Source organism: Absicoccus intestinalis, from assembly GCF_033971885.1.
Taxonomy (GTDB): Bacteria; Bacillota_I; Bacilli_A; order Erysipelotrichales; family Erysipelotrichaceae; genus Absicoccus; species Absicoccus intestinalis.
Map to the genome: position 1 here is coordinate 1 of NZ_JALBUS010000016.1, position 46449 is coordinate 46449.

A 46449-nucleotide genomic window follows, 5' to 3' on the forward strand; every position below is an offset into this window, starting at 1 on the left:
TTTGACAACCTCCTATATTATTTTGTTTACGGCTGGCGGGCCATATTCATTGTAGTATAGGAGGTTGTCTTTTTTAACACTAAAAGGTCTACCACCACGCACATAGCGCGTGGTATTCGCTACGCAATTAAAAATCCCTAAAGAAAAGAGCTTTAGGGATTTTTTTAAGCATCACTTTTGGTTTTACGTTTTGGTAAAGAAATACGTACTTCTTCAATTCGATTTTTTTCTAATTTGATTACTTGAATACGCATTCCATCATCCAGGGTTATATAATCATTTACTTTAGGTAATCGTCCCAACGTATCAATGACCAATCCACCAATCGAATCATAGTTTTCACTATCCAATTCAATATGAAGAGCATCATTCAAATCATGTAAGCTCATATAGCCTTTCACATCATACACACGTGCACCGACTTGACGAATATTGGCTTGTTCATGCATATCATATTCATCTTGTACTTCACCAACAATTTCTTCAATGATATCTTCCAATGTGATGATTCCAGCCAATTCACCATATTCGTCTAAAACAATGGCTAGATTAATAGTGGATTGTCGCATTTCCAACAATAGGTCTGAAACCAATTTATTTTCATAGGTAAAAAAAGCTTTTCGTAATATCTTTTCAATATGAAAGTTTTCGGGATCTTCGATCATCAATAGATCTTTCATATTGATCAAACCAACGACATTATCGATGGAATCTTCATAAATAGGAATTCGCGTAAACATTTCTTCACGAAATAAGGATAGTAAATCTTTATAGGAACTGTGTATATCAGCCATGACAACATGAACACGTGGAACCATTACATCTTTTGTTTTTACATCACTAAAATCAAAAACATTGTTGATGAGTTCTTTTTCATCGGTCTCGATAACGCCTTCTTCATGACTTACATCAACAATGGTTCGTAATTCTTTTTCGGTCATCATTGGTGCATTTTTATCGGTATCCACATGCATAATTTTTAATAAAAGACCACAAATACCATTGATAAAAAGAATGACAGGCGTCAATACGACCATTAAGATGCGAATCGTATCCGCATACATCAAAGCGAGTTTATCGGCGCGTTGCGTAGCTAATGTTTTGGGGGTAATCTCACCAAAAATCAAGATCAATAAAGTAATCAAAAAAGTGGCAACGCCAACGGCTGCTCCACCAAAGGCATACGCAATCGTTGTCGCAATACTAGCGGCAAATGTATTGATCAAGTTATTCCCAATCAATATGGCACTTAACATTTTGGTTTGATTTTCCAAAATGCGTAATACCATTTTGGCATTGTGATTTCCTTGATCAGCAAGGGTACGCATATGAATTTGATTGCACGAAACAAAAGATGTTTCTGCGGATGAAAAAAAGGCTGACAACAATAATAATACGATCAATATAAGAACTTGGCTCGTTAGTTCTGTATCCATTGGTTTCCTCCTAGTTTACATTGGGTAGATATAAATGCAAGGCTTGTTTGACAATTTCAATGGTTGGATTTCTTAATTCGCGAACTTCTCCATCTAAGTTCCCATAAATCGTTTGATTTTCTGTATCCATACCAATGGTCTTGGCTTGATACAAGGATACATATTCAGGATATTCGATATGTTTTCCTTGTTCGTATGTTTTTGCCATATCTACGATCATTTTTTTGGGAATTGGTTTGATCAAACATACATCAATTTGTCCATCATTCATCAATGCATGAGGACAAGGTTGATATCCACCACCATAGAAACGTCCATTGCAGAATACCACAAACATATAATCATTTACAGGTAGTTTTTGATCATCGATTTGAATGCGATATTTTTGGATGGAGTCATGAAGCAATGTACCTAACATTCCCATATAATAAGGGACAATTCCTTTCAATGGTAATTTGGATTTGATTTGATTGGCATATTTGGCAACTTGAACATCAAAACCAAAAGAAATGGTATTAATCGCATATTCACCATCTACTTTTAATAAATCAATATCCATTTGTACGGGATCTTTATAGTTTTCTAAGTGCAAAAAATCGTCGATTGATAGTGCATCAAAACTTTTTATAAAATCGTTTCCCGTTCCAATCGGAATGATGGAAATATATATATTGGGTGAATTGGCAATGCCATTGATCACTTCATGTACAGTGCCATCACCGCCACAAACATATATATGAATCGGTTCTTTTTGTGCTTCAAAAGCATATTTTTGCGCAATAAATGTAGCTGAACCAGGCCGGATGGTTTTTTCAATGATGATTTGTTGACCGACCAAATGCGTTTTGATTTCTTTCATCAAACGATATTGTTTTTTTCGATCAGTACGAGGATTAATGATAAATACAGTTTTCATAAATACTACTTTCCTTCCTGTAACCATGCTTCCACATTGGGAATGATTTCTGGATCATTGGGTGTATACCAATGGACATCCATTTGATGTTTGAACCAGGTATATTGTCGCTTCGCATAACGACGAGAGTCGGTTTTAATTTTTTCTTTCACTTGATCGATGGTCATTTCTTTTTGAAAATATCCTCGAAATTCTTTATAGCCAATTCCTTGAAAACTGGTATATTCCCATGTATCTGGATTTGAAAATAACGTCGTCACTTCTTGAACAAGACCTTGTTCAAACATTTGATCCACTCTTTGATCAATGCGTTGATGAAGTTGTTCTCGATCCATATCCAATCCTAAAAAGTAGACATCATAGAAAGGAACATGTTCTTGTTTGGCTTCACGATTGGATTTGGTTTCGCCACTATGGCAAATTTGTAAAGCTCGAATCAATCGTTTTCGATTATGAGGATGAATCTTTTCTAATGATCTTGGATCGATTTTTTGTAGTTGTTGGACTAATTCCTCATTGGATAAGGAATGCAAGTATTTCGTATATGCCGGATCTTCTTGTTCTTCTTCAAAAACATAATCGTATAAGGCAGCTTTTAAATAAAGCCCTGTTCCACCACAAATGATGGGTAGATTCTTTGTTTTGGTGATTTGGGAAATGGCATCTCGACATTTTTCTTGAAAAATCTTTACATTATAGGGTTGATCATATGGTTGTGTATCGACTAAATAATGTGGAATGCCTTGTTGCTCTTCTTTGGTTACTTTCGCTGTTCCAATATCCATTTTCTGATAGACTTGCATACTATCCGCTGAAATAATTTGTCCATTCCATCGTTTGGCACATTGAATTGATAATTTTGTCTTGCCAATACCAGTAGGTCCTACGATTGCTAAAACTTTATCCACGTTCAAACTCCTTACGTAAGTCATCATCACTCATGGTGATGACAGTTGGTCGTCCATGCGGACAATGATAGGGTTGTTTACATTTTTTTAGATCATCGATCACTTGTTGCATTTCTGCTTTCGATAAAGGTCGATTAAAACGAATGGAGCTATGACAAGCCATCGTTGCTAAAACTTTATGTCGTAAGGCCAACATATCCACGTCTTGATTTTTGACAAAATAATCCAAGAGATCATTTAAAAATGCTTCTTGATCCACATCGTGAAACCACAATGGAATTTCACGAATAATGACTTGATCATCGCCAAAGACATCAAAGTGCAAGCCAAAAAAATCTGTTTTTTCGTTGATGTTGTCAACTTGTGCGATCACATCCGAAGTAACATTGACTCGAAGAGGGACCATCAAAGGTTGTTTTTTGGTACATCTCTCTTTTAGAGTTTCTTTGATTTGTTCATAATGATACCTCTCTTGCGCAGCATGTTGATCAATAATGACCAATCCTTCTGGATTGGAACAAAGAATATAGGAATCATGCAATTGCGCCAATACTTGAAGATGATCAAAAAAACCATAGCCATGATCATGACTGGTTGATTCTTCTTCAACGGGAATGTTTTCTTCTACTTTTTGTGGAACATAATCCGTAAAACTATTTAAGATCGTATCTTCTTTGATTCGATTTTCATGAATGGGTTCCTGTTTCGCTTCTTGGATCGGATATGGAAATTGAATGCTGGGTTGTTCATAAACCGGTGTTTTTTTGATTTTTTTTACTTCAACCGTTTGTAAAGATTCCCGCAATGTTTTGGTCAATGTATCTTTGATACAAGTCAATAACTCGCCTTGTTTGGATAAACGAACCTCCCACTTATTGGGGTGAACATTGACATCGACCAATTGCGTATCCGATTCGATTTGTAAGACAACGATTGGATATCGATTCTTAGGTAGAAAATCTTCATAGGCATCCAATATCGCTTTTTGGATCGCATTGGAACGAATCAATCGCGTATTTAAAGAAAGAAACATAAAATATTTTGTTGCCCGCGTGATCTTGGGTTGTACGGCATATCCATGAATATGAAAATCATCGGAATGCGCATCAAATGGTATCGCATTTTTTGCCACTTCACGACCATACATCTGGTAAAGGATTTGTTTTAAATTTCCGTCCCCCGTTGTCTGAAACACAATATGATCATCATGCGATAGCGTAAATCGAATATCCGGATGACTTAATGCCAATCGATTGATCAAATTGGCAATGATCGAAAATTCATAATTCACACTTTTCAAGTGTTTAAATCGTGCTGGTGTTTTAATGAACAAACCAGAAACATCGATTTTACACCCTTTGGGACAATCCACTTTTTCATCTTCGAGTTTTTTGCCATAATCATAGATGATATGTGTTCCTTCTTGTCCGTTGCTTGTTTGCATGTCCATATGAGCAACCGAGGCTATGCTGGGAATGGCTTCGCCACGAAAGCCCATCGTACCAATATTAAATAAATCATCTTCATTTTGGATCTTTGAAGTGGCATGTCGATAAAAGGCTAAATTCGCATCTTGATGATCCATACCATCGCCATCATCCGTAATGATGATGCGTTCAATTCCGCCTTGATAGACTTGCACATCAATTACATGAGCGTGGGCATCCATGGAGTTTTCTACGCATTCTTTCACGATATTGGCAGGTCGATCAACGACTTCGCCGGCTGCGATCATATTTGTTAAATGTTCACTTAAAACATGTATTTTAGACACAGGATCCTCCTTTACTCAATGGTTTTGGCAATTTTCTTTAATTCATACAAACAATCTAAAGCTTCTCTTGGACTCATAGAATCGATATCTAGATCTTGTAGATGGGAAACCAATTCATTTTTTTCTGGTTGTACCTCATCCATCACAAATAAATTGGGTTGATATCCACCGGTTTCATTTTTGCCTTCGTATTCGCTTAATAATTGATTGGCTCGATCCAATACGATTTTTGGAAGATGCGCTAAACGAGCAACATTGATTCCATAACTTTTATCTGCTTTACCAGCCACCACACGATAACGAAATTCGATATTTTGTTTATTTTCTTTCACATCCACATGTACATTTTTGATAGAGGCATGATCCTGATCCAATTCCGTCAACTCATGATAATGGGTTGAAAATAAAGTTTTGGCTTGAATGGCTGAATCTATATATTCGAGCATGGCTTGAGCCAGGGCCATACCATCATAAGTAGCTGTTCCTCGACCAATTTCATCAAATAATATCAAGGAATGTTTTGTTGCATACTGCAAGGCCACATTGGCTTCCATCATTTCGGTCATAAATGTGGATTTTCCACTTAGGATATCATCACTGGCACCAATCCGCGTAAAGATACGATCAAAAATCGGCAGTTCGGCTTCTTTGGCAGGAATAAAGCTACCCATTTGGGCCATGATCACTAATAAGGCATTTTGTCGCATATACGTTGATTTACCACCCATATTTGGACCAGTAATGATTTCAATATTGGTTTTTTCATCCATATCCCAACTGTTTGAAACATATTTCTGCTTTTTCATATGATTTTCCAATATAGGATGTTTTCCTTCCACGATATGAACCGATGGTTCTGGATGGAATGTTGGACATATATATCCTTTTGAACTGGCTAAACTAGACAATGCTACTAAGACATCAATGGTCGCTAATGCTTTGGCACAGGCATGTAGATCAAATAAATAGCCTTTGATATACTGCAAGAGTTCTTTAAATAAATCTTGTTCAAGTTTTACTTTATTTTCTTGGGCATGTAGAATTTGTTCTTCTTTTTCTTTTAATTCTTGCGTAATAAATCGTGTCGCATTGGTTAGAGTTTGTTTGGGATGATAGCCATATTCATCTTTAATGGCATCTAAATTCCCATTTCTTACTTCAATGTAGTAACCAAAGACTCGATTATAACCCACTTTTAAAGATTTGATACCAGTTCGTTCTCGTTCTTTTGCTTCAATATCTAATATATAGTCTTTCCCTTTTTGCGCAATTTCTCTAACTTTATCTAACTCTGCATTATAGCCATCCGTAAAGATACCGCCATCTTTCATGGATATCGGTGGATTTTCAACAATGGCTCCATCTAATTTTTTAAACAAAGATTGACAAGTGGGCACCGTTTGAAATTCAGGATACGATGTAATGGTTTGTGCCATTTCCAATATCGGTTGTGCATGTTCTAAGGATACAGTCAGTTGTTGTACGTCTCTTGCCGAAGCATTTCCATAAGCCATTCGACTGGCCAGACGTTCCATATCATAGATATATACAAGTTGTTCTTTTAGATCATCACGCAACATCATATGACTATTCAAAGTTTTGATAGCTTGTTGACGCTTAGCAATCTGATTGGCTTCAATCAATGGCATTTCGATCCAATTCCGTAATAAACGGGAGCCCATGGCACTTTGACAACGATCCATAAAAGACCATAAACTCAATCCTTTGGACCCATGCACCAGATCCAAATGATTTTTGGTTTGATAGTCCATGACCAATACTTTTTGGGCATCCATCGATTCCATCGGCATAAAGTGTTCAATATGCTGCTTTTGAGTTTCTTTTAAATACGCCATGAGTTGGGCTAAATTACCTTGTAGTGTAGTAGAAGCGTCATTAGGCAATAAGTGTTGATCTTGTTGTTGTATGGTTGCTTTTTTTTGTCGAGAAACGATAAAAGTTTCCATTTCTTCCAAGGCATTGATCCATCGTTTATCCATCCGCATTTCAACCACCACTTCACTGACATTTTGTTCCATGAGTGCTTGTTCTAAAGCAACTAAAGAGCGGCTCAAGGTTTGGTATTTTAATTCTCCGGTGGATAATTCACAATAGATAATGGAAACATTCCAACTGGAAAGCACAACAGAGGCCAGATAATTGCTTGCTTTGGCATCCAATGCCTCATCCATATACGTTCCTGGAGTAATGGTACGAATGATTCCTCTTTTTACGATTCCTTTGGCTTGTGCAGGATCTTCAAGTTGTTCACAAATGGAAACTTTATATCCCTTCTTGATCAAGCGTTGAATATAGGAATTGGCCGCATGATGAGGAATACCACACATCGGAACTTTTTCCTCTTTCCCGGCATTCTTTCCCGTTAATACTAAATCTAATTCTCGACTGGCAATCTTTGCATCTTCAAAGAACATTTCATAGAAATCACCAATACGATAAAACAAGATCGTATCTGGATTTGCTTCTTTGACTTCTAGATATTGCTCCATCATTGGGGTATATTTATTTTCTTTCATATCTCACATTATAACAAAATTTTTATGATATACTTATACAATGATTGAGGAGATACGTAAATGAAACAAACTTTTGTTTTTCGAAATAAGACTTATCAAATCGATTTTGGCTTCATTGCGATTCTTTGTATTTTATGGGCCACAAGTTGTTTTGCGTTATACAATGCCTTCAATTTGATTAGCGAAGGCAGTGGCATGGGTTATTTGATTCGACAGATTTTTTGGTATGTGATTGGTTTTGCTACCATATTTATTTTAACTTCCTTCCAAAATAATGTGATCTTTAAATATCTTCATAAAGCCTATCGCTATTTAATGTATATGTTGATTTATCTATTCCTATCTCGCATTACGGCAACCGTATTGGGATTTACGTTACCATTGACACCTGCTGTCAATGGTGCCATTTCTTGGTTTCAAATTCCTTTGATTGGTTCTTTCCAACCCAGTGAATTTATGAAGATCGTATTGATCGTCATGGTTTGTGAAACGATTGATAAACATCAAAAGAAGTATCCACATCCCACAGTCAGAGAAGATTGGTATCTATTACGCGATATCTTAAAAATTATCGTACCACCACTGATCTTGATCTTTGTGCAACCAGATACCGGTGTATTCATCATTATTGCTTTTACGATCTTTATCATCATTGCTTGTTCAGGCATTCGTAGAGGTTATGTGATTGGAATCATTGGCTTGATCGTTGCTGTTGTAGTATTGTTCTTCTTTTTATATTTTTATCATCAAGATGTACTCAATGCCATCTTTGATTCCTATCGTCTACAACGAATTGAATCTTGGTTAAATCCTGAAAGTTATATTCAAGGAAGTTCAAACCAGTTGTATACGGCTTTACTGTCATTGGGAAGTGCTGGTTTGACAGGTTATGGTCTTCAAGCCAATATCATTTCCATTCCAGAAGCACATACTGATTTTATTTTTGCAGCCATTGGCCAATGCTTTGGTTTATTGGGTACGACCTTTATTTTGATCATCTGTGCAACGCTGGATCTATATTTATGTAAGATTGCGTATAATACCAATAATCGGCGCGATCGTCTCATTGTGGTTGGAGTTATTGCAATGTTGGTTTATCAACAATTCCAAAACATCGGTATGATCGTTGGTCTTTTACCCATTACAGGTATTACCTTGCCTTTGATTTCTTATGGCGGAAGTAGTATCTTATCCTATTTTATTTCCTTTGCAATCATCATGAATATTTCACCGGCAACAAAAAAGACGATTCATTTATGGAATCGTCATAAAAAAGTTGTCTAGTATAAATTCTTTAACCGACGAAGATACGAATAAGTGCGATATCTAGCGAATCGTACTTTTTTTTCAGAGGTACGCACATAAATTTCATTGACATCATGTATGTCATGAGTCAAATGATCGTAGTATCCTTTCGCATAAGTCAAATCCCCTTTGATCAATATTTCTCGATCTTGTCGCATGATATAAGGATTTCGTAATGAATGATGATTGTGATGCGAAATAGGCATGATCTCACATAGTTGCATAACTTGAATATCAGAGTCAACAACAGCACCATTTAAAGCTCGATTCACTGCTGTTGAACCAAATTGGGTACTAATACATAATCCCGAACCGGTTGTATTTTCAAAGAATTCCTGATCTATGTATACATCTAAGCTTAATGTCTTACCAATTGTTTCAATACGTACTTCATTAAAGGCATAAAATTTTTCTTGTTTCTTTGGTAGAACAATCTCCAACATTGGAAACGCTTCAATCGAAGGTCTTCGTTTGCATAAATCATTCAAGAATAAGTTAATTTCATTTTGTGTATAATCGGTAAAAAAACCCAATGTACCTGTATGTATGCCTACAAACGATACCTGATCCAATTGATCGATATAAGCATGTATGCTCCGTAACATGGTGCCATCTCCCCCAACACTGATGATCAAATCCGGTGCTTCCATGGAAAATTCCCATCCACTTTCTTTACATGCTTCTTTTATTCGTTTTGATACTGCTTTAGAATTGTCATCTCCTCGATCTATGATTCCAAATCGCATCCAATCACTCCTTATTTGTATTATAATAGTATCATATGCAAGTGAGGTATAATTATGCAAGAACCGATTGAAAGAGAATTGAAAATTTTAGTTTCAAAAGACATATATAAAAATATGATTCATTCATATGAATTTACAAAACCATGGAAACAAACAAATACATATTACGATACAACGGATCATTTCATAAAGAATCAAAAAGGAGCCCTACGTATTCGTACGATTGACAAGAAACATATTTTCACCTTAAAAATACGAAAAGATGCCATTACTCATATCGAGTTGGAAAAAGAAATATCTGTGTCGAATCTGAAAGATATACAAGATCCTGAAATACTGAATTGGCTAGAAGAATATCATATTGATCTTCACCAGCTCAATGCAATCACCACATTTTCAACCATTCGTCAAACATACGATTTTGAACATGGGCAATTATGTGCCGATCAAACCCTCTATCCGAATCATACCGATTATGAATTGGAATATGAATATTTTGATCAACACGATGGCATCACATTCTTTAATCACATTTTAGAGCCATTCCATATTCAGTATATAAAAAATTGCCCCAGCAAAATTGCCCGGGCATTCTAAATCTTATGAAATAAACGATAAAATAAACTTTTTGAATTATATTCTTCTTGTTTTTTTTGGGCTTCTTCCAATTGTTGTTTCACCACATCAAGATTCGAAGTAGCCTCTTTTAATTTCTGATTTTCAGATTCTAATTCCTGTTTATGCATTAATAAAGATTGATTATTTTTTTCTAACTCTTCTTTATTTTCAATCAATTCCTGATTATCTTTTTCTAATTCTGTTTTTGTTTCAACCAAAGAATCATGTTTCGCATGAATGGACTCCATTTCATCCTTTAATTTCTGAATTTCATCATCCTTTTCCTGTGATTCTTCCGTTAATTGCTTAATTTTTTCATCTTTTGTCTTATTCTCTAATAAAAATGTCTGACGACTTCGTTCCAATTCAGCTGCTAATCGCTGTTTATATAACTCTTCTATTTGTTGTTCTGACTTTTCTTTTTCTTCAATGATGGCTTTTAATTTTTCATTTTCATATCGTAATTCCACTTCGACTGTAGATATTTCATTCTTCTTCTTACGAAAATAATGAGACAATTTCTCTACACCTTCTGCTTTAATTGTGATCCGCCGTGTTTGTGGATTTTTATATTTATAACCAGCATTTGGATAATCTTTTACCAGTTTTGCCACAGCTTTATCTACAGTATTCCGTGATTTTGAAAAATGTTGGCAGATTTCAGCAATCTCCATATCATAATAGACATCAACGGGACTATCCTTTGATTCTGTCATAAATCATACCTCCCCACACGATACATGAACCCCAATTTTTTTATCATATGTCGTTCCATATGACTGTTCAGATATGTAAATATTATACTTTATCAAAATCATATGACTTCATCTGAATTTCGTTCATGGTTTATTTTACATAAAATTGATTATTTTTCAAGATATTCCTTTCATATTCTTTTTATGTGAATTTCCTATTACTAATTTTCAATCATTTCTAATTCATACTATTTTCATATTTTATATGATTTTACTTTTTCTCTATTCATATGAACGGAAATAATACCATTTTCATTCCTATTTATATCATATGATTGGTCATATTTAATGATTTTTCTATAACTTATTAAATATATGATTATCCTATCTATTATTCATATTTTATACCCTTTAATCTGAAAATCATATTCTTTAAAGATTATATTCTCTTTTCATTATAACTATATATTTTTTTCATATCTTTTTCCTATGAGTGGTCCTATTTTCGATTCTCAAAGGCTTTTAGTAATGTTAGGCTATCGGCATAGTCCAAATGAGATCCCATCGGAATACCATATGCCAATCGCGTTACTTTCACATGGTTTTTGAACATTTTTTCAAGATATAACGCTGTTGTTTCACCATCTACCGTAGGATCTGTCGCTAATATGATTTCTTCAATATTTTCCGATTCAATCCGATTTTTTAAACTCTCTATATTTAATTGATCCGGTAATATTCCTTTTTGTATATTAATCGTTCCGTTTAATACATGATAAACCCCATCATATTCTTGCATGGATTCAAAAGATTGTATGTCTTTAGGACTTTGAACCACACAAATCATATGATGGTTCCTATTTTCATCAGAACAGATATCACATAATTCTCCATCAGATAAATTGCCACAAATCTTACACCGATGGATGCCTTCTTTCATATGACTAATCGCATGAATGAACGTTTCTCTTTCTTCTTCATTCCAATCTAATACCGTATATGCATATCGTTGAGCTGTTTTTTCGCCAACTCCCGGTAATTTTTGAAAAGCATGAATGAGATCTTCAAATCGTTTGGGATACATTCTATTCCTCCTTTAATCTTCTTTAACCACTAAATCTGGGAAAACAGATTTCAATTCACTTTCTATAGAATTTTCATCTTCTTGTTTTTCTTGCTTTGATTTGATTTCTATTTGCATAGGATTTGGTAAGGTATTATTTTTCCTTCTCTCCATATATAATTGCTTTAAACCATTTTCTTGATCATGATCCATCGCAAATATTTTTTTAGGAACACCTAGGATTTTTTCAATTTCATTTTCAAATCCATGTTCTTTTTCATATATATTGATTTCATTGGCTTCTAAGGTCGATGGCACGCTTAATAGTAAATAGGTATCACCACTTGCAAATATTTTACTATTTTCAAGTAATGTGATCGTTCTCATCATATTCACATCAGATATGATTTCTTTTCTTTTTTCATATTTTTGTGTATCTTCTATCTTATTTTTCTTATTTGCACCTACCAATAATTGGAGAAGGTATTCGTTTTCTAATATGATTTTACTATTTTTTCTATCTGACTCTTTTAATGTTTCACGTGAAACATCATATAAGGAACCTTTACGATCATCAACCGTTTTATCGCTATTTACGACAATATCATCCAATTTATCTGCTCTTTCAGATGGTAAATCATGTGAATTCGACGATATTTTCGTATTCTTTATCTGATTTTGATTATCTGATTTTCCTTTATTCTGCGCAGAAAGATCTTCATATGATTGCGTAATAACCTTTAAAAGACCGGCTTCTATATAATCGAGTATATTGGATGCATAGGTAAATTTATTAAAAGTATCCATCAATGTATCCAATAAAGTCGTTCGAAACAATAGGGACGTATTATCAAAATATTTCATGATCACTTCTTTTCTATGTGCATTGACTAACGTTGTATTTGGCGCATATTCCACAATGATACTATCCTTGATCAAGGAGATAAAATCTGTCGTAAATCGTTTTAGATCCATTCCTTGATTGGATATTTCCTGTAGCTGTTTCATCACCATTTCTACTTCTTTATTCAATAAAGATATATAGATTTTGCCAATATCTTCGATGGTGACCACACCATAGATTTGGCGTACATCTTCAGCCTTTATAGTCGATGAACAAAAGGCCACGCATTGATCCAATATAGATAAAGCATCACGCATACCTCCATCAGCCAAAGTAGCAATGATATCAATGGCTTCTGGTTCAATGTCGATATTCTCTGAAGCACATACAACATCCAATCGTACATGAATATCGTGTTTCGATACTTTTGTGAAATCAAATCGTTGACAACGGGAAATGATCGTAGGAAGCACTTTATTTGGTTCTGTTGTAGCAAATATGAAAATCACATGTTTCGGTGGTTCTTCAATGGTTTTTAATAAAGCATTAAAAGCGCCTTTTGTCATCATATGAACTTCATCTATGATATAAACTTTATATTTACCTTCCATAGGTGCATACTTGACTCGATCAATTAAATTACGAACTTCATCTACGCCATTATTGGAAGCAGCATCAATTTCAATAATATCTGGATGACTTCCTGCTAATGCCATTTTACAGTTTTCACATTCTCCACATGGACGATCCGTATCATTCGTACAATTCAACATTCGGGCGAAGATCTTCGCAATGGATGTTTTTCCCGTACCACGTGGTCCACAAAACAAATACGCATGTGCAATACGATCTTGGATGATGGCATTTTTTAATGTTTGAATAATGGCTTGTTGGCCTACAACATCATCAAATGTTTGTGGTCGATATTTTCGATATAAAGCTTGATATGACATAATACATCAACTCCCTGTTTTTTTATTATAACAAAAAATAGCGGTCGTCTACGATTTCTTAGACTTCCGCTTTTTACGAAAAAAAGATGTCAACAAAGAAGCACACTCTTCTTGTAAGAGTCCTCCTTCTACTTCAGGATAATGATTGAATCCTTTCACATCTAATAAATTTGTATTGGATCCTAGACAACCACCTTTGAAATCATAGGCACCAAAATAGACCTTATCGATACGAGATTGAATGATAGCGCCCGTACACATAGGACAAGGTTCTAAAGTCACATATAATTCACATCCATCCAATCGCCAGGATCCTAGCTTTTTACAAGCTTTTTCAATGGCTAATATTTCGGCATGTGCTGTACTTACTTGCTTCTGTTCTCGTTGATTGTAGGCCCGAGCAAGAATATGATCTTCTTTTACGATCACACATCCTATAGGTACTTCATCTTTTTGTTCTGCTTTGATGGCTTGTTTAATTGCTTCTCGCATCCATTTTTCTTTCATGTTCCTATCCTATAAAAAAACTACTACACATGATAGAGCTCCCTTAGGGCTGCTTTGTTCCCAACCTGACCCAATTCAGAAGATATCATTGTAGTAGCGAAATTAGTGTATCATGGAAATGCATGGAGTGCAACTATGAAAAAAGGTCATATTTTCATATGACCACTCGGATATTATCCAATTTTTTTCTTGCCACCCATATATGGTTGGAGTGCTTCTGGAATCAAAATCGTTCCATCTGCTTGTAAATTATTTTCCAAGAAAGCAATCAACATACGTGGAGGAGCTACACATGTATTGTTTAGAGTATGTGCAAAATATTTATTACCATCATCATCACGAACACGAATCTTTAATCGACGTGCTTGTGCATCCGTTAAATTTGAACAAGAACCCACTTCAAAATATTTCTTTTGACGAGGAGACCAAGCTTCTACATCCACGGATTTAGATTTCAAATCGGCTAGATCACCCGAACAACATTCCAATGTACGAACAGGAATATCTAATGTACGGAAGAAATCAACGGTATTCATATATAATTTTTTAAACCATTGTTTACTTTCACTTGGTTTGCATACCACGATCATTTCTTGTTTTTCAAATTGATGAATGCGGTATACACCTCGCTCTTCAATACCATGTGCTCCTTTTTCTTTACGGAAACAAGGAGAATAAGAAGTTAATGTATATGGCAACTCTTTTTCATCAATGATCGTATCAATAAAACGACCAATCATAGAATGTTCCGATGTACCAATTAAATACAGATCTTCCCCTTCAATTTTATACATCATGCCATCCATTTCTTCAAAGGACATCACACCATCAACCACATTGGAACGAATCATATATGGCGGAATGACATAGGTAAATCCTCGATCAATCATAAAATCACGAGCATAGCTTAATACAGCAGAATGGAGACGAGCAATATCTCCTGTTAAATAATAAAAACCATTTCCTGCAACTTTTCGTGCTGCATCTAAATCAATTCCATTCAGACGTTCCATGATATCGGTATGATAAGGAATTTCAAAATCAGGAACTTTTGGTTCGCCAAAACGTTCCAATTCCACATTTTCAGAATCATCCTTACCAATAGGAACTGTATCCTCAATGATATTTGGGATCATCAACATCTTCTTATGAACCGATTCACGCAATTTATTTTCTTTTTCTTCAATCGCATCTAATTCATCCGCTAAATTTTTAACTTTTTCTTTTACCTCTTCGGCTTCTGCCTTTTTTCCTTGTCCAATCAAAGCACCAATTTGTTTGGAACTTTTCTTGCGTTGAGAACGAAGATCATCGGCATGTTGCTGCGCTTGACGAAGTTCTTTATCTTCTTGTAAAACTTCGTTTACTAGATGAATTTTATTTTCTTCAAATTTCTTCATCATATTTTCCTTCACAACATCTGGATTTTCTCGTACAAATTTAATGTCTAACATACTTTCTTCCTTTCCATAAAAAAAGAGACACTCTTACCCCTAAAGGGACGATGTCTCGCGTTGCCACCCTTTTTATCTTATTACTAAGATCACTCAACATGATAACGGTATGTACCGGATCCAATTACTTGATTCATTCGATCACTCTAAGGTGCTTTTCATTGTTCTTGATTCGATATTTCCACCAACCATATCGTCTCTATCAATCAATCCGAATTACTTGTCCTTATCAAAGCTTTGTCTCTATCTTTATAACATTCTTTGCTTCATTTCGCAATATAAAAAATAGGATTTGAGATTTCAAATCCTATTCCTCTTCTTCATGATCAACCAGGGTCATTCGCATAACTTTAGCATCTTCGGTTAAATGGATCAAACGAACACCTTGGGTATTTCGTGAATAAATACCAATGTCTTTTACCGCAATTCGAATCATGATACCACTGCTGGAAACGATCATGGCATCTTCATCTCCACATACCGCTCGTGCTACTTTCAATTGACCTGTTTTTTCGGTGATGTTCATTGTCGTAACACCTTTTTTGCCTCGCGAAGTCATACGATAATCCGATATCTTGCTTCGCTTGCCATATCCATTTTCCGATACAACCAATAATGTATCTCCTTCTGTATTCAATGCAGCACCAATAATGATGCCATCATCAACTTGCATACCACGAACACCACCAGCACTACGACCCATGACACGAACTTGATCTTCCATAAAATGGATAGCGCGACCATTGGAAGAAGCCAATAAGACTTCATCTTTACCTGTTGTTGGTTTCACAAAGAACAATAAATCATCTTCTTTTAAACTGATGGCAATCTTACCATTCTTATTGATTCGATCAAATTCAGATAATGCTGTTCGTTTTACTACACCATCTTTTGTGACAAACAATAAATATTTATATTCATTTTCTTGTGGTATTCCTAATAAACTAGTTACATGTTCATCTTTTTCCAATTGAATTAAATTCACAATTGGTAATCCCTTTGACGTTCTCGATGCGTTTGGAACATTGTAACCCTTTAATCGATATACACGACCTTTATCCGTAAACAACATCAAATAATCATGAGTATTCATCGCAATCATCGTATCAATATCATCTTCTTCATTCAATGTCAGTGATTTGATACCACGACCACCACGATTTTGTGCATGATATGTATCCACTGGCATTCGTTTGATATATCCAGAATTCGTTAATAAGACAATGACATCTTCTTTGGGAATAAGGTCTTCATCATCCATATCCACATAGGAATCCATGATTTCTGTGCGTCTATCATCGCCATATTTTTCTGCCATTTCTTTTAGATCATCACGAATAATCTGTAAAACACGAGAATGGTTCGCTAAAATATCTTTAAAATCCGCAATCTTTTTCAAAAGATCTTGATATTCATTCTCGATCTTATCGCGTTCCAAACCCGACAAACGACGAAGTTGCATGGCTAAGATTGCCTTGGCTTGAATTTCATCAAAGCCAAATTTTTCACATAATTCCGCATTCAATCCGGCTTCATCCTTGTGAGAAGAACGAATCGTATGAATGACTGCATCCAACTGATCCAATGCGATACGGAAACCTTCCAAGATGTGTGCACGATCTTCGGCTTTCTTTAAATCAAAACGCGTTTTTCGTTCAATCACTTCAACTTGGAAATCAATGTAATCTTTAATAATTTGTTTGATAGGTAATTGACGAGGTCGACCATTTTCCAAAGCCAGCATATTAATGCCATAACTCGATTGTAACGGTGTCAAACGGAACAATTGATTTAAGATCACATCTTCTTGTACATCTTTTTTCAATTCCATGACAATTCGAATACCTTCTCGATTCGATTCATCATTTAAATAGGTAACACCCTGAATTTCCTTTTCATTGATCAAACTTGCCATTTTTGAAATCAAATTTGCCTTATTGACACCATATGGAATTTCATAAAAAATAACTTGTTTCTTCCCATTGCTCAATTCATTCACACGATATTTGGAACGAATATAGATTGTGCCACGTCCTGTTTCATACGCTTGGCGAATACCCTTACGTCCCAAAATGATACCACCCGTCGGAAAGTCTGGTCCTTTTAAGAATTCCATCAATTCAGGTACGGTAATGTCTGGATCATCCATAACGGCAAAAATTGCTTGAATGACTTCACCTAAATTGTGCGTTGGCATATTGGTTGCCATACCAACCGCAATACCCATCGATCCATTGACTAAAATATTAGGAAAACGAGAAGGCAAGACCAATGGTTCTTTTTCTTCGCCATCGTAGTTTTCAACAAAATCGACCGTATCTTTGTTGATATCACGAACCATCTCCATCGCAATCTTTGACATACGGGCTTCAGTATAACGCATGGCCGCAGCTCCATCACCGTCCAATGAACCAAAGTTTCCATGTCCATCGACCAATGGATACCGATACGAGAAATCTTGCGCCATACGTACCATGGCATCATATACCGCAACATCACCATGCGGATGATACTTACCAATGACCTCACCAACGATACGTGCACTTTTCTTATGTGCAACACTCGAAGATATTCCCAATTGATTCATCGCATATAAAATACGACGATGAACGGGTTTTAAACCATCTCGTACATCCGGTAATGCACGTTGGACGATGACCGACATGGAATAATCCAAAAAGTCTTCACGAACTTCTCGAGAAATTTCAACTTCTTCGACAACATCATATTGTTCATCATCCTGATCATTGTTGTCATTGATATTGTTTGTTAGTTCTTCAGCCATATCATTCCTCCTAATAATCTAAGTTCGCATAGACCGCGTTTTCTTGAATGAATTCACGACGCGGGTCGACTTCTTCACCCATCAACAATTCAAATGTGTTATCGGCATATTCCGCATCATCAATGGTCACTCGCTTTAAGATGCGATGCTTTGGATCCATAGTTGTTTCCCATAATTGTTCTGCATCCATTTCTCCCAATCCTTTGTATCGTTGTACTTTATAACCATCTTTCAATTCACTACGAATCTGATTCATCTCCTGCTCTTTGTAGGCATAGACGATCTTTTTTCCTTTTTGTACTTTGTATAGAGGAGGTTGCGCAATATATACATATCCACCTTCAATAACAGGTCGCATATATCGATATAAGAACGTTAACATCAATGTAGCAATATGTGCACCATCCACATCGGCATCGGTCATGATAATAATTTTGTGATAACGAAGTTTGGCCAGATCCACTTCATCTTTGATTCCACAACCAAAAGCTGTGATCATTGAGCGAATTTCCGCATTATCAAAAATACGATGTTCTCTTGCTTTTTCAACATTGATGATCTTTCCACGCAAAGGCAAGATAGCCTGCGTCTTCGCATCACGTCCTTGTTTGGCCGATCCCCCGGCCGAATTCCCCTCGACAATATAGATTTCACATTCACTGGCATCTTTACTGGAACAATCCGTTAACTTACCTGGTAGACTTGAAATCCCATCCAATGCACTTTTTCGACGTGTGAGTTCACGAGCTTTCTTTGCTGCCATACGCGCTTTCGAAGCCAGGGTAGCTTTATCAACAATTTTTTTGGCTTGATCCGGATTTTCTAAGAAATAACGCTGCAATTGTTTACCAACAATACTCGATACGATCTTACGAACTTCCGAATTTCCTAATTTGGTCTTTGTTTGTCCCTCATATTGAGGATTTGGATGCTTTACCGAAATGATACAAACCAAACCTTCTTTCACATCGTCCTGTGATAATTTTTCATCTTTCTTCAATATATTATGATCCAACGCATATTTATTGATTTCACGCGTTAAGGCCATACGGAAACCATCTTCATGATAGCCACCTTCATGGGTATGAATATTATTACAGAAAGAATAAATATTGGATTGATATCCTTCGTTATACTGCAAAGCCACTTCTGCCAAAATGCCATCGACCAAACCTTCACAATAAATCACATCATCTGTAATCGGCGTTTTATTCCGATTGATAAAACGCACATATTCAATGATGCCACCTTCATAATAATAGTTTTCTTTGATGGGTTCTTCTTCTCGCAAATCCGTTAATGTTAAGCGAATACCTTTATTTAAAAAAGCCAATTGACGTAAACGCGAATTCAATGTATCAAAATCATAAGACGTCGTTTCTTTAAAAATGGTTGGATCCGCCTTAAAACGAACCAATGTACCCGTTTCTTGGGTGGTACCGATTTCCTTTAAAGGAGCCACTGTATGGCCGCCATTTTCAAAACGAATGAAATAGATCTTACCATTTTGATACACCGTCACTTCCATCCAAGAACTCAGTGCATTAACAACAGAAGCACCAACACCATGAAGGCCTCCCGATACTTTATAGGCACCTCCACCAAATTTACCACCCGCATGTAATACCGTAAGAATGGTTTCTACGGCACTTACGCCCGTCTTCTCATGAATGCCGACAGGCATACCACGACCATTATCACGAACAGCGATGACATCATCGGGTTCGATCGTGACATCGATCTTATTGGCAAACCCAGCCAAGGCTTCATCAATACCATTATCAACAATTTCCCAAACCAGATGATGAAGACCTCTGGCACTTGTCGATCCAATATACATACCAGGACGTAAGCGAACGGCTTCCAATCCTTCCAATACTTGAATATCATCAGCCGTATACGAATGATCCACCGATGTCGCTTCATTCTCCAACTGATCAAATTCTAAAATTTCTTGTTTTAATTCTTCTTGACTCATACTCATACCTCCCGAAGAGAACCATCTTCAATATGATAAAAACGAACCGAACGATCTTGAAACCATTGTTTATCTATGGGTTCGGTTGATGTGATAAATACTTGCATAGAGCGTGGTAAATGTTGGATCAATTGTTTTTGACGTCTAGGATCCAATTCACTAAAAACATCATCCAATAATAAAATCGGATATTGTTTGGTTTTTTCATAAATAATTTGCGCAAGACCTAACTTCATTGCCAAGAGAAAACTACGCTTCTGTCCTTGTGAGCCTACTTCATGGATGGGTCTTCCATTCAATAAAAAAACGATATCATCTTTATGAATGCCATATGTTGTTTGTCGATATTGTTTATCTTTTTCGAAACTCTTTTCATAAGCCATTTTCAGATTTTCCTGTAAATGATCCCATTCTACAAAGGTTTGATATGTCGCATCTATTTTTTCTTTTTGCTCTGAAAAAAAAGGATATAGCAAACGCGACTGATCCATCCATTCTTTCACAAATTTCGCCCGTTGGGAAATGATGACCATTTCATCTTGAATCATTTGCTCAGTCAATGTATGCAATAAAAGATCATCCAAATCATCTTGTTTTAATAGCCGATTTCTTTGTTTCAATAGGGATTGAAAATGAGATAACGTCGCCGTATATGTATGTGATAATTTCATAAGTTCCATATCAATGAAGCGACGTCGAGAACGCGGCGATTGTTGAAATAAAAGCATATCATCTGGGCAAAATAAGATGGCATTCAATTTACCGATAAAATCAGAATACCGTCGTACAGGATCTTGATAGACAAATAAATGCTTTTTCTTTTGTGAAACAACAATTTTCAATTGTTCATCGTGACCATGCGATTCAATCAAAGCAGAAAGACTCATCCATTCTTTTTGATGCATGGTCAAACTATCGATATGAGATGTGCGAAAAGAACGTAAATGACTTAAAAAATAGATAGCCTCAATGAGATTGGTCTTACCTTGTGCATTATTTCCATAGAAACAATGGATACAAGCCGGTTCAAATCGATAAGAACTTTTGTGATAATTTCGAAAATGGACAAGTTCTAATCGTTTCAGATTCATTGGATCTGGATCCTTTGGCCATCGATTTCCACCACATCATTGGCATATAGCTTGCGACCTCGACGATTTTCTTTTTCGCCATTGACCAAAACATAATGATCAGCCAAATACGCTTTTACCATGCCTCCAGTTGGCAATACATCACAAGCCTTTAGCAATTGAGAAAGTGTAATATATTCATTTTCTAATGTAAAATGCATGGAAATACCCCTTTTCACTGTCTTATTATACCATAATACGCATTTGTTTACTATATTGACCATCCCTACATAACATAAAAAAAAGGCCGCGATTGGCCTTTAATCATAGCTACGCACAGGAACGATCACGATGACGATCGAATCATCTTCTGGATTTAAGATACGAATCGGTCGCATATCACCAGAAAATTCCAGATCCACTTTCGAACCATTTAAGGCACGAATGGCATCTAAAATATAACTACCATTACAAGTAAGGGTCAAATGATCTCCTTTGTATATACAATCGGTCAATACTTCATCACTGCTTCCAATCTCGGTTGAATTGGTCTTGATCCGAACAATCTCTGGACTACATTCCAATTTGACCAAATGCACTTTATCATTTCGAATAAAATTGGTACGGTCAATGACACTGGCTAATTCATGGGCATCGACAACCATAGAAGCAACCGAAGATGTTGGAATGATTTTCTCAACACTTGGGAAAGTCCCATCCAATAATCGCGTTTGGAAAATGGTCTTACCAAACACAAATTGCGCTTTTTTTGAATCAATATATAATTGCACCGCATCAATCTCTTCTGAAAGAGAACGAACTACCTCTTGTAGCGATTTACTGGGAATCGTGATATTAAAATTGGATTCGGCTTGTAAAGCAATGGTCTTACGCGCTAAACGATACGAATCTGTACCCGAACAATAGAGATATCCATCTTTTGCTGCAAAATTAACACCACTCAATACAGGACGTTGATCATTTTCACTACAAGCAAAGGCAGTTTGCGATACGATTTGCGATAATGTATCCCTCGATAATTGAATCGAATGCGTGGGTTGATCAAAATCAATATTTGGATATTGACCCGCTTCCATACCATTTAAATTAAATTTACCATTGGTGCTTGTAATGCGAACCAATTCAAAATCCATGACTTCCAATTCCACCATCGTGGATTCAATTTTATGAATGATTTCTAATAAATAACGAGATTCTAAAACAATGGAACCCGTTGATTCAATTTGCAGTTGATTTTCTTCTCCTTTATATATATATGTACGAATAGAAATATTGGAATCACTTCCTGTTAATACAATATGATCTTGATCGACTTCAATGCAAATACCGGATAAAGCAGGTAAGGGTGAAAAAGAACTAATGGCACGCGATACAATAGAAAGTTGAGTATAAAAATATTTTCGATCAATAGTAAATTTCATAATTTGAATCTCCTTTATTACTATATATGTATAATGAATAACAACAACCTGGGGAAAACGGGGATAACTTTTTCTATAAAGCGATGTATATCGCTTTTAGGACCCATTTTTAACGATGGAAAACCAGGGAAAACTTATAGGGAATCTTTGATCTTATTCATCGCAATTTGAAAAGCTGTATCCGTTTTTAATAATTTGATGGCTCGATCATAAGAAGACTTGATGGTGGAATGATCACGATTGCCTAATTGCTGACCAATTTGTGTCCAAGATGTCCCCAATGTTTCATGACAAAGATAGACGATCATATGACGAGCGGTGACTAATTTCTTCTGCCGCGATTTTCCCTCTACTTCATTATAAGAAAGACCATAAAATTTTGTTACCACTTTCTTGATTTGTTTGGGAGTAAGTTTATTGGGTTTTGCGACAATCAATTGTCCCGATAAGACGCGTTGTGCAAAAGGAAGATCGATCACATCAATATTTTCCAACGTGGCATTGAAGATCAATGTACGTAAACTACCTTCCAATTTGCGAACATCATCGGAAAATTTATGAGCTAAGAAATCAATTGTTTCATCATTGATCTGACAAGCTTCTTCATAGCCTTCTAATTTTTTTCGTAAGATGGCTCGACTCGTATCGAATTCAGGTTTCAATATATTAATAGGTAAACCATTATTAAAACGAGAAATCAAACGATTTTGAATGCCTTCCAATTCATTGGGATGCATATCACTCGTGATCACGATTTGTGCACCCTTCGCAATTAAAGAATTATAAACTTTAAAAAAGATTTCTTGAGAACTGGACTGCGTCAAATTTTGAATATCATCGATCAAGAAATAATCATTATCAATCAGTTGCGCTTGTACCATTTCTACGGTATTGGATTGGACATTGTGCGTTTTCATCGCATCGATCAAGATAGAAACTAGATCACCACTATACGCATAAAAGACCTTTTTTTCTGGTATTTCTTTTTGGAGATAATTTCCAATCGCATGTAAAAGATGGGTCTTGCCCAATCCGGAATTTCCATAAATCAAAATGGGATTAAAAGTATGAGTATCTTCGATGCAACAATGAAAACAAGCAGCATAAGCCCCTTGATTGGATTTTCCCTGCACAAAGTTTTCAAAGGTATAATCTGCATTAAATTTGGTTTGTACCAATTCCTTAGTACGCCGCTGTACAATTTCTTCCGGCATCATTTTTTCGACTTCACGATAATGCATCAAAGTAATGGTGACTGCTTCTCCCCACATTTCACTTAAATACTGTTCAAATAAAGCTTTGGTGTTGGAATCGGACATGATATTTTTGGTGATTACTGAACGATACGACACATATGCAATCCCATCTTCGATTCGAAATAAGCTCGTTTTGGACATCCAAGAAAAAGTATCTTCTTTAAAATTATTTTTAATTGCTTCTAAAGTTTCTTTCCATAACGTTTCATATTGATTCATACGTTTTATTATACACGAAATTAGATAGGAAGGTATAGCTATAGAAGTTATCCCCACATGGGGATAACACCCAAATGGGGAAAAATGAAAGGCAAGTGGATAAAATGGGGAATATGGGGAAAACAACTGGGGAAAAGTGTATGCTGTGGGGAAATAAATGGATAACAATATACGATATATAAAGGAATATTTGAGGTTATCCACGTTTTCCACAGGAAATCAAAAAGTACAGATATTTATCGAAAATAAAGCGGATAAGAACAAAGAAAAAGAGGAATAAAAGGGGATTTACATCCGTAAGAATTAAAAATTCCCCAACGAAAATGGGGAAAACTTTTCAATAATGGACTTGATTCTATAAGGAAATCTGTACCATAATAGAGCGTACGACAGAAAGAAGGATTTGTATGGCATATCAATTCGAAACAAACATCCCCCAAGATGCATACGATACATTTGTGAAAAAACACCCATTATGTAATTTGTTACAGAGTTATGATTGGGCAAAAGTAAAAAATAATTGGGACCATATATATACAGGTGTCTATGATCATCAAGAATTAGTGGCAGCCGGTTTGGTCTTGATCAAAAATTTACCACTACATATGACAATGTTCTATATTCCACGTGGACCGATCTTAGATTATGAGAATGAACGATTAGTAGGATATTATTTTCAAGAGTTAAAACGCATTGCGAAAAAACGTCATTGTTTATTTATCAAGTTTGATCCGACTTTGCACGTAAATGATTATGCATCCAAAGACTACAATGAAAATCGTTATGAATCGACCCAAAAATATTTGGATACGATGAAAAAAATCGGTGCAGTCCATCATGGATTTACGATGAATATTGCCGATACGGTCCAACCACGTTTTCAATCTAATGTGTATGATACCGAAGGGTGGGAAGAAAACTTACCAAAACATACCAAACGATTGATCAAAGATGCCAATCGTCGCCATGTTGAGATTGTTACGGGTGGTATCGAATTGGTAGATGAATTTAGTCGTTTGGTCGAAATGACGGAAGAAAGAAAACGTGTTGCATTGAGAAATAAAGAATATTTTGAAAAGTTATTGAAAACCTATCCAGATGGAGGGGTCATTTTCTTGGCAAAATGCAATGTTCATCGCTTGGCACAAGAAGCCAAAGAAAAGAAAGCTTCTTTACAAAACGAATTGGATAATTTACCAGAAAATATGAAGAAGAAACGTCGTCGTTTGGAAGATCAATTGCGTTCAAATGATAAAGATCTCAAAGAATTCAATGAAGTTATTGAAGAATTTGGTGATGAAGACAAAGAAATTGCGATTGCAGGTATCTTAAGTATTCAATATGGACCTACTTGTGAAATGTTGTATGCAGGCATGGATCAGCGATTTAAAAAATTTATGCCACAATATAAAGAATATGTGGAAAACTTCCGTTGGGCATTTGAAAGAGGTTGTAAATGGTCCAATATGGGTGGTGTAGAAGGTTCATTGGATGATGGCCTAACAAAATTTAAAGATAATTTTAATCCCATCATCAATGAATTCATTGGTGAATTTGATTTGCCTGTAAACAAACCACTATTCAAATTGAGTGAAAAAGCATATACAATCGCGAAATCTCGAGTTAAAGAGCAATAATTCATTGACTTTGGAAATAAATTATGATTATAATGTAATGCAATCTTATTGGAAGAAACAAAAGTGAATATAGACTGAGGGGTGTGAAATATGAAGAGAACATATCAGCCAAGTAAGAAGAAACATCAAAGAACGCATGGTTTCCGTGCAAGAATGGCAACCAAAGGTGGTCGTAAAGTTCTTTCTAGCCGAAGAGCAAAAGGTAGAAAGGTATTATCCGCATAGAAATCACCAACACTGGTGATTTTTTTGTCTGGATAGGAGATACAAGTGAAAAAAGCTTATCGTGTTTGTAAAAGTTATGAATTCACATCAATTATCCAGCACCGATCGTTTGTGCTATCTTCCTCGTTTGTATGCTACTACATGCCTAGAAAAGAATCGCATGCTCGTGTGGGTATTTCGGTTGGTAAAAAATTGGGAAATGCAGTAGAGCGCAATAAAGTGAAACGCCAAGTGCGTAGTATGGTGGATGATATCTATGATTTTAATGAAACATTTGATACAATCATCATAGTGCGTCCTCGTTATCATCAAAAGAGTTATCAGGAAAACTGGAAGCAGTTAAAGCAAGATAAAGAGCGATTGGAGAAGAGGAAGGATAAGAGGTAGAAATATGAGTGATTTCTTACGTAGAAAATCGAAAATTCTATTCATTTGTTTTTTCGTCCTATTAACATGTACGGCTTGTTCAACACCACGTGGTAAAGATGGAAAAGTAAAAGTAGATCAGATCATTTCCAGTGAAACGATTCAAGTCAAACGCAAAGATGTAAGTATTGAAAGTGTTTCGGATCCAAAATTGAAGAAGCAATACCAAAAGCTCGATGCGAATGATACGATCACAATTAAGCCAACGACATTCTCACAAGCTTTTTCAACTGGATGGTTTGATGGCTTGATCGTTTGGCCATTGGCTATGTTGATCAATAAGATCTCATCTGCTACCGATGCTGGTATTGGTATCATCATTACGACTTTGTTGGTGCAAATGATCGTATTCGCATTGACAGGCAAATCGCAAATGTCGAGTCAGCGAATGCAGGAAATTCAACCAGAAATCAACAAGATCCAAAGTAAATATCGAGGCAAGACCGATCAAGAATCACAAATGAAGATGTATCAAGAAACGCAAGCGCTGTATGCGAAATATGATATTCATCCATTTGGATCCATGCTGGTCATGTTCTTACAATTGCCAATCATGATGGGAATGTATTATGCAACTATGCGTGCCTATGAAGTGTTAGTTGGAAGTGCATTTGGTATGCGCTTGGCTACTACACCGATGTATGCAATCCAACATCTTATGATAGGTGGCATTATTGTTTACATCTTGATGGTTGTTTCTCAATTGGTATCGACGATGTTGCCACAATGGTTGAAAAAATGGCAAGATAAGAAAGACAATGTCAAAAAACATAGTTATCGTGAATCCGAACAACAAAAAGATCCAATGAATATGAATTTGTATATGTACATGATGGTCATCATTTTTGCGTTCATGTATTTGAATTGGCCATTAGCTATGTCCTACTACTGGATGATTTGTTCGATTATACGTATTGTCCAACAATATGTGATGCATCGAGTGATGCATCGAGCAGAAGCAAAGTAGGGGGAAGAAACGATGGCATTTGAAAAATATACAGGTAAAACATTGGAAGAAGCCTTGAGTGAAGCCGCTAAAGCCAAAAATGTAACTGTGGATGAGCTTCATTATACCGTAACGGAGGAAAAAGCTGGTTTTTTAGGATTGGGTAAACAAGTTGAAGTGGAAGTGTATACTGAAAAAGATGTGGAACAATTTATCCATGACTATATTCAATCGTATTTCGATAATGCACAATTGGATGGAGAAGTAACCATTTCAAATGATGATGGCTTCTATCATATCAACGTTAATACGTCAAATAATGCGATCTTGATTGGTAAAGCGGGTCGTTCTTTACAAGCTTTTAATCGTTTGGTCAAAATGGCTGCCAGTGCTGAATTTAAAAAGAAAGTTGGCTTATTGATCGATGTGAATGGGTATAAACAAGAACGCTATGAAAAGCTATGTCGCATGGCTGTGCGTGTTGCCAAAGATGTTCGTCGTACAAAAATTGATGCTTCACTAGATCCAATGAGTGCGGATGAAAGAAAAGCAGTTCATAATGCTTTGGCGAATATGAAAGATATTTCAACGCATTCCGAAGGAGAAGGCGATCAACGCCATATCAATATTTTATTTACACCAGGAAAAGAAACCGAATAAATAACGAGTATGTACTCGTTATTTTTCTTTAGGAGTCAATATGAAAATTATTATTGGATTGGGAAATCCCGGAAAAAAATATGAAAATACTCGTCACAATGCGGGTTTTATGGTCATGGATGCTTTAGCGGATTTATGTGATCTTTCTTTTGATCAAGAGAAGTTCTCATCTTCTTTTGCCAAAGGCAAAGTTCATGGGGAAGATGTGATCTTGATGAAACCCACGACTTATATGAATAATAGTGGCCTTGCTCTTCGTCAAGTATTAGATTTCTATAAAGAAAGCAGTGAAGACGTATTGATCATTTATGATGATATTGATTTACCCGTAGGTAAGATTCGTTTGCGTCAAAAAGGAAGTGCGGGTGGTCATAATGGCATAAAATCCATCATTCAGGCGATGGGTACAAGCACCTTTGATCGGATTCGTGTAGGTACATCGCGCGATCCACAAATTCCCATCATTCAATGGGTCTTGACCAATTTCAAACAAGAAGAAAAAGAAGATCTGAATCAGTCTATCGATGCAGCGGCTCATGCTGCTTATCATGCGATCGCGCATCCATTTAGTCAGACCATGAATCAATACAATCAGAAATAGGTGATATTTTTGAATACAAAAATAAAAGAACAATTAGCGAATAATGTGGTTGTTGAAGAAATCCTAAAGGAAGGCAATCATGTGGGAAATTTATATCCCATGGAAGAAGCTTTGGTGGAAGTTTCTGCTTTTCTACAAGATCATAAAACCCGCATTATCGTAAAAAAGAATCGTTTTGAAGCGCAGCAACTCTTTTCTCGGATCGATCCACTCACAAAAGATGTGCTGCTTTTTGTGATGGAAGAAAGCCTACGTGTATCGGCCATTGCTTCTTCCCCCGAAGATACGCAAGCATTTGTATCATCTTTGACAACGTTGGTATTCGATCCAAAACCGCGATTGATCATATGCAATGTAGCGGCTTTTCTACGTTTTTTACCCGATGTGCAACGATTTCGCTCCAGCTGTCAGAACATAAAACCCGATATGGAATTCGACATGGATCAATTAAAAGAAACATTGATCAAAGCTGGATATAGTCGTGTCAACTATGTCGATCGTCCATGTACCTTTGCCTATCGTGGAGGAATCATTGATATTTTTCCATTACCCTATGAATATCCTGTACGAATTGAATTTTTTGATAACGTGGTAGAATCTATTCGTTTTTTTGACCAATCCAGTCAACGAACGATCAAGACCATCGATCAAGTTGAAATCACACCAGCCAGTTATTTGTTGTTTAGTGATGCTCAAATTTTAGAAATCAAAGAAAAAGTTAAACAGAAATTGAATGTGGAAAAGAAACGATTGAGTGATGAAGATCGGGAAGAATTAGAAAATCATATTGAAGAAGACATGTATGCGTTGGAATCGTATGATACCGATGATCATTTGTATTGGTATTACAGCTATGTACAAACGGCTTCTATGCTTGATTATGTTTCGGGTACCGTCATTGTTTCTTCCATTGAAGAAGTGGAAAGAGCCATCAAAGATATCCAAACCGATACCATTGCTTTTATGCAAGAAATGGTACAAGAAAATCGTTGTTTGCCTCAATATCAAATGTTTCATACTTGGAAAGATGATCGGTATGTTCATTTTCATGAATTTTTAGATTATAAAGAACCGATGACATCCAATATCTTTCCCATTGAAAAAGCCAGTCAACCACTTCCTGTCATTCTTGAAAATATATCGGCTTCGCATATTTATTTTGCACTTGAAAAAGAAAATATCATCAAAGTACGATCCGCATTGGCCAGTTCTTCTTTGTCTTATGAATTTGTGGATCCTGAATTTTATGAAGGATTTCAATATCAAGATCTTGTGGTTTATACCGAAAAAGAATTATTCATCCAGCCGATACAACATCGACGATATAAAAAGACGTTTAAAGATGGACAGATCCTTGATTCGGTCATGGAACTACAAAAAGGGGACTATGTGGTCCATGAACAATATGGCATTGGTCAATATTTGGGGATTGAAACCAAGAATGTTCGTGGCCAGAATATTGATTATTTACATATCGTCTATGCAGGCAATGATGATTTATATGTACCTTTGTCACAATTTCAATTGGTACGAAAATATGTATCCAAAGAAGGTGTGGGCATTCACTTGAGTAAATTGGGTAGTGACAAATGGAATAAGACCAAAGAAAAAGTCAATGAACGTGTCCAAGCCATTGCCAAACAATTGGTCACATTATATGCTGCTCGTAATGAAAACATTGGCTTTGCTTTTTCAGCGGATGATGCTCTACAAAAAGAGTTTGAAGATCATTTTCCGTATGAGGCGACACCCGATCAGCTACAAGCGACGGCTGAAATTAAAGCCGAAATGGAAAAATCAAGACCCATGGATCATTTACTATGTGGCGATGTGGGATTTGGTAAGACGGAAGTAGCGATGCGATGTGCATTTAAAGCGATTTGTGATGGGAAACAAGTTGCCTTTTTATGTCCAACGACCATTCTTTCGATGCAACATTACCAAACGGTTTCCGAACGATTTGCGTATACAGGCGCAAATGTGGCCTTGGTCAATCGCTTTGTTTCGGATAAAGAAGTGAATCAAATTAAAAAGGATCTAGAAGCTGGAACCATTGATATCGTGATTGGTACGCATCGTTTATTGAATAAAACATTTCAATATAAAGATCTTGGTTTGTTGATCATTGATGAAGAACAGCGATTTGGTGTGGTACATAAAGAAAAAATCAAAGAAATGAAACAAAGCATCGATGTTTTATCCTTAAGTGCAACACCCATTCCTCGAACTTTACAAATGTCATTGATTGGTGTGCGGACCATATCACAATTGAATACACCACCAGCGCAAAGACACCCTATCCAAACCTATGTGATTGAAAAAAGAGGAAGCATCATCAAAGAAATCATTCAACGCGAATTGGCTCGAAATGGACAAGTTTTCTATCTCTACAACAATATTTCCAATATCTATGGTGTGGCTGAAAACTTGCGAATCTTATTTCCTGATCATCATATTGCGGTGGCTCATGGCCGGATGAGTCGTGAAGAAATTGAACAAACCATGCTTGAATTTGAACAACGAAAATATGATATTTTAGTGTGTACGACGATCATTGAAACCGGATTGGATATTGCGAATGCGAATACCATGATCATTGAAGAGGCTGATCATTTTGGCTTGTCACAACTTTATCAAATTCGTGGTCGTGTGGGACGTCGTGATCAAATAGCCTATTGTTACTTAATGGTACAACCGCATAAAAAATTGACGGAAGAAGCCACGAAACGATTAAAATCAATCAAAGAATTTACACAATTGGGTTCGGGCTATAAGATTGCGATGCGCGATTTGACCATTCGCGGGGCCGGTGATTTATTAGGCCCTCAACAAGCAGGTTTTATTGATCAAGTGGGTTTGGATCTCTATTTGGATATGTTGTCCAATGCCATTAAAGAACAAAAAGGTGAAATGGTTGAAAAAAAGCCAGAAAAGATTGCGAATATTCAAATGAATGGATATATTCCTAAACAGTTTACCGATAATGATGGAGATAAATTATCTTTGTATCAGGAAATTAAAAAAGTAAAAACGTTAGCGGATCTAGAAGCCTTTGAAAAGAAGGTCAATGATCTTTATGGTCGTATTCCTAAATCGGTACAAAAATTATTTGAACGACGAAAAATTGATATGTTTGTGAATGAGCCAGGTGTGGATACATTGGTGGAAAAAGATCGATTTATGCTTCTGACCATGACAAAAGATTGGTCAGATCATTGTAATGGTGTAAAATTGTTTGAAGCGATGACTACGTTAAATCGCAAAGTTCAATTGCACTATCAAAATGGTAAGATTGAGATACAAATTCCAAAATTGAGGAATCCATATGAATTGCTTATGAAAATCATACAAGAACTACAAACAAATGGAGAAATATATGAGGCTTGATAAATATTTAAAAACCGCAAGAATCTTGAAGCGTCGTGAAGCAGCCAAGGAATTGGCGCTTCAAGGACGAATCCAAGTCAATGGTCGAGTCGCGAAACCATCGACAGAAATTCAGATTGGTGATGTGATTCGCATTGAATTTGGATATCGGATCTTAGAAATAAAGATCACAGATATCCAGAAACAAGTTTCGAAAAAGAATGCTGCTTTATTATTTGAAATCATAAAGGAAGAGAATCGTGATTGAAGTGGTATGTGGGGCATTGATCCAACAGGGACAGGTATTGATTGCTCGTCGTAATTATGGATCTGCCAAAGGAATGTATGAATTTCCTGGTGGGAAAGTTGAAAAAGGCGAGGCCAAAACAGCAGCATTGATTCGCGAAATGAAGGAAGAATTGGATATTGATATTCAAAAGGTTCAATATTTGGCCGAAAGTGAAGATCAACAAGACTATCCATTTCATTTGACTTGTTTTCTTTGTTTTTCCGATCAAGTTCCCAAAATGATCGTGCATGATGATTTTATTTGGACAACGCCAGATCATATTTATGATCGTCCATTTTTTAAGAGTGATGTTGGTTTGGTTGAGGCATTAAAGAAGGTGTGGCCATATGTATCCCAAAACGAGTGAAACGAAAGTATTGCGTGATCCGATTCATGGCTATATTCATATTGAATATCAAGTCATATGGGATTGTTTAAATAGTCGCGAATTTCAGCGTTTACATCGTATTCATCAATTGGGTGGTGTTTTTCAAGTGTATCATACGGCGGAGCATTCGCGTTTTGGTCATAGTCTAGGGGTATATGAAATTGTGCGACGTATGGTCAATGAAGTCGAGGATATCAGTCAATCTTTATCCGAATATGAAAAGATCCAGGTGATGTGTGCGGGTTTGCTTCATGATTTAGGACATGGACCGTATTCTCATTTTTTTGAATCTTTACAAACGCAAACCCATGAACAGCGAACGTGTCAATTGATATTGGATCCGCAAACGGAAGTGCATCAAGCATTGTGTCGCTGTGATCATTTATTACCACAATATGTTGTCGATATATTGATGCATAAACATACAAAGTCAATGATGAATCAAATGATTTCATCGCAATTGGATGCCGATCGAATGGATTATTTATTGCGTGATGCCTATGAAACCGGTACAAGCTATGGAACATTTGATCTGGAACGTATCTTACGTACCATGCGCGTAAAAAATGGTGTGTTGTGTATGAAAGAAAGTGGCATGCATAGTGTCGAGGATTATATCATGGCTCGTTATCACATGTATTGGCAAGTCTATTTACATCCAGATGCGAAAAGCTATGAGATCTTGATTCAATTGTTTTTCTCCTATTATTGTCAATCGGATATTCATATTCCAGTATTTGAATGTTTGCGTCATGAATTGACCAATGAAGAATTCATTGAAATGGATGAATGTCGGATGATTTATGGCTTTCAAGAAGCCACTCATTGTGAAGACAAGGTATTAAGACAATATGCACGAGCGATTTTGGATCGTCATTTATTCGAATGGCAAGATGATCCCACGGAAGCGGAAGAAGGAGCCATCCAGAAAAAAATCAAAGAGGCTGGGTATGATCCGGCATTGTGGTTTGTAGAAGAAAAGAAAAAAAGAAGTGCGTATTTGCCTTATACGGAAACGGATTCGATCATTTGGATCTGGACCAAACATTATGAATTAAAGCCTTTATCGACTTGTTCAGAAATTGTAAAGGCATTACTTCGTATGGAAAATACATTGGAAAAACGTATATATTATGTTAAATTGTAGTATGCATTGACTATGAAAGTACAATTAGTAGAACATTCAGAAGGTATCGTCCATTATGAAGGAACGGCCATAGTTGTTCCTATGAAAAATGGCTTTGAAATTCGCTTTGGGAATGATGCCCATACCTATAGTTGGAAAATTTATGAAAAGGGATTGATCATTCGTTCCATTTCGGAAATGGAAGTGGTTTTAACTTTTCGTCCCAATCGAAAAACGAAGGGTCATATTTCATCGGAATATGGCACGATGGATCTGGATCTTGAAACTGTGTTTTATAAACAAACCGAGGATCAAATTGAAGTGAAATATAATTTGATCCAAAATGAACAAAAACAAACATTTCATTTTACATTAACCATGAAGGAGGAAACGGGCGATGTCCATTGAAACAGAATTGAAACAAATGCTTCAAACTGCTGTTCAATCTGCTTTTGCGATTGAATTGCCATTGGAAAAAATTATTATTGAAACACCAAAGACGAAAGATCATGGTGATTATGCGAGCAATGTAGCCATGCAACTTACTCGTCAACTACATACCAATCCAAGAGAGATTGCCAAAAACATTGTGGATGCGAGTGATCTTTCTAAAGCGAATGTATCGCAAATTGAAATTGCTGGTCCGGGCTTCTTAAACTTTACGCTATCGAAAGATCGCTTTTCACAAGTTATTACGGATATTTTGGAACAAAAAGAAAAGTATGGACAACAACCTGCCAACGGTATCAAAGTGGATCTGGAATATGTCAGTGCCAATCCCACAGGATCTTTACATTTAGGCCATGCGCGTGGTGCTGCTTGGGGAGATAGTTGTGCCCGCATCATGAAAAAAGCCGGATATGATGTAACACGTGAATATTATGTCAATGATGCAGGAAATCAAATTCATAATTTGGCTTTGTCTTTGAATGCAAGATATCGTCAAGCCCATGGCATTGAGACAGAAATTGGCAAAGATGGCTATATGGGTGAAGATGTGAAAAAGGAAGGATATCGTTTAGCAAAGGAATATCCCAATACCTATTTAGAGCCTACAAAAGAAAATTTAGACTTTTTTAGACAAAAAGGAATTGCCTTTGAATTGGATAAGATCAAACGAGATCTCGATGAATATCGGGTTCATTTTGATGTGTGGACTTCCGAACAAAAATTAAGAGATTCCGGTGCAGTTGAAAAAGCAGTTGACATTATAAGAGATAAAGGGTATACCTATGAGGCAGAAGGAGCGTTATGGTTCAAGACTACGGCTTTTGGCGATGATAAAGATCGTGTTTTACGTAAAAAAGACGGGTCATTGACTTATCTCGTTCCGGATATCGCTTGTCATAACCAAAAATTTGAGCGTGGTTACGATGAAATCGTTGATTTCTTTGGAGCGGATCATCATGGATACATTCCTCGTTTAAAGGCTTCCATGGAAGCTTTGGGACATGATTCCAGTCATTTGCATGTTGATATCATTCAAATGGTTCGATTGGTATCCAATGGTGAAGAGATGAAAATGTCAAAGCGTTTGGGGAATGCGACAACGATCCATGAGTTGGTACAAAGTGTGGGTGTGGATGCTGCTCGTTATTTCTTTGTTGCTCGTGCTTTGGATTCTCATTTGGATTTTGATGTGGATCTAGCTACGAAAAAATCAAATGAAAATCCAGTATATTATGCGCAATATGCCCATGCGCGGATGTGTTCCATCCAAAAACAAGCTCAGGATATTGCTTTGGCCGATCACTTTGAATTATTAACAGATGAAAAAGAGATTGAGTTGATGAAGACTTTACAAGAATTCAATCATGTGATCGTCGAAAGTGCAAAAACACGACAAGTCCATAAGATGTGTCATTACATTCATGATTTAGCAAGTCATTTCCATAGTTTCTATAATGCTTGCAAAGTCATCGATCATGATCATTTGGATTTATCGAGCCAACGTTTGGCTTTGGTTAAAGCGACCCAGACGGTTTTAGCCAATGCATTGGATTGTATTGGGGTCACAGCCGTTGAATCCATGTAACAAGGAGAAGTATTATGAGTAAATCTATGATTGATGTTGCCAGAGATACGTTGATCAAAAACAATCATCGTATGCCTTTTCTGGATTTGTGGAACAATGTTTCCCAAGAAATGAATTTCACACCATCACAAGCGGAAGACAATATTGCTCAATTTTATTCCGACTTGTCCTTAGATAGTCATTTTGTCAACTTGGAAGGAAATAGCTGGGATTTGAAAACACGTCATACCTTCTCAGAAAGTGTGACGGATACGGATTCCATTGCCGTTGATGATGAAGATGACGACGATGAAGAGGATGAAAATCAAGAAACTCAGTCAGAAGACGACGAATAACGAAAGAATCTGCCAGAGTGTAGATTCTTTTTATTTTATGATAAACTATTATCGTTAAAGGAGCGTATTTATGTTTAAAAGCATTTCATATGTGGTGAAAGAAAACTTTACGAATTTATATCGCATTTATAGTATCGCTAAATATGAGTTGTTAGCGGATATGCGCGATTCTAAATTTGGTATATTTTGGAATTTTGCTTCACCCGCCATTCAAGTTTTCACCTATTGGCTTGTCTTTGGTGTCGCTTGGGGACGTAGTGCTCAAACATATCGTGGAATCACCGTTCCCTATCTTCCTTGGTTGGTTGTTGGTTTTGCGGTTTGGTGGTATATTCGACCATGTATTACGGAAGGTTGTTCAGCCGTTTTTGCCAAGACAAATGTCATCACCAAAATGAAATTTCCGGTTTCCGTTTTACCTGCAACGGTTTGTTTAAAAGAATTATTTAACCATTTCGTGATGTTGATCATCACCTTTGTCACACTATTACTCAGTGGATATACACCTACCTGGAATTGGTTGTGGATCATCTATTATATGTTTTGTGCTTTTATGTTGGGAGAAGCCATCTCGCTGGTTTTATCAGTATTGACCATGTTATGGCGTGATGTGAAAAAATTTATTACTTCGATCATGCGTATGTTGATGTATTTTTCACCTATTCTTTGGGATTGTCATTTTAAAAGTCACGTCCCTTTCCATTCCATTTTAAATAAGCTTGTAAAAGCCAATCCGGTCTACTATGTGATCCAAGGCTATCGGGATGCGATATTTTATGGCCGCAGTGTACTGAATCATCCCGCTATCACCCTCTATTTTTGGTGCTTGGTTTTTTTGATTTTTGCGATTGGATGTCTATTGATGTATAAATTTAAGAAAAAATTCATTGATATGATCTAGGAGGATGGGATGGCAAATACGGAATATGCAGTTGAAGTTGAAAATATCTCAAAGATTTATACACTTCGGAATAAAAATAATCAATATAAAACAGATAAAAAAGAATTTTATGCCTTGAAAGATGTATCCTTTCGTATCAAACAAGGCGATGTCGTCGGTATTTTAGGAACAAATGGATCGGGAAAATCCACTTTATCGCTTTTATTATCAGGTATTTCTGAAATAAATAGCGGCACCATGAAGATCAATGGCGAACAAGCTTTGATTGCCATCAATACAGGGTTAAATCCCCAATTGACTGGTCTAGAAAATATCAATGTCAAAGGAGCATTGATGGGATTGCGAAAAAAACGCATTCAGGAAATAACCGATGATGTCATTGATTTTGCGGAATTGGGAGATTTTCTCTATCAACCAGTAAAAAAATATTCTTCTGGTATGAAATCACGTTTGGGATTTTCCATTTCTTTAGCTTTAAATCCAGATATCTTCATTGTTGATGAAGCATTAAGTGTTGGTGATAAAGGTTTCGCAAAAAAATGTATGGATCGTATGATGAAATTGCGTGATGAAGAAGGAAAAACTATCTTCTTTATTTCTCATTCTTTAAGTCAGGTTCGTGATTTCTGCAAAACGGGTATGTGGATCGAAGGTGGCAAACTGATAGAAATTGATGATATAGATAAAGTATGTGATGATTATTCCGAATATGTCGATTTTATGAATGCCATGACAAAGAAACAAAAAAAGAAATTTATGGATGAAAAGTTTGAAAAGCGATTGGTGGAGGCGCCACCAAAGAAATTTTCGCTATTTCATAGAAAGAAAAGGTGACGAAGATGAAAACAGTAATAACATATGGAACTTTTGATTTATTTCACATTGGTCATTTAAATCTTTTGCGTCGAGCAAAAGAATTAGGTGATTATTTGATTGTTGCCGTCAGCACCGATCGTTTTAATTGGGAAGAAAAACATAAAAAATGTGAAATTTCAGATACAGATCGGATGGCCATCGTGGAATCCATCAAATATGTGGATAAAGTTATTCCAGAAGATAGTTGGGATCAAAAAATCAAAGATGTACAAAAATATGATGTGGATGTTTTCGTTATGGGAGACGACTGGAAGGGAAAATTTGATTTCTTAAAAGACTATTGTGAGGTCGTATATCTACCAAGAACCGAAGGAATTAGTTCAACGCAATTAAAAGAGGACATGAAAAATAAGTAGTATGAAAAAAATTAGTATCATTATTCCTTTTTCCCATTATATCCACTATTTAGAAGAGTGTTTAGATAGTTTAAAAGCGAGTGCGTTTCAAGATTTTGAAACGCTTTTAGTGGTGGATAAAGATCATGATGATATCGATCCCATCATCAAAAAGTATCCTTTTGTCCGCTTGATCCAAACGGATGTACATGGTGTGGCTGCATGTCGCAATGTCGGCTTGGACCACGCTCAAGGTGAATATGTCTATTTTTTGGATGCCGATGATTATGTTTTAGAAGATACATTATCTTTGTTGGCACAGGCCGCCCAAGGACAAGATATTGTGTATGGTTCCGTTGCACATACATGGAACAATAAAGCCAATTACTTAGAGAAATTAGAAAATAAAGAAATCGATCCCGAAGATGAAGCCGAAAAGGAACAAAAACGTCTTGAAAAGATAGATTCCTATAAAGCGAAGAATCCGAATGTGGATCCCGTTCAATTGCGTGCGGTCTATTATTTATTGCGTATAAAACACGGTATTCGCAATGTGACCGTTTTAGGTGTTTTATATAAAACGGTTTTCTTGCGCATGTATTCTTTTAAATTTCATGAAGAATTTCGTTACTACAGTGATATGACCTTCCTATGTCCAATCTTGGAACATATCCAAAGTGAAGCTTATGTAGAACAGGCTACCTATGTCAAAAGAAAACATAACGATCCCATCAATTATCCGGCTTTAAGCCAAGAAGAAAGTGATGATCGTTTTTATGAACGGATTCGCGCTATTGAATTTACGCGAAATGCGATCACAAGTGATGGCATTGTTCGTTATTATTTAGATTTTAAAGTGGTTCATTTCTTTACTCGACGCATGGCAAAAAGTATTCGACGATCGCAAGATGACCGTTGGCGCAATGAATATTTCCAAGCCATGATCCCATGTATTGAAAATTGTCGTCCAGAAGTATTGGATGAATTGAATCATTCCAATCGAAAACTCGTTCAAGCTTTATTGAATAATGATTTGAATGGAGTACAAAAAGAAGTGCGTTGGGTATTGGGTAAAAAGAAATTAAAACATGTTTTCAAAAATAAGAATACGGCTTATAAATTAGCGTATTTTCATCGTTATTTAAAAAAACCAATCCAAGAGAATGTGATCTTATTTGAAACATTTATGGCGAAAAATTATAGTGATTCGCCGAAATATATTTATGAATATATTGCTCAACATTATCCCGAATATGAATGTGTTTGGGCTATCAATGATGGCGCAAAGATTCCTTATGGTGCTAAGCGAGTCAAACGCTTTAGTTTTGAATATGCATATTACTTAGCAGTATCCAAATATTTGGTGTTTAATGTACGACCACCACTTTGGTATCGAAAACGCGAAGGACAAGTCTTCTTGGAAACTTGGCATGGAACGCCATTAAAACGATTGGTCTTTGATCAACAAGAAGTCACCAGTGCTTCGCCAAAGTATAAGCAACAATTCTATAAACAAAGACAAGATTGGGATTTTTTAGTAAGTGCCAATCCATTTAGTACTAAGACATTCCGTAGTTGTTTTATGTATGAAGGCAAAATGTTGGAATATGGATATCCGCGAAACGATATTTTATATTGGCCAAATAAAGAGCAGATTGCCCAAAAATTACGTCAGAAATTAGGCATTCCAGCGGATAAAAAAACCATTTTGTATGCACCAACATGGCGTGATGATCAACATTATGGTTCCGGGCAATATAAATTTGAACTCGCATTGGATCTGCATTTGATGCAAGAACGATTATCGGATGAATACGTTGTCTTGTTGCGTACCCATCATTACATTTCAGATAAGATCGATGTGACAGGCATGGACGGATTTGTTTATAATTTATCGGATTACGATGATATTTCCGAAATTTATTTGATCAGTGACATTTGTATTACCGACTATTCGAGTGTTTTCTTTGATTATGCCAATTTGAAACGACCTATTTTATTTTATACCTATGATTTAGATAAATATAAAAATCAATTGCGTGGTTTCTATATTGATATGAACACAGAAGTACCAGGACCTTTGTTGTATACAAGTGAAGAAGTGGTGGATGCGATCGAACGTATTGATAAAATTTCGGCAGAATATAAAGAACGATATGAAACGTTCTATAGTCGTTTCTGTTGCTACGATGATGGTCATGCATCAGAACATGTGGCGAAAGCATTATTAGGTAAGGAGTAGGTGATGATATGGCATGGAAACAAAATATGATCCGACATGCCAAACGATTGGTTATTCGTTGTTTTAAAGTCGTCTACAAAGGGATGCAAAAGACGGTGTCTGTGGATGAGCACACCGTCATTTTCATTGCCTTTCATGGACGTGGCTATACGGATAATCCAAAATATATTCATCAAGAAATGTGTAAACAAGCCCGTTTTGATGGATATACGTTTGTATGGGCATTGAAGAAACCAAACGTGGAAATTGAACATGCCAAGACTATTCGGTACAATTCTTTACATTATTTTTATTATATGTGTAAAGCCAAATACTGGATCGTGAATTGTAAATTACCGAAACATATTCAAAAGAAACCAGAACAAGTCTATCTACAAACATGGCATGGGACTCCTTTAAAACGGTTAGCTCATGATATTGTGGAAATTGAAAATCAGACCTTTTATCGCAGTGGTATGAATCGGAAACAAATGACAGATACGTATGATGATGATGTGGCAAAGTACAATTATATGATTGTGCCCAATGCATTTAGTTATAAAGTCTTTCAAACCGCTTTTCGTATCAATCCCGAACGATTGATCAAAACCGGCTATCCACGAAATGATTTTTTGACCAATATCACACCAAAACAGATTCAAAAGATCAAACAACGGTTTCATATTCCTACCGATAAAAAGGTATTGTTGTATGCGCCTACATGGCGTGATAACTCCTATAATACAAGGGGATATACCTTTGCATTAAAAGCTGATTTTCATCGTTGGAAAGAAGTATTGGGCGATGAATATGTAGTTCTTTTTAAACCGCATTATTTGATCATCAATACATTTAAAAATGATGCTTCTTTGGAAGGATTCATTTATAACGTGGATGCGAATGCCGATATCAATGACCTCTATGTGATTAGTGATATATTAGTAACCGATTATTCGAGTGTTTTCTTTGATTATGCCAATTTAAATCGTCCCATGTATTTCTATATGTTTGATCTCGAAGAATATGCCGATGAATTACGCGGTTTCTATTTTGATATTTATGAAGTCATGCCTGGAGATATCATTCAAGACGAAGAACAGTTATTGGCAGATATTAAAAAAGGACAATATGATTTCAAACGTTTAGAAGCATTTAATCAACGCTTTAATAATTGGCAAGATGGTCACGCCTCACAAAGAGTGATCGATATCGTTTTTGGAAAGGAATAGTCTATGGGTCTGCAAAAGCGAATTCTGAATTTGGCTCTTCAAATCGTGAATGGATTGACGTTTTGGATACATCCACGATCCAATCGAATCACTTTCATTTCCTTGACACAAGACCATTTAACAAGTGATTTTTTATTGTTGGATGAAGCATTAAAGAAAGAACAAAAATACGATATTCATTATAATTTGATTCAATTTGACCAAAGTTTAAAAAGTAAAGCATCTTACTTTTTTAATTGTTTGAAACAATTGGTCGAATGCAAAAAAAGTGCATTGATCTTATTAAATGATAATAACTACGTGATTTCTACGCATAAACCAAAAACATGTCAAGTTTTGCAGATATGGCATGCTTGTGGTGCTATAAAAAAATTTGGGAATGAAATTCCAAGAGAATATCCTATTCAAAATTATGATGCCGTTATTTGTAATGCACCCTATTGGCAAGAAGTCTATGCCAAAAGTTTTGGTGTATGCCCCGAACAAGTCTATGTGACAGGGATGCCACGTTGTGATACATTGCTTCAAACCAAAGCGGACCCTTTCTTTTCCAAACATCCAGAATGCAAAGGAAAAAAAAATATTTTGTATGCACCGACATTTCGAGGCAATATCATTCATGGCTTTCAAGTCGTTTCTTTTGATATCAAAAAAGTACAAGAAATGTTTCCAGATTGTTGCATCGTCTATAAGTTTCATCCTTTGTTAGGGAATATTCATGTGGATGATACGACCGCTATCAATGCGAATGAGGAAGATTTATATACATTGATGCAAGCATCGGATTGTTTGATCAGTGATTATTCTTCAGTGATCTTAGATTATTCTTTGTTGCATAAGCCTATTATTGGTTATATTTCGGATATTGAATCTTATGAAGATACAATTGGTCTAAATATTACTTTGGAACAATATCCCGGACCTGTTTGTCGTAATGAATCCGAATTGGTCGATGCATTAAAGCACTTGGATTCTTATGATTATCAAAAGGAACAATCCTTTCAACAAATGTGTATGACCTATACCGATGGCAACAATACCAATCGATGTATCGAGTTGATTGATACAATCATGAAAAGACATCCTATTTCAAAATAGGATGTCTTTTTTCACTTGCCTTTAGTTTTGTCATCTTTTCATCCAATCGAGCACAAATTTCAGCGGCATCATACAAATCGGTAGCCATTTCTTCCAATCGTTCGGGGGAAAGATCTTTTTTATAACGTAGTTTGTGTTCCAACGTTGCCCAAAGATCCATCGCAATGGTACGAAATTGAACTTCTACTTTGATCCAACGTTTTTCATTTGCCAAAAAAATAGGGGTTTCAATGATCAAATGAAGGCTTCGATAGCCGTTCGGTTTGGGATGCGCAATATAGTCTTTCCTTTCAATTAAATGCACATCATCTTGTTGAAGCAGCAATTCAGCCAACATATAGATATCATCCACAAAAGATCCAATGACACGAATGCCCGCAATATCAAATAAATTTTCTTGCATTGATTCAAGGGTAAGAGGTAAACCACGATTTTTAAGCTTTTTTACGATACTGGTTTGCGATTTGATACGAGTTTCGATATTTTCAATGGGATTTCGATCATAATACATGGAAAATTGTTCATCCAAGACGCGAAATTTAGTTTCTACTTCTCGTAGTGCACAACGATAATAGGTCATCGTTTGACGATAAGGTAATGATTTTTCTTCATAATCGTCGTCTAAACAAGATTTGAGTAATTCTTCTAATTCTTCATTCATACTCTTATTCTAACATACATCGAATACAAACAATATTGACAAAAATAATGTCAATTAAAGGATAATAATAATTATGATATAATGCTTACGATGAATCGAGTAGAATTTCAATCCGCCTGTCAACGACAAGGCGTTGATGTCACAAACAAACAATTGGATCAATTGGAGCAATATCTTCATTTACTACAAGAGTGGAATCAAAAAATGAATTTGACCGCGATTGATGAAGAAGATCAAATCTGGGAAAAACACTTTTATGATTGTGTGATTCCTTTTGCGAATGAAATGGGGGAAACACTTTGTGATGTGGGTTCAGGTGCTGGCTTTCCTGGTATCCCGGTCGCTATCGTTTATCCCCAATTTCATGTCACATTGGTTGAGCCACTTTTAAAGCGGTGTCGCTTTTTAGAAACGGTGAAACAAGAATTGGGATTGGATATTCAAATTTGTAACGAAAGAGCCGAAGATTTCGCAAAGAAAAATCGGGCTCAATTTGATATTGTCACTTCCCGTGCTGTGGCTCGATTAACGATTTTATTGGAATTATGCATTCCTTTATTACGGGTGACAGGATCTTTTGTTGCTTTAAAAGGGAAGAATGCCGAAAACGAAGTAAACAATGCGAAAGTGGCCATGGAAACGCTGAATGTGATCTTAAAAGATGAAAAAATTGTCCATGTTGCTGATGCTGATCATGTGAATTTATATTTTGAAAAAATGAAACCAACCTCAAAAAAATATCCAAGAGTGTATGGTCAAATTAAAAAGAAGCCTTTGGGAGAATAAGTATGGGAAAAGTTATTGCGATTGCCAATCAAAAGGGTGGTGTTGGCAAGACCACAACAGCGATCAATCTATCGAGTGGTTTGTCCTATCGTGACAAACATGTTTTATTAGTGGATCTGGATCCACAAGCCAATGCTACACATGGTTTGTTACGACCCGATGATGTATACGATAAAGATATTTATCAAGTATTGATGTCAGAGATTCCCATTGAAGATGCCATCATTCATAAAACAAAACCGCATTTGGATATATTACCTTCACATATTAGTTTAGCTGGGGCTGAATTGGTGATGGATAAAATTGAAAAGGGAAAAGAAGCTTTATTAAAAAAACAATTGGATGCCATTCGTGATCAATATGATTATATCATTATTGATTGTCCGCCAAGTTTAGGCTTGTTGACAACCAATGCATTGACTGTAGCGGATAGTGTATTGATTCCTGTACAATGTGAATATTATGCATTGGAAGGTGTTACACAATTGTTTTTGACCATTCGTTTGGTTCAAAAAACTTATAATCCGAAATTACGAATTGAAGGTATTTTATTGACGATGTTTGATGTTCGTACACGATTGAGCGTAGAAGTTAGTCAAGAAGTTCGTAAAAATTTTATGAAGCAAGTTTATCAGATTGCGATTCCTCGAAATGTGAAATTATCAGAAGCACCGAGTCGAAGTTTGAGTATTTTTGAATATGATGATAGTAGTGCAGGTGCCAAAGCATATAGACAATTAACGGAAGAATTGATTGAACAAAACGAAAGCAGGTGAACACATTGAGTAAAGAAAGCAGTCGTCTAGGTCGTGGTTTGGATTCTTTGTTTGGGCAAGAAAATGTCACAAAGATCTTGGATGATATTGAAAACAATAACGAAGGACAAGAACAATTGATGATATCGGTTGATGAGATTCGTCCCAATCCGTATCAACCTCGTAAAGTTTTTGATAAAGAGGCACTACAAGAATTGAGTGAATCCATTCAACAACATGGCGTGTTTACACCCATTCTTGTCAAAAAGAGCATTTCTGGCTATGAATTAGTCACGGGTGAGCGTCGTTTGCGTGCTTCAAAGATGGCTGGTTTAGAAACGATTCCAGCCATTTTGGTTGATTTTGATGATCAACAAATGATGGAAATCGCATTGCTTGAAAATGTTCAACGTGAAGATCTGAACATCATTGAAGAAGCAAAAGCCTATGATCAATTGATCAAACGATTGAATTATACCCAAGAACAATTGGCGCATCGTATCGGAAAATCACGTGAACATATCACCAATACATTGCGTTTATTAAAACTACCAGAAGATGTACAAAATTATGTGGTGGCCAAACAATTAAGCATGGGGCATGTGCGTGCTTTATTGGGATTAAAAGATGAAGATACGATGCGTAAAGTTGCACGTCAAGCCATTGCCCAAGGAATGAGTGTTCGCAAGGTGGAACAGTTGGTAAAATCTATCAATGGAAAGAAAGTAGAAAAGCCAAAAGAGCCAAGTCTTTTTGTGAAAGAAGCTAAAAAACAATTGGAGGAATATTTTCAGACATCGGTATCCATCAGTTCGCATAGTGTATCGATTCATTATGAAGATGAAGATGATCTAAATCGTTTATTAGATAAATTGGGATTGATCGAAAAGTAATACGGATAGCACAATATCCGTATTTTTTTGCGTAGCGAATACCACGCGCTATGTGCGTGGTGGTAGACCTTTTAGTGTTAAAAAAGACAACCTCCTATACTACAATGAATATGGCCCGCCAGCCGTAAACAAAATAATATAGGAGGTTGTCAAA

General features: G+C 36.1%; 42 protein-coding genes, 1 other RNA gene and 1 other annotated feature. Of the genes, 24 read left to right on the top strand and 19 right to left on the bottom strand.

Features of this window, described 5'->3' with window-relative positions; genetic code table 11:
- Positions 1-164 precede the first annotated feature (164 nt).
- Genes MOZ64_RS09170 through mutS form a run of 5 tightly spaced genes read right to left on the bottom strand, consistent with a single transcriptional unit; the run spans position 165 to position 7571 of the window.
- Positions 165-1436 carry an HlyC/CorC family transporter gene (locus tag MOZ64_RS09170; RefSeq protein WP_320326262.1) on the bottom strand — a complete coding sequence of 424 codons (1272 nt, stop codon included), beginning with the start codon at positions 1434-1436 and terminating at the stop codon, positions 165-167.
- A 10-nt stretch (positions 1437-1446) separates the two neighbouring features.
- A complete protein-coding gene (locus MOZ64_RS09175) occupies positions 1447-2352 on the bottom strand; it encodes a diacylglycerol/lipid kinase family protein (protein ID WP_320326263.1) in 906 nt (301 codons plus the stop codon).
- Between the two features lie 5 nt (positions 2353-2357).
- Positions 2358-3260: a tRNA (adenosine(37)-N6)-dimethylallyltransferase MiaA gene (gene miaA / locus MOZ64_RS09180; RefSeq protein WP_320326264.1), complete on the bottom strand. Its 903-nt coding sequence runs from the start codon at positions 3258-3260 to the stop codon at positions 2358-2360.
- On the bottom strand, positions 3253-5034 hold the full coding sequence (gene mutL, locus MOZ64_RS09185) for a DNA mismatch repair endonuclease MutL (RefSeq protein ID WP_320326265.1): 1782 nt from the start codon (positions 5032-5034) through the stop codon (positions 3253-3255). Before mutL ends, miaA begins: the two co-directional genes overlap by 8 nt.
- Positions 5035-5045: 11 nt before the next feature.
- Positions 5046-7571 (bottom strand): DNA mismatch repair protein MutS, encoded by a 2526-nt coding sequence (gene mutS / locus MOZ64_RS09190; RefSeq protein ID WP_320326266.1) that lies wholly within the window; start codon positions 7569-7571, stop codon positions 5046-5048.
- A gap of 60 nt (positions 7572-7631) precedes the next feature.
- On the opposite strand from mutS, the gene MOZ64_RS09195 reads away from it, so the two are divergent.
- Positions 7632-8855, top strand: a complete 1224-nt coding sequence (locus MOZ64_RS09195) for an FtsW/RodA/SpoVE family cell cycle protein (RefSeq protein ID WP_320326267.1) — start codon at positions 7632-7634, stop codon at positions 8853-8855.
- On the opposite strand, the gene MOZ64_RS09200 is transcribed toward MOZ64_RS09195, so the two are convergent.
- The gene (locus MOZ64_RS09200) at positions 8852-9622 is read right to left on the bottom strand and encodes an NAD kinase (RefSeq protein WP_320326268.1); all 771 of its coding nucleotides are present in this window, start codon (positions 9620-9622) and stop codon (positions 8852-8854) included. The genes MOZ64_RS09195 and MOZ64_RS09200 overlap by 4 nt on opposite strands.
- Before the next feature lie 54 nt (positions 9623-9676).
- On the opposite strand from MOZ64_RS09200, the gene MOZ64_RS09205 reads away from it, so the two are divergent.
- The gene (locus tag MOZ64_RS09205) at positions 9677-10219 is read left to right on the top strand and encodes a CYTH domain-containing protein (RefSeq protein ID WP_320326269.1); all 543 of its coding nucleotides are present in this window, start codon (positions 9677-9679) and stop codon (positions 10217-10219) included.
- On the opposite strand, the gene MOZ64_RS09210 is transcribed toward MOZ64_RS09205, so the two are convergent.
- The 12 genes from MOZ64_RS09210 to dnaA all read right to left on the bottom strand — a co-directional run bounded on the left by MOZ64_RS09210 (position 10216) and on the right by dnaA (position 24506).
- Positions 10216-10956 carry a hypothetical protein gene (locus MOZ64_RS09210; RefSeq protein WP_320326270.1) on the bottom strand — a complete coding sequence of 247 codons (741 nt, stop codon included), beginning with the start codon at positions 10954-10956 and terminating at the stop codon, positions 10216-10218. The genes MOZ64_RS09205 and MOZ64_RS09210 overlap by 4 nt on opposite strands.
- Before the next feature lie 478 nt (positions 10957-11434).
- Positions 11435-12019, bottom strand: coding sequence for a recombination mediator RecR (recR, locus tag MOZ64_RS09215; RefSeq protein WP_320326271.1), 585 nt, complete (start codon positions 12017-12019; stop codon positions 11435-11437).
- 12 nt (positions 12020-12031) lie between these two features.
- On the bottom strand, positions 12032-13795 hold the full coding sequence (gene dnaX / locus MOZ64_RS09220; RefSeq protein WP_320326272.1) for a DNA polymerase III subunit gamma/tau: 1764 nt from the start codon (positions 13793-13795) through the stop codon (positions 12032-12034).
- A gap of 48 nt (positions 13796-13843) precedes the next feature.
- A complete protein-coding gene (gene tadA, locus MOZ64_RS09225; protein ID WP_320326273.1) occupies positions 13844-14302 on the bottom strand; it encodes a tRNA adenosine(34) deaminase TadA in 459 nt (152 codons plus the stop codon).
- Between the two features lie 14 nt (positions 14303-14316).
- Positions 14317-14402, bottom strand: an RNA gene (gene ffs / locus MOZ64_RS09230) — signal recognition particle sRNA small type.
- Between the two features lie 73 nt (positions 14403-14475).
- Entirely contained in the window at positions 14476-15756 is a 1281-nt protein-coding gene (serS, locus tag MOZ64_RS09235) for a serine--tRNA ligase (RefSeq protein ID WP_320326274.1), read from the bottom strand.
- Between the two features lie 40 nt (positions 15757-15796).
- Positions 15797-15998 (bottom strand) — a binding site (T-box leader).
- A 65-nt stretch (positions 15999-16063) separates the two neighbouring features.
- Entirely contained in the window at positions 16064-18541 is a 2478-nt protein-coding gene (gene gyrA / locus MOZ64_RS09240) for a DNA gyrase subunit A (protein WP_320326275.1), read from the bottom strand.
- A gap of 10 nt (positions 18542-18551) precedes the next feature.
- Positions 18552-20519: a DNA topoisomerase (ATP-hydrolyzing) subunit B gene (gene gyrB, locus MOZ64_RS09245; RefSeq protein ID WP_320326276.1), complete on the bottom strand. Its 1968-nt coding sequence runs from the start codon at positions 20517-20519 to the stop codon at positions 18552-18554.
- A gap of 2 nt (positions 20520-20521) precedes the next feature.
- Positions 20522-21610 carry a DNA replication/repair protein RecF gene (gene recF / locus MOZ64_RS09250; protein ID WP_320326277.1) on the bottom strand — a complete coding sequence of 363 codons (1089 nt, stop codon included), beginning with the start codon at positions 21608-21610 and terminating at the stop codon, positions 20522-20524.
- Complete coding sequence (yaaA, locus tag MOZ64_RS09255; protein WP_320326278.1) at positions 21607-21810, bottom strand: S4 domain-containing protein YaaA; 204 nt, start codon at positions 21808-21810, stop codon at positions 21607-21609. Before yaaA ends, recF begins: the two co-directional genes overlap by 4 nt.
- 99 nt (positions 21811-21909) lie before the next feature.
- Entirely contained in the window at positions 21910-23031 is a 1122-nt protein-coding gene (gene dnaN, locus MOZ64_RS09260) for a DNA polymerase III subunit beta (RefSeq protein ID WP_320326279.1), read from the bottom strand.
- A gap of 134 nt (positions 23032-23165) precedes the next feature.
- Positions 23166-24506: a chromosomal replication initiator protein DnaA gene (dnaA, locus tag MOZ64_RS09265; RefSeq protein WP_320326280.1), complete on the bottom strand. Its 1341-nt coding sequence runs from the start codon at positions 24504-24506 to the stop codon at positions 23166-23168.
- Positions 24507-24913: 407 nt separating this feature from the next.
- Between dnaA and MOZ64_RS09270 the strand changes: the two genes are divergently transcribed.
- From MOZ64_RS09270 to MOZ64_RS09360, 19 genes are all read left to right on the top strand, one after another.
- Complete coding sequence (locus MOZ64_RS09270) at positions 24914-26143, top strand: peptidoglycan bridge formation glycyltransferase FemA/FemB family protein (RefSeq protein WP_320326281.1); 1230 nt, start codon at positions 24914-24916, stop codon at positions 26141-26143.
- Between the two features lie 90 nt (positions 26144-26233).
- Entirely contained in the window at positions 26234-26368 is a 135-nt protein-coding gene (gene rpmH, locus MOZ64_RS09275) for a 50S ribosomal protein L34 (protein WP_128520466.1), read from the top strand.
- A 45-nt stretch (positions 26369-26413) separates the two neighbouring features.
- Positions 26414-26755, top strand: a complete 342-nt coding sequence (rnpA, locus tag MOZ64_RS09280) for a ribonuclease P protein component (protein WP_320326282.1) — start codon at positions 26414-26416, stop codon at positions 26753-26755.
- 4 nt (positions 26756-26759) lie between these two features.
- Positions 26760-27761 (top strand): YidC/Oxa1 family membrane protein insertase, encoded by a 1002-nt coding sequence (locus MOZ64_RS09285; RefSeq protein ID WP_320326283.1) that lies wholly within the window; start codon positions 26760-26762, stop codon positions 27759-27761.
- A 12-nt stretch (positions 27762-27773) separates the two neighbouring features.
- Entirely contained in the window at positions 27774-28400 is a 627-nt protein-coding gene (gene jag, locus MOZ64_RS09290) for an RNA-binding cell elongation regulator Jag/EloR (RefSeq protein WP_320326284.1), read from the top strand.
- 40 nt (positions 28401-28440) lie between these two features.
- Positions 28441-29001 carry an aminoacyl-tRNA hydrolase gene (gene pth, locus MOZ64_RS09295; RefSeq protein WP_320326285.1) on the top strand — a complete coding sequence of 187 codons (561 nt, stop codon included), beginning with the start codon at positions 28441-28443 and terminating at the stop codon, positions 28999-29001.
- The gene (mfd, locus tag MOZ64_RS09300; RefSeq protein ID WP_320326286.1) at positions 29002-32388 is read left to right on the top strand and encodes a transcription-repair coupling factor; all 3387 of its coding nucleotides are present in this window, start codon (positions 29002-29004) and stop codon (positions 32386-32388) included.
- Positions 32378-32635 (top strand): RNA-binding S4 domain-containing protein, encoded by a 258-nt coding sequence (locus tag MOZ64_RS09305; protein WP_320326287.1) that lies wholly within the window; start codon positions 32378-32380, stop codon positions 32633-32635. The genes mfd and MOZ64_RS09305 overlap by 11 nt, the downstream gene beginning before the upstream one ends.
- On the top strand, positions 32628-33023 hold the full coding sequence (locus MOZ64_RS09310; protein WP_320326288.1) for a (deoxy)nucleoside triphosphate pyrophosphohydrolase: 396 nt from the start codon (positions 32628-32630) through the stop codon (positions 33021-33023). Before MOZ64_RS09305 ends, MOZ64_RS09310 begins: the two co-directional genes overlap by 8 nt.
- Positions 33004-34191: an HD domain-containing protein gene (locus MOZ64_RS09315; protein WP_320326289.1), complete on the top strand. Its 1188-nt coding sequence runs from the start codon at positions 33004-33006 to the stop codon at positions 34189-34191. The genes MOZ64_RS09310 and MOZ64_RS09315 overlap by 20 nt, the downstream gene beginning before the upstream one ends.
- Positions 34192-34203: 12 nt before the next feature.
- On the top strand, positions 34204-34578 hold the full coding sequence (locus MOZ64_RS09320) for a DUF1934 family protein (protein ID WP_320326290.1): 375 nt from the start codon (positions 34204-34206) through the stop codon (positions 34576-34578).
- A complete protein-coding gene (gene argS, locus MOZ64_RS09325; protein ID WP_320326291.1) occupies positions 34568-36205 on the top strand; it encodes an arginine--tRNA ligase in 1638 nt (545 codons plus the stop codon). Before MOZ64_RS09320 ends, argS begins: the two co-directional genes overlap by 11 nt.
- Positions 36206-36219: 14 nt before the next feature.
- Positions 36220-36540, top strand: a complete 321-nt coding sequence (rpoE, locus tag MOZ64_RS09330; protein WP_320326292.1) for a DNA-directed RNA polymerase subunit delta — start codon at positions 36220-36222, stop codon at positions 36538-36540.
- Positions 36541-36610: 70 nt separating this feature from the next.
- A complete protein-coding gene (locus MOZ64_RS09335) occupies positions 36611-37441 on the top strand; it encodes an ABC transporter permease (RefSeq protein ID WP_320326293.1) in 831 nt (276 codons plus the stop codon).
- Between the two features lie 9 nt (positions 37442-37450).
- Positions 37451-38275 carry an ABC transporter ATP-binding protein gene (locus MOZ64_RS09340; protein WP_320326294.1) on the top strand — a complete coding sequence of 275 codons (825 nt, stop codon included), beginning with the start codon at positions 37451-37453 and terminating at the stop codon, positions 38273-38275.
- A gap of 5 nt (positions 38276-38280) precedes the next feature.
- Positions 38281-38673 (top strand): glycerol-3-phosphate cytidylyltransferase, encoded by a 393-nt coding sequence (gene tagD / locus MOZ64_RS09345; protein ID WP_320326295.1) that lies wholly within the window; start codon positions 38281-38283, stop codon positions 38671-38673.
- A 1-nt stretch (position 38674) separates the two neighbouring features.
- On the top strand, positions 38675-40894 hold the full coding sequence (locus tag MOZ64_RS09350) for a bifunctional glycosyltransferase/CDP-glycerol:glycerophosphate glycerophosphotransferase (RefSeq protein WP_320326296.1): 2220 nt from the start codon (positions 38675-38677) through the stop codon (positions 40892-40894).
- A gap of 8 nt (positions 40895-40902) precedes the next feature.
- Positions 40903-42102 (top strand): CDP-glycerol glycerophosphotransferase family protein, encoded by a 1200-nt coding sequence (locus tag MOZ64_RS09355; protein ID WP_320326297.1) that lies wholly within the window; start codon positions 40903-40905, stop codon positions 42100-42102.
- A gap of 3 nt (positions 42103-42105) precedes the next feature.
- The gene (locus tag MOZ64_RS09360) at positions 42106-43200 is read left to right on the top strand and encodes a CDP-glycerol glycerophosphotransferase family protein (RefSeq protein WP_320326298.1); all 1095 of its coding nucleotides are present in this window, start codon (positions 42106-42108) and stop codon (positions 43198-43200) included.
- On the opposite strand, the gene MOZ64_RS09365 is transcribed toward MOZ64_RS09360, so the two are convergent.
- Positions 43187-43861 carry a GTP pyrophosphokinase gene (locus tag MOZ64_RS09365; RefSeq protein WP_320326299.1) on the bottom strand — a complete coding sequence of 225 codons (675 nt, stop codon included), beginning with the start codon at positions 43859-43861 and terminating at the stop codon, positions 43187-43189. The genes MOZ64_RS09360 and MOZ64_RS09365 overlap by 14 nt on opposite strands.
- A 90-nt stretch (positions 43862-43951) precedes the next feature.
- Here MOZ64_RS09365 and rsmG point away from each other — a divergent pair, with 90 nt between their 5' ends.
- Genes rsmG through MOZ64_RS09380 form a run of 3 tightly spaced genes read left to right on the top strand, consistent with a single transcriptional unit; the run spans position 43952 to position 46295 of the window.
- Positions 43952-44647 carry a 16S rRNA (guanine(527)-N(7))-methyltransferase RsmG gene (gene rsmG / locus MOZ64_RS09370; protein WP_320326300.1) on the top strand — a complete coding sequence of 232 codons (696 nt, stop codon included), beginning with the start codon at positions 43952-43954 and terminating at the stop codon, positions 44645-44647.
- Positions 44648-44649: 2 nt separating this feature from the next.
- Positions 44650-45423, top strand: coding sequence for a ParA family protein (locus MOZ64_RS09375; protein ID WP_320326301.1), 774 nt, complete (start codon positions 44650-44652; stop codon positions 45421-45423).
- Positions 45420-46295, top strand: a complete 876-nt coding sequence (locus MOZ64_RS09380; RefSeq protein ID WP_502547945.1) for a ParB/RepB/Spo0J family partition protein — start codon at positions 45420-45422, stop codon at positions 46293-46295. Before MOZ64_RS09375 ends, MOZ64_RS09380 begins: the two co-directional genes overlap by 4 nt.
- Positions 46296-46449 lie beyond the last annotated feature (154 nt).

Coding starts and splice junctions, on each gene's coding strand:
- serS (WP_320326274.1), bottom strand. CDS start 15,756: ATGTTAGACATTAAATTTGTACGAGAAAATCCAGATGTTGTGAAGGAA.
- mutS (WP_320326266.1), bottom strand. CDS start 7,571: ATGAAAGAAAATAAATATACCCCAATGATGGAGCAATATCTAGAAGTC.
- yaaA (WP_320326278.1), bottom strand. CDS start 21,810: ATGCATTTTACATTAGAAAATGAATATATTACACTTTCTCAATTGCTA.
- argS (WP_320326291.1), top strand. CDS start 34,568: ATGTCCATTGAAACAGAATTGAAACAAATGCTTCAAACTGCTGTTCAA.
- rpmH (WP_128520466.1), top strand. CDS start 26,234: ATGAAGAGAACATATCAGCCAAGTAAGAAGAAACATCAAAGAACGCAT.
- dnaX (WP_320326272.1), bottom strand. CDS start 13,795: ATGTCATATCAAGCTTTATATCGAAAATATCGACCACAAACATTTGAT.
- jag (WP_320326284.1), top strand. CDS start 27,774: ATGGCATTTGAAAAATATACAGGTAAAACATTGGAAGAAGCCTTGAGT.
- rsmG (WP_320326300.1), top strand. CDS start 43,952: ATGAATCGAGTAGAATTTCAATCCGCCTGTCAACGACAAGGCGTTGAT.
- MOZ64_RS09205 (WP_320326269.1), top strand. CDS start 9,677: ATGCAAGAACCGATTGAAAGAGAATTGAAAATTTTAGTTTCAAAAGAC.
- MOZ64_RS09315 (WP_320326289.1), top strand. CDS start 33,004: ATGTATCCCAAAACGAGTGAAACGAAAGTATTGCGTGATCCGATTCAT.
- MOZ64_RS09375 (WP_320326301.1), top strand. CDS start 44,650: ATGGGAAAAGTTATTGCGATTGCCAATCAAAAGGGTGGTGTTGGCAAG.
- rpoE (WP_320326292.1), top strand. CDS start 36,220: ATGAGTAAATCTATGATTGATGTTGCCAGAGATACGTTGATCAAAAAC.
- MOZ64_RS09210 (WP_320326270.1), bottom strand. CDS start 10,956: ATGACAGAATCAAAGGATAGTCCCGTTGATGTCTATTATGATATGGAG.
- pth (WP_320326285.1), top strand. CDS start 28,441: ATGAAAATTATTATTGGATTGGGAAATCCCGGAAAAAAATATGAAAAT.
- MOZ64_RS09365 (WP_320326299.1), bottom strand. CDS start 43,861: ATGAATGAAGAATTAGAAGAATTACTCAAATCTTGTTTAGACGACGAT.
- tadA (WP_320326273.1), bottom strand. CDS start 14,302: ATGAAAGAAAAATGGATGCGAGAAGCAATTAAACAAGCCATCAAAGCA.
- MOZ64_RS09360 (WP_320326298.1), top strand. CDS start 42,106: ATGGGTCTGCAAAAGCGAATTCTGAATTTGGCTCTTCAAATCGTGAAT.
- dnaA (WP_320326280.1), bottom strand. CDS start 24,506: ATGAATCAATATGAAACGTTATGGAAAGAAACTTTAGAAGCAATTAAA.
- MOZ64_RS09320 (WP_320326290.1), top strand. CDS start 34,204: ATGAAAGTACAATTAGTAGAACATTCAGAAGGTATCGTCCATTATGAA.
- recR (WP_320326271.1), bottom strand. CDS start 12,019: ATGTATCCCAAACGATTTGAAGATCTCATTCATGCTTTTCAAAAATTA.
- MOZ64_RS09285 (WP_320326283.1), top strand. CDS start 26,760: ATGAGTGATTTCTTACGTAGAAAATCGAAAATTCTATTCATTTGTTTT.
- MOZ64_RS09170 (WP_320326262.1), bottom strand. CDS start 1,436: ATGGATACAGAACTAACGAGCCAAGTTCTTATATTGATCGTATTATTA.
- gyrB (WP_320326276.1), bottom strand. CDS start 20,519: ATGAGTCAAGAAGAATTAAAACAAGAAATTTTAGAATTTGATCAGTTG.
- MOZ64_RS09305 (WP_320326287.1), top strand. CDS start 32,378: ATGAGGCTTGATAAATATTTAAAAACCGCAAGAATCTTGAAGCGTCGT.
- tagD (WP_320326295.1), top strand. CDS start 38,281: ATGAAAACAGTAATAACATATGGAACTTTTGATTTATTTCACATTGGT.
- MOZ64_RS09335 (WP_320326293.1), top strand. CDS start 36,611: ATGTTTAAAAGCATTTCATATGTGGTGAAAGAAAACTTTACGAATTTA.
- MOZ64_RS09195 (WP_320326267.1), top strand. CDS start 7,632: ATGAAACAAACTTTTGTTTTTCGAAATAAGACTTATCAAATCGATTTT.
- dnaN (WP_320326279.1), bottom strand. CDS start 23,031: ATGAAATTTACTATTGATCGAAAATATTTTTATACTCAACTTTCTATT.
- MOZ64_RS09340 (WP_320326294.1), top strand. CDS start 37,451: ATGGCAAATACGGAATATGCAGTTGAAGTTGAAAATATCTCAAAGATT.
- MOZ64_RS09270 (WP_320326281.1), top strand. CDS start 24,914: ATGGCATATCAATTCGAAACAAACATCCCCCAAGATGCATACGATACA.
- recF (WP_320326277.1), bottom strand. CDS start 21,610: ATGAATCTGAAACGATTAGAACTTGTCCATTTTCGAAATTATCACAAA.
- gyrA (WP_320326275.1), bottom strand. CDS start 18,541: ATGGCTGAAGAACTAACAAACAATATCAATGACAACAATGATCAGGAT.
- MOZ64_RS09175 (WP_320326263.1), bottom strand. CDS start 2,352: ATGAAAACTGTATTTATCATTAATCCTCGTACTGATCGAAAAAAACAA.
- MOZ64_RS09355 (WP_320326297.1), top strand. CDS start 40,903: ATGGCATGGAAACAAAATATGATCCGACATGCCAAACGATTGGTTATT.
- MOZ64_RS09200 (WP_320326268.1), bottom strand. CDS start 9,622: ATGCGATTTGGAATCATAGATCGAGGAGATGACAATTCTAAAGCAGTA.
- MOZ64_RS09350 (WP_320326296.1), top strand. CDS start 38,675: ATGAAAAAAATTAGTATCATTATTCCTTTTTCCCATTATATCCACTAT.